Origin of the sequence: Paraburkholderia unamae (assembly GCF_003268775.1) — a bacterium.
GTDB classification, from domain to species: domain Bacteria; phylum Pseudomonadota; class Gammaproteobacteria; order Burkholderiales; family Burkholderiaceae; genus Paraburkholderia; species Paraburkholderia unamae.
Map to the genome: position 1 here is coordinate 1 of NZ_QLSU01000036.1, position 53,464 is coordinate 53,464.

The 53,464-nt window shown below is 63.2% G+C and carries 69 protein-coding genes and 1 tRNA gene (1 of these 70 cut by a window edge); 49 read left to right on the forward strand and 21 right to left on the reverse strand.

From position 1 onward, the window contains the following. The first annotated feature begins 298 nt into the window (after window positions 1-298). From C7401_RS37425 to C7401_RS37440, 4 genes are all read left to right on the forward strand, one after another. Window positions 299-604: a DUF4212 domain-containing protein gene (locus C7401_RS37425; RefSeq protein WP_308012473.1), complete on the forward strand. Its 306-nt coding sequence runs from the start codon at window positions 299-301 to the stop codon at window positions 602-604. Further along, window positions 601-2,619: a sodium:solute symporter family protein gene (locus C7401_RS37430; RefSeq protein WP_112177085.1), complete on the forward strand. Its 2,019-nt coding sequence runs from the start codon at window positions 601-603 to the stop codon at window positions 2,617-2,619. Before C7401_RS37425 ends, C7401_RS37430 begins: the two co-directional genes overlap by 4 nt. Before the next feature lie 635 nt (window positions 2,620-3,254). Continuing rightward, window positions 3,255-3,809 (forward strand): hypothetical protein, encoded by a 555-nt coding sequence (locus tag C7401_RS37435; RefSeq protein ID WP_112177086.1) that lies wholly within the window; start codon window positions 3,255-3,257, stop codon window positions 3,807-3,809. 159 nt (window positions 3,810-3,968) lie between these two features. Further along, window positions 3,969-4,334 carry a hypothetical protein gene (locus C7401_RS37440; RefSeq protein WP_133254671.1) on the forward strand — a complete coding sequence of 122 codons (366 nt, stop codon included), beginning with the start codon at window positions 3,969-3,971 and terminating at the stop codon, window positions 4,332-4,334. Between the two features lie 305 nt (window positions 4,335-4,639). Here the strand turns inward: C7401_RS37440 and C7401_RS37445 are convergent, their stop codons facing one another. The 11 genes from C7401_RS37445 to C7401_RS45200 form a co-directional block, all read right to left on the reverse strand. After that, window positions 4,640-5,692, reverse strand: coding sequence for a tyrosine-type recombinase/integrase (locus C7401_RS37445; RefSeq protein WP_112177088.1), 1,053 nt, complete (start codon window positions 5,690-5,692; stop codon window positions 4,640-4,642). Next, window positions 5,693-5,914 carry a DUF4224 domain-containing protein gene (locus C7401_RS37450; RefSeq protein WP_112177089.1) on the reverse strand — a complete coding sequence of 74 codons (222 nt, stop codon included), beginning with the start codon at window positions 5,912-5,914 and terminating at the stop codon, window positions 5,693-5,695. Then, window positions 5,914-6,390: a phiTE_015 family protein gene (locus tag C7401_RS37455; RefSeq protein ID WP_112177090.1), complete on the reverse strand. Its 477-nt coding sequence runs from the start codon at window positions 6,388-6,390 to the stop codon at window positions 5,914-5,916. Before C7401_RS37455 ends, C7401_RS37450 begins: the two co-directional genes overlap by 1 nt. Continuing rightward, window positions 6,387-6,647: a hypothetical protein gene (locus C7401_RS37460; RefSeq protein WP_112177091.1), complete on the reverse strand. Its 261-nt coding sequence runs from the start codon at window positions 6,645-6,647 to the stop codon at window positions 6,387-6,389. Before C7401_RS37460 ends, C7401_RS37455 begins: the two co-directional genes overlap by 4 nt. Continuing rightward, window positions 6,644-7,165: an SAM-dependent methyltransferase gene (locus C7401_RS37465; protein WP_112177092.1), complete on the reverse strand. Its 522-nt coding sequence runs from the start codon at window positions 7,163-7,165 to the stop codon at window positions 6,644-6,646. Before C7401_RS37465 ends, C7401_RS37460 begins: the two co-directional genes overlap by 4 nt. Continuing rightward, complete coding sequence (locus C7401_RS45400; RefSeq protein WP_220092893.1) at window positions 7,162-8,130, reverse strand: tail protein X; 969 nt, start codon at window positions 8,128-8,130, stop codon at window positions 7,162-7,164. The genes C7401_RS37465 and C7401_RS45400 overlap by 4 nt, the downstream gene beginning before the upstream one ends. A 15-nt stretch (window positions 8,131-8,145) precedes the next feature. Further along, window positions 8,146-9,984: a DNA cytosine methyltransferase gene (locus tag C7401_RS37475; protein ID WP_112177093.1), complete on the reverse strand. Its 1,839-nt coding sequence runs from the start codon at window positions 9,982-9,984 to the stop codon at window positions 8,146-8,148. 21 nt (window positions 9,985-10,005) lie between these two features. Beyond that, window positions 10,006-10,971 carry a hypothetical protein gene (locus C7401_RS37480; protein WP_181565790.1) on the reverse strand — a complete coding sequence of 322 codons (966 nt, stop codon included), beginning with the start codon at window positions 10,969-10,971 and terminating at the stop codon, window positions 10,006-10,008. A gap of 5 nt (window positions 10,972-10,976) precedes the next feature. Beyond that, window positions 10,977-11,951: a phosphoadenosine phosphosulfate reductase domain-containing protein gene (locus tag C7401_RS37485; RefSeq protein WP_112177094.1), complete on the reverse strand. Its 975-nt coding sequence runs from the start codon at window positions 11,949-11,951 to the stop codon at window positions 10,977-10,979. 408 nt (window positions 11,952-12,359) lie between these two features. Beyond that, window positions 12,360-12,494, reverse strand: coding sequence for a hypothetical protein (locus tag C7401_RS45820; RefSeq protein WP_258397374.1), 135 nt, complete (start codon window positions 12,492-12,494; stop codon window positions 12,360-12,362). Continuing rightward, on the reverse strand, window positions 12,494-12,652 hold the full coding sequence (locus C7401_RS45200) for a hypothetical protein (protein ID WP_181565791.1): 159 nt from the start codon (window positions 12,650-12,652) through the stop codon (window positions 12,494-12,496). The genes C7401_RS45820 and C7401_RS45200 overlap by 1 nt, the downstream gene beginning before the upstream one ends. Before the next feature lie 279 nt (window positions 12,653-12,931). Between C7401_RS45200 and C7401_RS37490 the strand changes: the two genes are divergently transcribed. Beyond that, window positions 12,932-13,132 carry a hypothetical protein gene (locus C7401_RS37490; RefSeq protein WP_112177095.1) on the forward strand — a complete coding sequence of 67 codons (201 nt, stop codon included), beginning with the start codon at window positions 12,932-12,934 and terminating at the stop codon, window positions 13,130-13,132. Between the two features lie 36 nt (window positions 13,133-13,168). On the opposite strand, the gene C7401_RS37495 is transcribed toward C7401_RS37490, so the two are convergent. Further along, window positions 13,169-13,852 (reverse strand): hypothetical protein, encoded by a 684-nt coding sequence (locus tag C7401_RS37495; protein WP_112177096.1) that lies wholly within the window; start codon window positions 13,850-13,852, stop codon window positions 13,169-13,171. Between the two features lie 524 nt (window positions 13,853-14,376). Next, window positions 14,377-14,856, reverse strand: a complete 480-nt coding sequence (locus C7401_RS37500) for a hypothetical protein (RefSeq protein ID WP_220092897.1) — start codon at window positions 14,854-14,856, stop codon at window positions 14,377-14,379. 391 nt (window positions 14,857-15,247) lie between these two features. On the opposite strand from C7401_RS37500, the gene C7401_RS37510 reads away from it, so the two are divergent. The 41 genes from C7401_RS37510 to C7401_RS37705 all read left to right on the forward strand — a co-directional run bounded on the left by C7401_RS37510 (window position 15,248) and on the right by C7401_RS37705 (window position 46,367). Further along, window positions 15,248-15,520 (forward strand): hypothetical protein, encoded by a 273-nt coding sequence (locus tag C7401_RS37510; RefSeq protein ID WP_220092894.1) that lies wholly within the window; start codon window positions 15,248-15,250, stop codon window positions 15,518-15,520. Window positions 15,521-15,727: 207 nt separating this feature from the next. Further along, window positions 15,728-16,177 carry a phage regulatory CII family protein gene (locus C7401_RS37515; protein WP_112177100.1) on the forward strand — a complete coding sequence of 150 codons (450 nt, stop codon included), beginning with the start codon at window positions 15,728-15,730 and terminating at the stop codon, window positions 16,175-16,177. Next, complete coding sequence (locus C7401_RS37520; protein WP_112177101.1) at window positions 16,174-16,446, forward strand: hypothetical protein; 273 nt, start codon at window positions 16,174-16,176, stop codon at window positions 16,444-16,446. Before C7401_RS37515 ends, C7401_RS37520 begins: the two co-directional genes overlap by 4 nt. A 7-nt stretch (window positions 16,447-16,453) precedes the next feature. Next, complete coding sequence (locus C7401_RS45825) at window positions 16,454-17,569, forward strand: phage replication initiator YdaU family protein (RefSeq protein WP_258397375.1); 1,116 nt, start codon at window positions 16,454-16,456, stop codon at window positions 17,567-17,569. Next, window positions 17,566-18,153, forward strand: a complete 588-nt coding sequence (locus C7401_RS37530) for a DUF1064 domain-containing protein (RefSeq protein ID WP_112177102.1) — start codon at window positions 17,566-17,568, stop codon at window positions 18,151-18,153. Before C7401_RS45825 ends, C7401_RS37530 begins: the two co-directional genes overlap by 4 nt. After that, window positions 18,153-18,749 carry a hypothetical protein gene (locus C7401_RS37535; RefSeq protein ID WP_112177103.1) on the forward strand — a complete coding sequence of 199 codons (597 nt, stop codon included), beginning with the start codon at window positions 18,153-18,155 and terminating at the stop codon, window positions 18,747-18,749. Before C7401_RS37530 ends, C7401_RS37535 begins: the two co-directional genes overlap by 1 nt. Beyond that, entirely contained in the window at window positions 18,746-18,919 is a 174-nt protein-coding gene (locus tag C7401_RS45205; RefSeq protein ID WP_181565792.1) for a hypothetical protein, read from the forward strand. The genes C7401_RS37535 and C7401_RS45205 overlap by 4 nt, the downstream gene beginning before the upstream one ends. Further along, the gene (locus tag C7401_RS37540) at window positions 18,916-19,179 is read left to right on the forward strand and encodes a hypothetical protein (RefSeq protein WP_112177104.1); all 264 of its coding nucleotides are present in this window, start codon (window positions 18,916-18,918) and stop codon (window positions 19,177-19,179) included. Before C7401_RS45205 ends, C7401_RS37540 begins: the two co-directional genes overlap by 4 nt. Continuing rightward, entirely contained in the window at window positions 19,176-19,616 is a 441-nt protein-coding gene (locus tag C7401_RS37545; RefSeq protein ID WP_258397376.1) for a nuclease domain-containing protein, read from the forward strand. The genes C7401_RS37540 and C7401_RS37545 overlap by 4 nt, the downstream gene beginning before the upstream one ends. Further along, on the forward strand, window positions 19,613-19,912 hold the full coding sequence (locus C7401_RS37550; protein ID WP_112177105.1) for a hypothetical protein: 300 nt from the start codon (window positions 19,613-19,615) through the stop codon (window positions 19,910-19,912). The genes C7401_RS37545 and C7401_RS37550 overlap by 4 nt, the downstream gene beginning before the upstream one ends. Then, entirely contained in the window at window positions 19,909-20,253 is a 345-nt protein-coding gene (locus tag C7401_RS37555; protein WP_112177106.1) for a hypothetical protein, read from the forward strand. The genes C7401_RS37550 and C7401_RS37555 overlap by 4 nt, the downstream gene beginning before the upstream one ends. After that, window positions 20,250-20,498, forward strand: coding sequence for a hypothetical protein (locus C7401_RS37560; protein WP_112177107.1), 249 nt, complete (start codon window positions 20,250-20,252; stop codon window positions 20,496-20,498). The genes C7401_RS37555 and C7401_RS37560 overlap by 4 nt, the downstream gene beginning before the upstream one ends. 41 nt (window positions 20,499-20,539) lie before the next feature. Beyond that, window positions 20,540-21,118: a hypothetical protein gene (locus tag C7401_RS37565; protein WP_112177108.1), complete on the forward strand. Its 579-nt coding sequence runs from the start codon at window positions 20,540-20,542 to the stop codon at window positions 21,116-21,118. Window positions 21,119-21,240: 122 nt separating this feature from the next. Further along, window positions 21,241-21,465 carry a hypothetical protein gene (locus C7401_RS37570; protein WP_112177109.1) on the forward strand — a complete coding sequence of 75 codons (225 nt, stop codon included), beginning with the start codon at window positions 21,241-21,243 and terminating at the stop codon, window positions 21,463-21,465. Window positions 21,466-21,547: 82 nt separating this feature from the next. Beyond that, entirely contained in the window at window positions 21,548-21,769 is a 222-nt protein-coding gene (locus tag C7401_RS37575; protein ID WP_112177110.1) for an HNH endonuclease, read from the forward strand. Between the two features lie 145 nt (window positions 21,770-21,914). Beyond that, entirely contained in the window at window positions 21,915-22,406 is a 492-nt protein-coding gene (locus C7401_RS44650; RefSeq protein WP_146758062.1) for a hypothetical protein, read from the forward strand. 2 nt (window positions 22,407-22,408) lie between these two features. Next, window positions 22,409-24,112: a terminase large subunit gene (locus C7401_RS37585; protein WP_112177178.1), complete on the forward strand. Its 1,704-nt coding sequence runs from the start codon at window positions 22,409-22,411 to the stop codon at window positions 24,110-24,112. Continuing rightward, window positions 24,109-25,467: a phage portal protein gene (locus tag C7401_RS37590; protein ID WP_112177112.1), complete on the forward strand. Its 1,359-nt coding sequence runs from the start codon at window positions 24,109-24,111 to the stop codon at window positions 25,465-25,467. The genes C7401_RS37585 and C7401_RS37590 overlap by 4 nt, the downstream gene beginning before the upstream one ends. Continuing rightward, on the forward strand, window positions 25,464-26,210 hold the full coding sequence (locus C7401_RS37595; RefSeq protein ID WP_258397377.1) for a head maturation protease, ClpP-related: 747 nt from the start codon (window positions 25,464-25,466) through the stop codon (window positions 26,208-26,210). Before C7401_RS37590 ends, C7401_RS37595 begins: the two co-directional genes overlap by 4 nt. 94 nt (window positions 26,211-26,304) lie before the next feature. Beyond that, entirely contained in the window at window positions 26,305-27,561 is a 1,257-nt protein-coding gene (locus C7401_RS37600; protein WP_112177114.1) for a phage major capsid protein, read from the forward strand. Window positions 27,562-27,624: 63 nt separating this feature from the next. Beyond that, a complete protein-coding gene (locus C7401_RS37605; RefSeq protein WP_112177115.1) occupies window positions 27,625-27,900 on the forward strand; it encodes a hypothetical protein in 276 nt (91 codons plus the stop codon). 2 nt (window positions 27,901-27,902) lie between these two features. Next, entirely contained in the window at window positions 27,903-28,583 is a 681-nt protein-coding gene (locus C7401_RS37610) for a head-tail connector protein (protein ID WP_112177116.1), read from the forward strand. Then, window positions 28,583-28,903 carry a phage head closure protein gene (locus tag C7401_RS37615; RefSeq protein ID WP_112177117.1) on the forward strand — a complete coding sequence of 107 codons (321 nt, stop codon included), beginning with the start codon at window positions 28,583-28,585 and terminating at the stop codon, window positions 28,901-28,903. Before C7401_RS37610 ends, C7401_RS37615 begins: the two co-directional genes overlap by 1 nt. Before the next feature lie 2 nt (window positions 28,904-28,905). After that, a complete protein-coding gene (locus tag C7401_RS37620; RefSeq protein ID WP_112177118.1) occupies window positions 28,906-29,370 on the forward strand; it encodes an HK97 gp10 family phage protein in 465 nt (154 codons plus the stop codon). Next, entirely contained in the window at window positions 29,367-29,723 is a 357-nt protein-coding gene (locus C7401_RS37625) for a DUF3168 domain-containing protein (protein WP_112177119.1), read from the forward strand. The genes C7401_RS37620 and C7401_RS37625 overlap by 4 nt, the downstream gene beginning before the upstream one ends. Window positions 29,724-29,852: 129 nt before the next feature. Then, the gene (locus tag C7401_RS37630) at window positions 29,853-30,500 is read left to right on the forward strand and encodes a phage tail tube protein (RefSeq protein WP_181565793.1); all 648 of its coding nucleotides are present in this window, start codon (window positions 29,853-29,855) and stop codon (window positions 30,498-30,500) included. A gap of 88 nt (window positions 30,501-30,588) precedes the next feature. Next, window positions 30,589-30,969, forward strand: a complete 381-nt coding sequence (locus tag C7401_RS37635) for a phage tail assembly chaperone (protein WP_112177121.1) — start codon at window positions 30,589-30,591, stop codon at window positions 30,967-30,969. A gap of 68 nt (window positions 30,970-31,037) precedes the next feature. After that, the gene (locus C7401_RS37640) at window positions 31,038-31,271 is read left to right on the forward strand and encodes a DUF1799 domain-containing protein (RefSeq protein WP_112177122.1); all 234 of its coding nucleotides are present in this window, start codon (window positions 31,038-31,040) and stop codon (window positions 31,269-31,271) included. Between the two features lie 59 nt (window positions 31,272-31,330). Continuing rightward, the gene (locus tag C7401_RS37645; protein WP_112177123.1) at window positions 31,331-36,952 is read left to right on the forward strand and encodes a phage tail length tape measure family protein; all 5,622 of its coding nucleotides are present in this window, start codon (window positions 31,331-31,333) and stop codon (window positions 36,950-36,952) included. A 54-nt stretch (window positions 36,953-37,006) separates the two neighbouring features. Beyond that, window positions 37,007-38,476 carry a hypothetical protein gene (locus C7401_RS37650; RefSeq protein WP_112177124.1) on the forward strand — a complete coding sequence of 490 codons (1,470 nt, stop codon included), beginning with the start codon at window positions 37,007-37,009 and terminating at the stop codon, window positions 38,474-38,476. Further along, the gene (locus C7401_RS45405; RefSeq protein WP_220092895.1) at window positions 38,476-40,227 is read left to right on the forward strand and encodes a hypothetical protein; all 1,752 of its coding nucleotides are present in this window, start codon (window positions 38,476-38,478) and stop codon (window positions 40,225-40,227) included. The genes C7401_RS37650 and C7401_RS45405 overlap by 1 nt, the downstream gene beginning before the upstream one ends. Window positions 40,228-40,289: 62 nt before the next feature. Continuing rightward, a complete protein-coding gene (locus tag C7401_RS37660) occupies window positions 40,290-40,550 on the forward strand; it encodes a hypothetical protein (protein WP_112177125.1) in 261 nt (86 codons plus the stop codon). Next, the gene (locus C7401_RS37665; RefSeq protein WP_112177126.1) at window positions 40,543-41,373 is read left to right on the forward strand and encodes a hypothetical protein; all 831 of its coding nucleotides are present in this window, start codon (window positions 40,543-40,545) and stop codon (window positions 41,371-41,373) included. The genes C7401_RS37660 and C7401_RS37665 overlap by 8 nt, the downstream gene beginning before the upstream one ends. Then, complete coding sequence (locus C7401_RS45210; protein ID WP_181565794.1) at window positions 41,373-43,448, forward strand: hypothetical protein; 2,076 nt, start codon at window positions 41,373-41,375, stop codon at window positions 43,446-43,448. The genes C7401_RS37665 and C7401_RS45210 overlap by 1 nt, the downstream gene beginning before the upstream one ends. After that, a complete protein-coding gene (locus tag C7401_RS37675; RefSeq protein ID WP_112177127.1) occupies window positions 43,448-43,915 on the forward strand; it encodes a hypothetical protein in 468 nt (155 codons plus the stop codon). The genes C7401_RS45210 and C7401_RS37675 overlap by 1 nt, the downstream gene beginning before the upstream one ends. 77 nt (window positions 43,916-43,992) lie before the next feature. Then, complete coding sequence (locus C7401_RS37680; RefSeq protein ID WP_112177128.1) at window positions 43,993-44,175, forward strand: hypothetical protein; 183 nt, start codon at window positions 43,993-43,995, stop codon at window positions 44,173-44,175. Next, complete coding sequence (locus C7401_RS37685; protein WP_112177129.1) at window positions 44,172-44,627, forward strand: lysozyme family protein; 456 nt, start codon at window positions 44,172-44,174, stop codon at window positions 44,625-44,627. The genes C7401_RS37680 and C7401_RS37685 overlap by 4 nt, the downstream gene beginning before the upstream one ends. A gap of 79 nt (window positions 44,628-44,706) precedes the next feature. Beyond that, complete coding sequence (locus C7401_RS37690) at window positions 44,707-44,937, forward strand: hypothetical protein (RefSeq protein ID WP_112177130.1); 231 nt, start codon at window positions 44,707-44,709, stop codon at window positions 44,935-44,937. Further along, on the forward strand, window positions 44,934-45,134 hold the full coding sequence (locus C7401_RS37695) for a hypothetical protein (protein ID WP_112177131.1): 201 nt from the start codon (window positions 44,934-44,936) through the stop codon (window positions 45,132-45,134). Before C7401_RS37690 ends, C7401_RS37695 begins: the two co-directional genes overlap by 4 nt. Window positions 45,135-45,180: 46 nt before the next feature. After that, on the forward strand, window positions 45,181-45,660 hold the full coding sequence (locus C7401_RS37700; RefSeq protein WP_146758063.1) for a hypothetical protein: 480 nt from the start codon (window positions 45,181-45,183) through the stop codon (window positions 45,658-45,660). Beyond that, on the forward strand, window positions 45,657-46,367 hold the full coding sequence (locus C7401_RS37705) for an alpha/beta hydrolase family protein (protein WP_112177133.1): 711 nt from the start codon (window positions 45,657-45,659) through the stop codon (window positions 46,365-46,367). Before C7401_RS37700 ends, C7401_RS37705 begins: the two co-directional genes overlap by 4 nt. Window positions 46,368-46,949: 582 nt before the next feature. Here C7401_RS37705 and C7401_RS37710 read toward each other — a convergent pair. The 5 genes from C7401_RS37710 to C7401_RS37725 form a co-directional block, all read right to left on the reverse strand. Continuing rightward, complete coding sequence (locus C7401_RS37710; protein WP_112177134.1) at window positions 46,950-47,969, reverse strand: SDH family Clp fold serine proteinase; 1,020 nt, start codon at window positions 47,967-47,969, stop codon at window positions 46,950-46,952. 8 nt (window positions 47,970-47,977) lie between these two features. After that, the gene (locus tag C7401_RS45215) at window positions 47,978-48,166 is read right to left on the reverse strand and encodes a hypothetical protein (protein ID WP_112177135.1); all 189 of its coding nucleotides are present in this window, start codon (window positions 48,164-48,166) and stop codon (window positions 47,978-47,980) included. A gap of 322 nt (window positions 48,167-48,488) precedes the next feature. Further along, the gene (locus C7401_RS44655; protein ID WP_146758064.1) at window positions 48,489-48,722 is read right to left on the reverse strand and encodes a hypothetical protein; all 234 of its coding nucleotides are present in this window, start codon (window positions 48,720-48,722) and stop codon (window positions 48,489-48,491) included. Window positions 48,723-48,788: 66 nt separating this feature from the next. Next, complete coding sequence (locus tag C7401_RS37720; RefSeq protein WP_112177136.1) at window positions 48,789-49,040, reverse strand: hypothetical protein; 252 nt, start codon at window positions 49,038-49,040, stop codon at window positions 48,789-48,791. 226 nt (window positions 49,041-49,266) lie between these two features. Beyond that, a tRNA-Ser gene (locus tag C7401_RS37725) sits at window positions 49,267-49,357 on the reverse strand. Window positions 49,358-49,459: 102 nt separating this feature from the next. Between C7401_RS37725 and C7401_RS37730 the strand changes: the two genes are divergently transcribed. Together C7401_RS37730 and C7401_RS37735 are read left to right on the forward strand one after the other, a co-directional pair. After that, on the forward strand, window positions 49,460-49,864 hold the full coding sequence (locus tag C7401_RS37730) for a porin family protein (protein ID WP_112177137.1): 405 nt from the start codon (window positions 49,460-49,462) through the stop codon (window positions 49,862-49,864). Window positions 49,865-49,994: 130 nt separating this feature from the next. Continuing rightward, window positions 49,995-50,666: a nitroreductase gene (locus C7401_RS37735; RefSeq protein ID WP_112177180.1), complete on the forward strand. Its 672-nt coding sequence runs from the start codon at window positions 49,995-49,997 to the stop codon at window positions 50,664-50,666. 78 nt (window positions 50,667-50,744) lie between these two features. Here C7401_RS37735 and C7401_RS37740 read toward each other — a convergent pair whose 3' ends face one another. Beyond that, complete coding sequence (locus C7401_RS37740; protein WP_112177138.1) at window positions 50,745-51,161, reverse strand: HIT family protein; 417 nt, start codon at window positions 51,159-51,161, stop codon at window positions 50,745-50,747. 237 nt (window positions 51,162-51,398) lie between these two features. Here C7401_RS37740 and cfa point away from each other — a divergent pair, with 237 nt between their 5' ends. After that, entirely contained in the window at window positions 51,399-52,568 is a 1,170-nt protein-coding gene (cfa, locus tag C7401_RS37745; protein WP_112177139.1) for a cyclopropane fatty acyl phospholipid synthase, read from the forward strand. A 105-nt stretch (window positions 52,569-52,673) separates the two neighbouring features. Here the strand turns inward: cfa and crcB are convergent, their stop codons facing one another. Both crcB and C7401_RS37755 read right to left on the reverse strand, forming a co-directional pair. Further along, window positions 52,674-53,054 carry a fluoride efflux transporter CrcB gene (gene crcB / locus C7401_RS37750; protein WP_112177140.1) on the reverse strand — a complete coding sequence of 127 codons (381 nt, stop codon included), beginning with the start codon at window positions 53,052-53,054 and terminating at the stop codon, window positions 52,674-52,676. Window positions 53,055-53,176: 122 nt separating this feature from the next. After that, a protein-coding gene (locus C7401_RS37755; protein ID WP_112177181.1) for an SDR family oxidoreductase crosses the window boundary here: on the reverse strand, window positions 53,177-53,464 show its final stretch. 477 nt of this gene lie beyond the right edge of the window; only the last 288 of its 765 coding nucleotides appear in the window; the start codon falls outside the window, past its right edge; the stop codon is at window positions 53,177-53,179.

Genomic DNA, 53,464 nt, shown 5'->3' on the forward strand with positions numbered 1-53,464 from the left:
TGCGCCGTTTGCTGCGCTCGCTCGCGAAGGGCGAGGCGATCACGCAGGACGTGTCCACGCTGGAAAACCCCGCGATTCTCGATCAGCTCGGCGAGTCGCTCTAACGGCCCGTCCAAAGGCCGAATCACACGCGGCGCCTTGCGAGGCGCCGCGTGTGAAACGTTTTACCGCGGTTTTACCGGCGCATCCCCGCATTCTTACCGATTGCCTGCCATACGCGTTTTTGCTACACAGGCGCATGGCCGCGCCACACACTACACCCCAGAACAATATCAATCCATTGCCTGAGCCACCGCCGGTGAGCGAGGCGATGGCGCACGCGCATCGGCGCTACTGGCGCTTCAATATGGCGCTGATCGCCGTGCTCATGACGATCGGCTTCGCCGTTTCGTTTGTCGCGCCGCTCTTTGCGCGCTCGCTCGCCGACGTGCGCTTCGCGGGCTTCAGCCTGCCGTTCTATCTCGGCGCGCAAGGCGCGATTCTGCTCTACGTGCTGCTCGTCGCGATCTATATCGTGCTCATGCAGCGCGCCGACCGCGTGCTTCAGGCCGCGCGCGAAGCCGACATCGCCATTCGCGAGGCGAGCAGGGCCCCGCAACGATGAAGCTCGCGCACCGCCTGATCCGCTCCTATGCGCTGTACACGCTCGGCTTTCTCGGCTTCGTCTATGTGATGTGGCGCATCGAGCTTTTCACCGGCCCCGGCATGTGGATCGGCTACGTGTTCCTGTTCGTGCCGATCGCGGTGTACGCCGTGATCGGACTGCTCTCGCGCACGTCCGATCTCGTCGAATACTATGTGGCGGGGCGGCGCGTGCCCTCGTTCTTCAACGGCATGGCAACGGCCGCCGACTGGCTTTCGGCGGCGTCGTTCATCGGCCTCGCGGGCTCGCTGTACGCGAGCGGTTACGACAGCCTTGCGTACCTCATGGGCTGGACGGGTGGCTACTGCCTCGTTGCCTTCCTGCTCGCCCCGTACGTGCGCAAGCTCGCGCGCTACACCATTCCCGACTTCCTCGGCACGCGCTTTTCTAGCAACCTCGTGCGCGCACTCGCTGTGCTCGCAACCATCCTCTGTTCGTTCGTCTATCTCGTCGCGCAGATCCAGGGCGTGGGGCTGATCGCCACACGCTTCATTGGCGTGGACTTCGCCATCGGCATCTTCTGCGGGCTGGCGGGCATACTCGTGTGCTCGTTTCTCGGCGGCATGCGTGCGGTGACGTGGACACAGGTTGCGCAGTACATCATCCTGATCGCGGCCATCCTGATACCGGTTTCGCTGATCGCCCATCGCGACGGCCTCGGCTGGCTGCCGCAACTGGACTACGGCAATGTGATGCAGCGCGTGGAAGCGCTCGAACGCGACGTGCGCGGCGCGGGCGCGGAGGCCAACGTGCGCGACGCGTACCGCGAGCGCGCGGCGCAGTGGCAAACGCGGCTCGACACGCTGCCGCAGTCGTATGTGAAGGAAAAGACGAGCCTCGTCGAATCGCTCGCCGACCTGCGCCGCCACAACGGCCCGCTGCGCGACATCGACTCGCTGGAGCGCGAGCTCAACGCGTTTCCGCGCGACGTGGACACCGCGCGCATGCAGTGGACACGCCAGCGCGACGACCTGCTCGCGCGGGCCGCGCCGCCGGTGCCGATGAACGAGCCGTTCCCCGCCGACGACGAAGCCGAGCGGCGCGTGCATCAACGCAACTTCCTCTCGCTGCTGCTGTGCCTTTCGCTTGGCACGGCGAGCCTGCCGCACATACTCACGCGCTACAACACGACGACCTCGGTGGCTTCCGCGCGCCGATCCGTGGGCTGGACGCTCTTTTTCGTCGCGCTCTTCTACCTGACTGTGCCGGTGCTCGCGGTGCTCATCAAGTTCGAGATCCTCACGCATCTGGTGGGGCAACGCTTCGACGATCTTCCGCATTGGGTGATGCAGTGGCGCCGCATCGAGCCATACCTCATCAGCATCGCGGACGTGAACGGCGACGGCGTGGTGCGCTGGAGCGACATCCAGATGCAGCCCGACATGGTGGTGCTCGCCGCGCCGGAAATTGCTGGGCTGCCGTACGTGATGTCGGGGCTCATCGCGTCGGGGGCGCTCGCGGCGGCGCTTTCCACAGCCGACGGCCTGCTGCTCACGATTTCGAACGTGCTTTCGCACGACGTGTACTACCACATGGTCGATCCGAGCGCGTCGAGCCAGCGGCGCGTGACGATGTCGAAGATCCTGCTGCTCGGCGTGGCGCTCTTTGCTTCCTATGTGGCGTCGCTCAACGCGGGCAACATCCTGTTCCTGGTAGGCGCGGCGTTTTCGCTCGCGGCGTCGAGCCTCTTTCCCGTGCTCGTGCTGGGCGTGTTCTGGAAACGCACGACGCGCCTGGGCGCCGTGGCCGGCATGATCGCCGGGCTGACCGTGTGCGTCTATTACATCGTTTCGACTTACCCGTTCTTCACGCAGCTCACGGGCTTCTCGGGCGGACGATGGTTTGGCATCGAGCCGATCAGCTCGGGCGTGTTTGGCGTGCCGGCGGGCTTTCTCGTGGCGATCGCCGTGAGCCTGCTCGACCGCAAACCCGACGCGTATACGATCGCGCTGGTGGACTACATCCGCCATCCGTAAGGGTGTGAAAACGCCTGCCGGTGTGCGTTCGATCACACGAGCAACGCGCGCGCGAGGCGATACTGGAAGCCTCTCGTTCCCGCGAACCGGTCCTCAAAGCAGTGCGCGGGAATTCGGCGTCGGGCGTTGGCCCGACGTCCTTTTCCACGACACTCGCCCTTGTGCGCAGCTTCACGTCGTTGCGACCGAACCTTTCCCCGCTCATTCTTTTCGACGACGGCATCCCGTATGTGGGGTGCCGTACGATGGCGCGCAGAGTTCGATTGCGCTCCGGTGCAGTCCGTTTAGCATGGGTCCTGGCACCACCTGGGAGGGTGGTGCTCCATGTAGGAGCACTCTCGGCCGCAGCTCGTCTGCGGCTTCTTTTTTGGAGCGGGGCGCGTGGTCTTCTTCGGGAGAGGGTTCACGCGTGCGTCTATGTGATCGTTGTTGGCGCAACCAGGTCGACGTTGATGTGATGATCTGGCGCTGCCAGCGCGGCGCGGCACGGCGAACGAATATCCGTGCCGCATAGTTTTTGCCGTTCTATCAAGACTTCCGCTTTTTCGTCCGATAAGCAGGCTGGGCCCGGCGACATGACGGCGCGATGCGTCAGACATGCGTGGGTGATAGAACCTGATCGACACGAGGACGAAGTGAAGAATGGCAAGTATGGCGTCGTAGCAGGCGCCTGTGTGGTAGCAGTGCTGCTGGCTGGTTGTGAAACCACCAATTCGTTTCCGTACAAGGCGTCGACGGAAAACGTCATCGCGATTCAGCAGAACCTCCAAGCGAAGAAGGTTAGCGTCGCCGATATCCAGCTTGCGCCTGGCGTGGACGAGAGCCCGCTGTGCCGCCTCAACGGGCCGGTCAAGGTTGCGCCTGGCAAAACGATTCCGCAATACGTCAAGGAAGCGTTCGAGGAAGAGTTGTTCATGGCTCAGGCCTACGACGTGAAGGGGCCGGCCATCCAGGGGCGCATCGAGGAGTTGAGCTTCAGCTCGGTTTCTCCGGCCAACTGGACGATCAGGATGTTCGTGAAGTCGCCGTCGTCGCCGGGCTACGAAGTCTCGGTCAAGTACCAGTTCGACACGAGCTGGACCGCGATGTCGGCGTGCAAGAACGTGGCCGACGCCTTCGGGCCAGCGGTTCAGTCGCTGCTCAAGCAGGTCGTGACCAACCCGCAGTTTTCGGCGCTCGCCGGGAAGTAATTGCGGTTGGTACTGTCATGTGAAGCCCGCGCAAGCGGGCTTTTGACTTCGTGCGGGTCACGGACCCGGCAAATCCGCTTTGACGCCTCAGGTACAATCTCGCGCGCCGCCCGCCGTGACGGCGATTCCATACAAAAAACCGCCTCACCGGGGAAGCCATTGAAGCGTATTGCACTGAGCCTTTGCGTCGTTGTTTGCGCCTGCGTGGCGGGTCCGGCGTTCGCCAATTGCTGGGGCAACGACGCCTTCCAGAATTGCGTCGACGAATCGGGCAACTCGTACACCGTGCAGCGGTTTGGCAACACGTCGACGGTCAACGGCTACCAGCAGAAACTGCCCGGCGAGGCCTGGCAACAGACCGGCGCCTCCATTGGCGACACGACGTTCATCACCGGCCAGGCCGCCGACGGGTCCACATGGACCGAGACGATCAGGAACTACGGCAATGGCTCGCGCACGATCTCGGGCATGGACGGCAATGGGCTTGTTTATAACAAGAACTGCACGTCGTATGGGTGTCACTGAGGGATAGGGCGGGAAGGGCGCGTTGTCGCCTCGTCTTGAGGCGCACGCGCTATCCGTGGAGGGGCGTATTGGCCTGCCTCGGGTCTTTCTGCTGAGGGGGATTTCCAGGCCCGATGCGGGCGTGGAGGAAAACTGGCGGAGAGACGGGGATTCGAACCCCGGATAGGCTATTAACCTAATTGCACAACGGCGCGCATTGCCCGCTGCATCTGCAATCACCTTCGCGAAGTTGTACCTTAGGTGTAGGGGCGCCTCGCCATATCGCTCCTTGTTTTCCAATATCACCCCGGCGCTTAAGGTACAGTTTAACGCAGCGGCTTGACCTTCTCCGGCTTGCGGCGATACACGCGCTCGGTGATCTTTCCATCGGCGTGCGCGAGCAGTGCGCGGGCGTGTTCCAGCGTGTCCGCGTCGCTTGCGCACTTGGCGCGCAAGTCGTGCTCGGTGAACTTCTCTTTCAGCTTCGTCGTCTCCAGCACCTTCGTCATGAAGTTGCGCCACATCGTGTCCCAGCCTCCGGCGCGCCCGGTTTCCTCGTCGAAGTAGCATTCGCCGCGCATCGTGCAAAAAAGCCACGGCGCTATCTGCACGGGCCGCGCCGATTTGGCGATGGAGATCGCCTCGCGCAGCTCGTCCGACCATTCGATGATCAGGCGCTTGCCCGTCGAGTTTTCCGTTTTGCCTGGCGTCACGTGGATTCCGTCCTCTTTGAGGTCGGACATCGTGAGGCGCAACAGGTCGCCGCGGCGCATGCCGGTGAGCAGCTTCACGCGGATGTAAGCCTGGATCGCGAGCACGCTGCCCGCCTTGCGGCGCGACTCGATCGAGAGGCACTCGATGATTTCCCAGTCCTCGACGTAGCGCGTGCGCGGCTTCTCGCCGTCGAGACGCACCTCGCCCTTGAACGGATGGCGGTCGAGATAGCCCCACTCGACGGCCTTCGTGTACGCGTGCGAGAGAATCTCGATCTCGCGCCGCGCCGCGACCTTGGCTTGGCGCTTGTCGATGTACTGGTAGACATGGCGCGGCTTCAGCGACGCGAGCGGCAGTGCGCCCATGACAGCGCGCAGGCGCTTGATCGCGACGCTGTTTTGCGCCTGCGTAGTGATGCTCTTTGTGGGCACGATCTGGAGCGCGTAGCGGTCGAGCAGCTCGCCGATGTTCTTTGCGTCGTCGAGCGTGCTCAGCCGATCGGCCCATGTCCGGTATGACTCAGGCAGCGACTTGCCGAGGCGGAACAACTGCTTGCCGTCCCATTGCGACTCGAGTCCGAGCGGCACCTGGTAGTAGTACGCCCCGTGCTTGAAGCGCCAGCGCGCTGGCAGCCCCTTGTTCTCTTTCTTGCGTGGCAACGGCATTTACGCGGCGCTCCAGTCGGGCATGATGTCTCCCATATCGCCGCGCGCCTCGTCGGCGCCGAGTACCTGCTCGACATGGCGGCGCGAGACGATGATGCGGCCATCGGCGCGCACCTTGTGCTCGATCCCCATGCCGCGCAGCACCTGCTCTTGCGAACTACGCTGGACGCGCCCCGTCAGCTCGACGAGTTCTTCGCGCGTCAGGAACATCGATCCGATCATCAGTTTCCCTCCTGCTGGTTCCCGTCTATGGGAGCGGCGTTACCTTTCTCGACGGGATGGGCGGCAAGCAACTTTGCCACTTCCGCACTGAGCCAGTTGCCTTTGACCATCTGGCCGTGGAACCCGGCGCACTCGGTCAGGAGCGCGCGGACATCAGGAGGTAGCGTCGCCCCTGCTTGCGGTGCTGCCGCGCGGGTGTAGAGCTTCGTGCCAATAGGCACCTTGGATGCTTCGAAAGCAGCCATAGTGAATCCATCGGTTCCTGGCATACTGCCGGCCTCGCCCACCGGCTCATCGCCCTTCACCGTGGCTTGAGAGGCGGCGCGGGCTTGCCATCCTCGCCATGCGCGTTGCGTGTGGAATTCTTCGTAGAACTCGCCATCGCGTTCGAGGTTGGGCGTGATGTCGAGTTCGCCAGTGAGCATCCATGCCTCAAACGCTGCGCGCTCGCCGTCCTTCATCGTTTCATTGCTCATTGCGAGTCTCCAGCCGGATAGATCCACTTCGGATCAGTTGCGAACAGACGGTTTTGCACTTGCGCGTCGCCGCGATCGATCTTCGCCTTCAACGACTGCGCCCAATCGCAGAGGCGGTTGTATGCCTCGACGGTGCCCATCTGCGTTTCCATGTCTTTGACGGCGCTCCACATTCCGTATTCGCATGGGCGCGTGATGCGCTTCGGCGCAGGGCGGTCGCTCGTGGCCTTGACGGGCAACTGTTCGACGTTGCTCATTGCTTGGCTCCGTGCGAGGCGGCGCGCTTCATGAAGCAGATCCAGTGCGTATCGGCGCGCTTGCCCGACTTGTGGCCAAACAGCGGCTGCTGGTCGGTGAGCGCGAGGATTTCGCCAACCTTGATCTGCGTCTCGTTCCATTTGAAGATCAGCACACCTTCGTCGGCGAGCACGCGGAAGCACTCAGCGAAGCCGCGACGCAGGTCGTCTCGCCAGTCGGTGGACAGCTTCCCGTACTTGGCGGCGAGCCAGCTTCGCGGGCCTGCGCGCACGAGGTGCGGCGGATCGAACACGACGAGCTTGAACGCGCCATCGGCGAAGTCCATCGCACGGAAATCCATCGTCAGGTCAGGCGACACGCTCAGCACGCGCTCGCCGTCCTCTCTGCCGTGCGAGCGGTCGGTGACGGAAACCGTCTCGTCGCGCACGTCGCCGAACAGCACGGCCGGGTTTTGCGGATCGAACCAGAACATGCGGGTACCACAGCACGGGTCAAGGATCGTTTTCGCTTCGCTCATTCGCTTGCCTCTTGCGCGGCCTGCGTGCCCGGCGGCAAAGTCAGAACCGTGCCGACTGGGAAGTATTCGTGCGGCAGCAGGCTCGCAAACTCCGGGTTGCACGCAAGAATGTGTCGCCACACTTTCTCGTCGCCGCACTCGCGTAGTGCGATGCCCATCACGGATTCGCCGGCCTTCGTGGTGTACGTGCGCTCGTTAGGCTGCACTGGATACTCGCCACACTCGATGCAGACACGATCCGAGCGCACGTAGTCATGTGAGCACGCCACGCGCTCGTGGGGCTGCGGGGCCGTGCGCGTCTCGCGAAGCACCTTCACATAGCCCGCTCGCGACGCCAAACACTTCTCATAGCCCGCGCGATCTTCCAGGATGCCGAACTGCCAGCCGCTTTGCAGGCCGCGTGCGAATTGGAGGTCTTGAAGCGCGCACGACCGCCGATCCTCATAAACGGCCAGCGCTACTGCCTCTGCGGCGACGGTAGGCGTAGGGGCGGTGCGGCCTTTCGAAACTTCCTCGCTCATCCACTCGCGGAATTGTTCGAACGTCGTGTCGGCGGTGCGCGTGGAATTGAAAATCGCGCGCCATTCGCTTTCGTCTATCGGCGCTACCGCAGCAGGGGCGACGGGAGCGGCGTAGACGATACGGCGCTCGCTTTCGGGCGCGTCATAAAAAAGCGCCGGGTCAGAGTCTGCCCACGAAAGCGCATCATCGCGCACCTGGTAGATCGGCGCTCCCGCCGCATCGGAAGGGGCGATAGCGGCTTTCGCTTCGAGTTCGGCCTCTCGGCGCCCAATCTTCCAGAACGGTGCGAGCCAGTGTTCGTCGCTGGGTGGCGCGTTCGTTCCTTGGTAGCCGAAGGCCATGGCGCCAGTGATTGCCTCGCACGTCAGCTTTCGTTCGAGCAGGATCTGTTCGCTGGACATCGTGGCGCGGATCTCGGCTTCGGTCAGTTGTTGCGTATCCATCGTTTCCTCGATTCGTTATGCGGCCACGCTGGCCATTTGCTTCTCATGCGCGAAGTTCGCGCGGATCAGCGCCGTGGCGACGTCGGGGCACACGCTGTTGCCGATCATGCGCACCTGTGACGATTTCGACAGCGGCTTCCCGTTGACGACCGGATTGATGACGTAGCTGGCCGGGAAGCCCTGGGCGAGCTTCAGCTCGTGCGGTTGGAGCATGCGCATGCCGATGTCGACGATTGCGTATTGCTCGCCGCCGATCATCACCACGCCGAGCGCGTGGGGCCCGTGGTACTTCTGCAAGAGCGCGCGCACTTCGCCAACGTGGGCGCCGCCGGCGGTGAGCGTCGGCATGGGCTCGCGCACGTCCTGCCCGAACTGGTTGTTGCGCAGCTTCACGAGGTGCGATGTCACGACAGACGTATCGGCTTTGCTCGTGACCGTGGCGAGCGGCTCGCTTGCGTCGCGCGGCCGCGATTGTCCGGCACGGCCACCGCAGCCGACGAGCTGCACGGTGACGACGGAATGATGGTCCGTCGTGGTGATAGTCCCGGTCGGGACATCGACGCCCGTTCCGACGACGCCGCCGTAGTGCTTCGCGAGGAACGCCGAGACGACCGCGTGCTTTACGCCGCCTGCGACGGCCGTGCCGAGCGGCTTGTCGAGGCCCGGCACGCGCGGCTCTTGGCCCTCGCGCTCGCCGTAGCCGGTCTGGATAAGCGTCGCTGAGACGATCCCCATGGCGTGCGCGGCGCCGGCCGGGCGCGCGCAATCGCCGCCCGCAGTCACGGTGTGCAGCGGCGCATCGGCTGCGCTCCCGACGCTATTCGCCCGGAATTTCGTGATGTGGGCGGTTACGAGCGCCTGTTCGCCGCGGTGTGCTCCCGTGACGGTTGCGATCGGCGCATCGACCGGTGCAGTGCGATCGCTGCCGTGATGCGTTACATGCATCAGCGTCGGCGCGACGACAGCGAATCTGTTGGCGGTCGTGGTCGTTCCCAGCGGGGCATCGAGGGCCGCGCCTCTGAAGCGCTCGCTGTCGCTGTAATACGACACGATGAACGGATCCGCACTGTCCACCACGAACTTCATGATGCCCTTCGCGATGCGGCGCAGAGTCGCGTCCTTCAACGGCTTGGAGCGCTCGAAGATCGACGGGCACGGCAGCTTCCAGTCGATGCAATCTGCCGCGGTGCGCCACGGCAGGAGCTTGCCCGCGCGCACGGCCGCGCTTTTCGGATCGCCGTGTGTTGGCGTCGGCCACGCGATCGGCAGATGGTCGCGGCGCGCGACGAGGAACAGGCGCTTACGGATCGTCGGCGCGCCGTAGTCGCACGCGCGCAGCTCGCGGTGCTCGACGGCATAGCCTTGGCGCTTGAGTGCGTTCACGAACGAGCGGAACGTGCGGCCCCGATTCTTCGGGCACGGCTTACCATCTGCGGCCAGCGGGCCCCACGTCTGAAACTCTTCGACGTTTTCCAGCATGATCACGCGCGGCTTGACCTTCGCGGCCCAGCGCAGCGCGATCCAGGCGAGGCCTCGGATCTTCTTCGACACGGGCTTGCCGCCCTTCGCCTTGCTGAAGTGCTTGCAGTCCGGCGACAGCCAAACCAGTGCGACGGGCTGGTTGCCGGTGATCGCGATCGGATCGACGTCGAACACGCTCTCGCAGTAGTGCGCGGTGTGCGGGTGGTTCGCCGCGTGCATTGCGAGCGCTTCCGCGTCGTGGTTGATTGCGACGTCTACCGGGCGCCCGAACGCGCGTTCCAGCCCGGTGCTCGCGCCACCGCCGCCGGCGAAATTGTCGACGATCAGCTCGGAGCCGAGGTCCAATTGCAGCGAAATCAAATCGCGCTTCATCGTGTCTCTCGAAGTTGGGGGTTAGGTGGTGGGTTCAAGCTGCTTGCGGACTGCCGCCGCGCGTGACTGTGAGCAACCCAGAAACTTGCGGATCTCGGTCACGGTCGGGCGCAGCTCACCGGCTGTTACTGCGGTCATGACTCGCATCACGTCGTCGGTCTGCTCGACTACCGGCAGGCGAAGCACCGGCGCTGACTCGACCGCGACCGGCGGCGCGACTGGCGCGGCCTCGTTACCCTCGGGCGTGACTGCCGTTACTACTTCGGCGTGACTGCCCTGCTGGGCGGGCGTTACCGCGATTTCAGTCACTGCGGCGGGGCGCAGCGCGAGCAGCCAGGCGAAGCAGGCGACAGCCTCAAGCACGGCGGCGAAGGCGAGACCGGTCACGAGTTCGGCGCGCGGCGCCGGCACGCCAAAGGCGGTCAGGGCGCCAGTCACCGGATCAGCCAGGGCGGCGGCGCGCGCGGCGGCGGCGCGGTCCTGCGCTGCCTCGGCGCGGAGCGCTTCAGCCTTCTCGGCGTCGATCGCATCCAGCTTCGCGGCGAAGGCTGTGCGTTCGACCCGGAGGCTCGTGCACGGCTCGACGCAGCGGCGCGCCGTGGCGCGGGCCAGTCGCGTGACGATCTCGGCCCGGTCACGGGCGATCACGCTCAAGTCACGGCCGGTCACGGTCACGACCGGCAGCGCGGCAGCGCGCAGCTCACCCGCATGCTTCTGCGCCATCAGGAAAAAGACTGCGTGGCCGTAGCAGGTCGCCGCCATGCAGCCAACCCACAGCGCCGCGCCGAGGATGCGCACGCGCAACCCATGCGGCCGGCAGAGGGCAGGGAGCAGGTGCGCAGCGACAACCAGCACGACGCCCACGGCAATCCACAGCACGCGCTCGGCGAGGAACCCGCCACGCTGCCAGCCAGCCATGATCGAGAGGCACGCCGCAGTCACGGTCGCCGCGACTGCGAGTAGTGCCGGGTAAGCGCGCATGGGCATGGCGATTACTCGCACAGGCCGTATTCCGACGCGCAGGCCGTGGCCGATGCCGCGTCAGCGAGCAAGTCGTACTGGCGACCACCACGGGTGGTCTTCGACCACTCAACTACATGCCAAACCGTCGACGAGGTGCCCGAGTGGCCCTGAGTGCCTAGGTGGAAGAACGAAACGGGACTCCGTGGTCGGCATACGGCGGACACGAGGCGCTCCCACTCGGAAATGCGCTCAATATGCTGCGGAAAACGGCGGGCGATTTCCCGCAGCTCGGCCTTCGCCGCATTGATGCACGGCATGCAACCGACTCGCGACATACCCTGCCGGTACAGCGGGTTGGGTCGAATCCCTGCGGCTGCATGGGCCTCGAACACGTCCTCGACACCCCAGCGGAGGATCGGACGATAGACTGAATAGAAGCCACCGCGATGCTCATACGAGGGCAACCAACGGCGTGACGCACTTTCGTCCGCTCGCACGCCCTGCCACGATTCGACGGCATAGCCATCGTCAATCAGGCCCAGTTGATACTCGGTTATCGGGTTGCGCTTCAGGTATTCGGTGCAATACTGGCGCTTGCGGGAGGGAAAGCCGCCCTTCAGCATGCACATGTCGAGATAGGGGTTGCCGGTTGGCTGGAGCAATTCCAAGGCACGGGCCGCAGCCTCCTGCGTCCACGCGTACTGAAACTGACGCGCGCCGTACACGGCCGACTCCGGTTCGCCGGCGGCGATCCGTGCAAGGTTGGCGCGCTTCGTCGCGAACTCATCATCGAACGACGCGCGCACAACGTTGATCTCGACGCCGAGCGTCTGCGGCAGATAGCCGAGCGCGTACTCGTAGGTCGCCTCGTGCTCATTCCCGGTGTCGGCGAACACGAAGCGGCAGCCTTCGCGGCCATGCAACTCGATAGCCAGCAGTGCAGTCGCAGTGCTGTCCTTGCCACCGGACATCGAGACAACGTGAAGGGTCGTTCGTTCGCTCATCTCTAGCTCGAAAAAGGACCGGCCCGTACTGGCGCCGGCCAAGACACACAACGTCACCCTCGGAGGTGCCGTCGCGAAACTGTTCAGGGTTACTCGATTTGCGCTCTGAGCATCGCGTCGCGCGAGTTGCGGAGCTTTGCGAGCGTCGGGGCTTTGGACTTCGCGAGGCGCAACGCGCCGATCGCCAATTCCTTCCACGAGACGGCAGTCTGGTAACTACCGGCTAGCACGCGTTGGGGGGGGGGCGGTTGCAGAGCTGCTCGATTTCACCGCGCAGCACTTCGATTTCCTTGCGCTCAACTTCGAGCGCCTCCTTCGTCTTTTCGATCTTCTGTTGAGCCATATCGATCTCCTGGTAGGAGTGCTAAATAGATTCAAGGGAGCGCGCGAGTCAGCGCGTGATTCAACTCAGGTACAGCGATGCTTGATGCAGTGAGCCTCGAAAGCTGCTTCGCGCTCATGCATCTGAGCCTGGAAGGCGAGCAGGGCGATAGCGACGAAACCAGCGATGCAGATGCGACCGGCGAGCTTGAGCGTTTCCATCAAGCACCTGCACGCAGGGCGACGATCAGATACCAGCCTGCACCAACGCCAGCGAACAGAGCAAAGGCACCAGCCACGCGAATGACCTTGCTATACAGCTCATCGCACGAAGCGAGCAGGGCGTTATCGCAAGCGATTCTGTTCATCATTCGGTCCATTTATTATTCGCAGCCCTAAGCGGGAGCGCTTCTCTCACGTTGCGAGGTCCATGCGTGGGAGACAACACGCTACGGGCTATTTAGAGCCGCCGCGACGGCTTGAAGCGCTCCCGCTCAGGGCTGCGTGATGAGTGGGTGAACGGATTACACCATATGGTTTATATTCGGTCAACACCATTTGGTTTATGTTGGTGCGGAAATTTGTAACAACGCCGGGAGTGGCCGATACCTCTAGGGTTAAGCGCCTATACCTATAGGGTTAAGTGCCGGGAGGCGACCATGACACGCGAGGAAGTGCTGCAAAGGATGGTGGCGGCTGCGCCAGATGACCAGCGATGGGGCCCGATCGAGCGCTACGCCGATTTGTTGGCCGAGCTGGAGAGGATGCTCAGCGACCGCGAGATGGGGGTGTTGGTGGATGTGGGTGCGCGGCTGGTGCGCGCCATCTACCCCGAGGCGTTCCGGGTGGTCCCGCTATGAAAAAGCCCCGCATGGGGCGGGGCGATATGGTGTGGGTCAGAACAGATTCGGCTTCGGCTTTACTGTCGATGCATCGAGGTGCGTTTTCTCGACACTGATGTAGCGTTCGATAGTCGGCGGTGTCCGGTCGTCCGCGAGACTCGACGGACACAGGTCAATCAAGAACTCGACGGCGGACGTTGTGATTTGATCCGTAGGGGAGAGCGACTGGCGCCAGAAGTTGGCGACGAAGCCGGACTTAACCTTGAAGTGGGCCCCGTTTCTATAGAGGCAGTCCTCCGCCTTGCGGGTGTCTGCGAGCTTGCCGCGACCATACTTCGCCGCGATCTGTGACTTCGCCATTTCGAATGCTGATTCGCTGAGCTTCAGCGACATTCCGGTGACGACGTCTGAAACGATCGTAAATGTTGCTTCGATTGCCCCGCCATCGAACGGCGTCATGATTCTAGTGGCGAACTTCGAGGCGCCAGGCGGAAGCGGCTCGTTGGACGCTTCCGCCGTCAACGGCGCAACCAAATACACGCCATCCCCTTCCTTGAGCTGCTCCAGGGCCTCGCGCGTCATGCCAATCTTAATTGCGCCGAACCCTTGCGGACCGGTCGCCGCCGACCTGTTGGCCGGTGTCGCCTTCTTTTCATGAGGCTGGTTTTCTGCCGACGCGTTGCCGGCCGCGAGAATGGCAGCTACGGACGCGATGGCGCCGACTGTTTTCCACAGCATTGTTGTTCCCCGATTATTGGTCGCTAGGCTAAAAGGCCGTCCCAGCTGAGGACTGAGTCGGCGTGCACTCTTGCGGTGCGGCGTTTACCTTTACGGTATGACGAAAATATTCGCTGTGACGGCTGTCACCTGACTTTCGTGATTTTTTTGTTTGAATGACAAGTCTTACATTGGCCCCTTCATCGGGCGCTGTTTTTTGGATAGACTACTGTATATCCATACAGTATTGTTAATGAGTTGAGGCTCGCGGGGGCGGCGTGGATCAAGCAGTGAAAGCTGAGGGAATGCGGTGCAAGGCGGGAGATTTGGCGCGAGTAGTCCACTCGACCAATCCGCTGCTGATCGGCCGAGTTGTGCTCGTTGAGAGGTGGGGAAAGTGCGATCGATGGAACGTTACGCTACTTGGCGAGCCATCCTTCGGACTGGAGTTTGGCACGGGGCGTCCGATCGTCGGCAGCAAAACGGCCTTTCGCGACACATCGCTCAGGCCACTGCAAAGCAGTGAGCGCGCATCGGGCGCGCAATCAATCGGCTTGGAAGCGCCCAGGCTCGGGTGAGGTCGAGGTCGCGGGCTGAGCGAGAAGCCCACTGATATAGGCCTCGACCCGCATCCTTCCTAGGTCATCCAGTCGGTCCCAGCCCGCAGGGGCGGGCGCGCGGTCGTCTCTCGGCCGCGGCGCGATGAGGTCAATTACCTCTCCACCGGTGCTTTCGCTCCAGGCGCGCTCCATCTCCAGCGCGACCTTCTCTCCAAACGACTTGGACCTTGCCATGTCGTGGATTTGCTGTGGCAGACGCTTCATGCGGCGCGCAACTTCGGCCTGGCCGTGGACTTCTATCAGACGTGATAGTGCGAGGCGCCGCAGCTCGGTCACCTGCTCGTGCACCAAAAGATTATCTCCCATGGGTGCAATTAGACCATCGTAAACCATTTGGTGAAATAAACCGTTCGGTGTTGAATGTATAAACCGTTTGGTGTACTCTGGCGTCATGGACAAGTTCAAGGCGTTCCTCTCATCAATGTCACTTCAGCGACGCGACGATTTCGCGCATCGATGCGGTACGACATACGCATTCCTTCGCAACGTCATGTACGGCCAGCGTATAGCTGGAGAAAAGCTTTGCGTGCGAATTGAGCGTGAGTCTGGCGGCGCCGTGACACGTCAGGATCTGCGACGCGACTGGCGAGAAATCTGGCCAGAGCTTGACCCCTCCTTGAGGGCGGCCTAATGCCACTTAGTCTCGCATAGGCCCATGCATTCGCAGTCTGGGTTGACCCACTAGCCGCCTCTGTGCGGTATCCAACATTCGAAAGTACGAGGGGTTCAAATGCACCTTCCGCAACACCAGCAAATGCTTCGCGAAGCAGACAAGCACGGCGGCCTCGCCAAGGTGATGAAGATCATCGCGCAGGAAAACAGCGCCGCGCTGCACATCGAGACCGGCGAACGCGAAACGCTGTCACAGCGTCGGTTCTACCATCCGCCGCTCCCCGCGCGCCGTATTCCCTACGCGTCCAGTCATTCCACGGAATTCCTGCCCGAGGCTCACGACGCAATGCGCCAGGAGGCTATTGCTTCGTGGCGCAAGGTTCAGCGCACCAGCGCGGCGAGCAACAGCAGCGAGAACACGAATGAAGCTTGCGAACTGGCTGCTGACATTGTTTGAGTTCGCGCAGCTCCACAGAGCGGAGCGCGCGGAAGAGATACGAGGCGAATCCCCGCGCCTCGATCGTAAAAGGCCGCACTGGCACGGCCCGAAGCAGTTCCGGCTTTAACCGGCGGCAACGACTTCATTTTCTTCCCTGGCTCGTTTTTGTTTGAAACGACTTTAGTAGTGCTAACGGGGACAAAACACGTTTGTTTGGAGCCTCAATTGAACATCCTCGATACCGCGCACGCCGTTGCGCACGATTACGACGGCGGATGCGAATCACTCGCGCCGCACATCGGAATGTCCGCAGCGGTCCTGCGGAGCAAAGTCAATCCGAACACGGATACGCACAAGCTGACTCTTCAGGACGTGATTCGCATCACCGAGGCGACGAACGACGACCGCGTGCTGGAGGCCTGGGCACAGTCGCGCGGCTATGCGCTCAACAAGGTGCCCGACGCGGAGCACTGCTCGGATGCGGCGGTGCTTGAGCTGATGGCGAAGACGTGGGAAACGAACGGCGAAATCGGCAAGGAAGTGAACCGCACATTCGAAGACGGCGTTGTCGAGCGCCACGAGGTCGCGCGCGTGAAGGATCGGATCTTCGATCACATCCGCACGCTGTTCGGCTTGCATAGCCGCATGGAAGGAATGGTGGAGGAAAAACGATGAGAGCCACAGCAACCCAACTGGCGGCGTATGACGCGCTCGACGCAGACACGCGCCGAACCCAAAAGCAAATGATCGTGGACCTGTTCACGGCCCCGGACATGCGCCTCACGCGCCAGGACATCGCAGACCGCACGAACATGCGTCTCGGCAGCGTCTGCGGTCGCGTGCGCGCCCTGATCGACGCCGGGAAGCTCGCGGTGTTCGGCACACGCAAGTGCGCCGCCACGGGCCACGAAAACGAGACGCTCGGCTTGCCGGCGGCGAACTGAGGGCGTCATGAGCGGATACGCGTACCAGTGGGCCAAACGTCAGCGCGTCGGCGATTCGTCGGCAAAGACGCTGCTGAAGACCTATGCGAACTGGGCCAGCGAGGACTATTCGACGTGGGTCACGAACGAAGAGCTTGAGCTGGACACCGAGCTGAACATCCAGACGATCCGCCGCGCGCGCAGCAAGCTGATCGAGCTTGGCTACCTGCTCGAAACGGACAAGCGCATCGGTCGCACGCAAAGCATCATCGTCTATCAGATGCTCGCTCCGGCTGGCGCGACGATCGTTCAAGCCGTCGATCAGCGCAACGGCGAAACGATCTCGCTGAGCCCGCCGACGCTTGAAGAGTTCGCGGCTAAGAGGGGTGGAAAACGAAGCCCCTCGAAATCTCAACCCTCTAAGGGGGGTGAATATTCAATCCCCTCGAATATTCAAGCGGCTCCAGATTCCACTTCAAGCCCCTCCAAATCCCACGTTGAAGGGGGTGAAATTTCACCCGAAGCCCCTCCAAATTTCGACACCAAGATAGCTTTAGTAGAGAAAGAGAAAGCAGTAGATCAGCAACCTGCGCGACGTGCGTCGCGAGTTGCGTTGAATTCCGAACTGCGATCGATCGAACTGCCCGACTGGTTGCCAGCGGAAGCGTGGGCGGATTGGTGCGAGCACCGCGAAGCGAAAGCGAAAGACGCTCCGTGGACGATGGCCACGGCCAAGGCCTCGATCAGCCGCCTGAAGAAGCTGCTTGATGGCGGCCAGTCCGTGGAAGCGACGGTCGAGGAAGCAGTCCTACGCGGCTGGACGGGCCTGTTCCCGGTGAAGGATGTGCAGCAGCAGGGTGGAAACGGCAACGCCAATGGCGGCGGCGCAGCGTCGGCTCCTGCCGACTGGTGGAAGACCGAGAGCGGCTATCTCGCTCGCGGCGCGCAGCTCGGCGTCGATCGCGCGAAGTTCCAGCACTTCGAGCAATTCAAGGCAAAGGTCTGCAAGCTCGCAGGCCCGGGCGAATGGATGGAAGAGCTTCTGCGCACGGTGAGTCGCGAGAGTGAAGAGCGCTACGAGGCCCTGTACGCCTACTTCAACGACATCCCGCGCGACAAGAACGGCAATTCGGAGGCCGCATGACGAAGCGCACCAATTCATGGCCGATGGTCGTGCCGCCCGGAACGAAGACGGTCGGCACCGCGCGCGTGCGCGACGACGCGTCGAGCGTGGGTTACGCCCAGCGGAAGCTGGCCGAGAAGTTCGGCACGAAGCCCGCACACAGCTTTGACGACATCGCAGACGGCGCGAAGAGCGCTGGCGCGAACACGCCTGCATATCGCCGCGAAACCGTGCCGTCGCCGGGCATGGCGAAGCCGAAGAAGGCGCCGAAGTACCGCAACACGAAGTGCGAGCAGAACGGCATTCGCTTCGACAGCCTCAAGGAGCGCGCGCACTGGCTGAAGCTGATCGAGCGCCAGGCGGCCGGCCAGATCCGCGATCTGGAGTTGCAGGTGGCCTTCGTGCTCACGCCGCGCAAGCAGCGCGACGACGGCACGTGGGAGCGGGCCTCGAAGTACGTGGCGGACTTCGTCTATGTCGAGGTGGCGACTGGTAAGCGTGTCGTGGAAGACGTGAAAAGCCCGGCGACCCGCAAAAACACTACATACGTGCAGAAGCGCAAGCAAATGCTGGCCGTGCACGACATCACCATCAAGGAAATCTGATGCCAGGCGTCTACAAGGGTATGCCTCGCGCTCCGAAGTGGAGCCCTGAGCAGGATGAGCTGCTGCGCAAGGTGTGGAGCGATCCTGCGCCGCTGAAGACGGTTCTCGCCCAGTTTCCGGGCCGCAGTTGCGATTCGCTCGTGGCGCGCGGTATCCGTCTCGGATTGCCGGACCGTCGCCTGTCGATTCCGGCAGAGCGCACGAAGCAGGGCGTGTGGCCACGCATCCGTGCGGCGCTTGAGGCGCGCCGCGCATCCATCGGCGATCTGGCAAAGGCCGCGGGCTGCTCGGAATGCACTGTAAAGCGCTTCATCAAGGCGAATCGCGCACAAGTCCACATCGGCCGATACCTCCGCGCGACCGGTACATCGAACGTGACCGCGCTGTGGGTGTGGGGCGCCGGCAATGATGCCAAGCGGCCCAAGCCGATGACGAGTCAGGAGTTGAAGGCTCGCTATTACCGGAAGCTGGAGCGCGAGCGTCCGGAGATGATCGACCAGCTTCGTGCGCGCGCCCGCGTTCGCATGGCAACGAGGGCAGGCAGGCTTGTTCGCCGCGATCCGCTGGTGGCGGCGCTGTTCGGAGGCGCCACGTGACCGAGCGCGAAGAATATGACGCATGGTTCGCGCGCGAGTTTGCGGGCCGCGACATTCCCGAGCTGCTGCGCGATCTGGGCTTCGTCTTCTGGCGGGGCGGCCGTGCTTCGCTGATCGCGGCGAGCGGCGCGCCGGTCGAGATCCGCACGTTGCCAGAGGTGCCGCAATGAAGCTCTGCATCAATTGCCGCTACTACGGCGGACGGAAGCGCCGCGCGCCAGACCAGTTGGTCGTCCCGCAGCCCGGCGAGTCGAGGCTGTGCCTGCATCCGTCGACCATCACCGAAATCGATCCGGAGGATGGTGAGCCGCGTCGCTATTCGCGCAACGCGCTCGCATACAACCAACGCCAGTATCCGCACTGGTTTGCGGTTCTGGCGGGGCGTTGCGGCACGCGCGCACGGTTCTTCGAGCCGATGGAGGGCGAATGAAGCGTTCGGCGCCGATGAAGCGGACCGGCTTCGCGCGCAAGCCGTCCTCGCCATTCAGCAGCTTCGCGAATCGGGCCACGGTGGCGCGCCGCACGACGATGAAGCGCCGCGCAAAGAAGCCGACCGTCGCAGAGGGTTCGAAGTATCTGGCGGCGTGCCGCGGCGAGCCGTGCTACCTGCGCGTGCCCGGTGTATGCCGCCTGAACCCGAACGACGAAACGGTAGTGCCGTGCCACGAGAACAGCTTGGCGGCCGGGAAGGGCATGGGATTGAAGGCAAATCACGCGCGCACGGTGCCCGGCTGCTTCTGGTGCCATACGTGGCTCGATCAGGGCCCGGCAGAGCGGGCGGTGAAACAGTCGGTGTTTCTGCCCGCGTTCGATGAGTGGGAGCCGGTGCGCGCACGAAAGATGGGATTGCAGGAGGTAATCGCTTGAGGCTGCTGATTGATGTGGAAGTCGAGACGAGGCGCGGCACGCAGACCCAGTCATTCGAGACGACGGTGTACGTAGTGCGCCGCTCGATCACGAAAGGTGTCGCGAGCGATGAGGTTGTGCTGGTGGACGCCTTCATTCCGCCGAACTACCGCGCGGGCATCTCGGGGCGGCTGCACACGTGGAAGAGGGGCGGCGTGCTGCGCTGCTCGGCGCGCGTGTCGATGAACAAGCGTTCGCTGATGCCGTTCATCGAAAGCGGCGAGAAGCGTTGGGTATGCGCGGAGGTGAATGAGTGATCCTCGAAGTGGAGTTGCACCTGCCAGCGGACCATTCGAAGCACGTCGGCCGCATGGGTGGCGGGCCGCCGCCGTCGTACGAGTTCAGCGCACCGGCGCGCGCGGTGAGGCGCATCACGTCGCGCTATCAGCCGGACTGGCTCAACCCGTGGTCAGTCTCGGCGCTGGTGCTGGTGCCCGAGAACCTGCGGCGCTTCATGGGAAAGAAGGACAAGCGCTGGGCCGAAGACGGTTATGCATGGCTGCCGGCGGACATCCACAGGCATGAAGGAAACAAGGCGGCGCTGCGCGAGCTCATTGCTAGCGGCGCCATCGAACTGGTACTGGAGGAAGCAACGTGAGCGAAATCAAGATCGATACGAGCCGCACCAACACGACGACGCATCGCGCAGTCGTCAGCTCGGAGGCAATCAATCGCCTCATGTTCGAAGAGATCTGCAAGCAGCTTGGACTCGACCCTGGCGCGGAGAACATCGGATTCAGTACGCGGATAAACAATCGCACGATGAGTTACGGAACGGAGATCGAGGCCATTGTGAGCGTCACGGTCCACCACGACGCCGAGCCACAAGCATCCGAGCAATGAGCGCGTGCAGCTGATCAACAAATCGAACAACAAAGGTGAACATGGAAGCAATCCACGAGGGCATTTTCAAGAGCGCGGAAGAGGCGGTCACGTTCGCCTGCAATTATTCGAGCCAGCAGTACGCCATGTCCGCTATGGGGAAGATCCTCCAGCGCGGCGCGCAGGGCAGCGGGCGCGGGCTCGTCGGGTTGGATGGCGCAGGTCAGGCAGGTATGGTCTTCGCCGAGCTGGAGCGCATCGACTACTGGCAGCTTGCCGTGCTCGTGACTGGCAAGCTGTCTCGCCGTGAGCGTTGCGACTGCACTCGTTCCTGCTGCCGTGGCTGGAAGCCGAACCCGGTATTCGAGGAGGCAGTGAGCCAGCTTGCGGATCACGTTGCGCGCGTGCATCCCGTAGTGCTGCCTGTGCGCTCGTTCCGCGTGGCCGTCATCAAGAAGTACTTCGGCGAGAAAGACAGCGATCCAATGGAGGTCGCGAAAGGCGAGGGCATGTCCAAGCGGACTGCCGAGCGCTACGTCGGGTTGATCCGCGAATTCATCAGGAATCTGGAGAAAGACGGCATCACGCAGTTGGCTGAGCGACTCGACAATATCGGCATGCTTGTGTCCACAACCGCTTGACTGGCGGAAAACACCGCCATATACTCCATTTTCATATACCGTACCAATGGTGCGCACACGAAGCCCGCAAGCGAAAGCAAGCGGGCTTTTTGCATTGGTGCGCTGGATTTCGAGGGCAGCGAATGAGCGAGCAAATCAGGATCGTCAGCGATGGCATATCGCTCGGCACGCGTGTATTGAACGCTGACGGCACGCCGATTCCGGGTGTGGCGCACATCGAACTGCTGCCTATCAAACCCTTCGGAATCGTTGAGGCGCGCATCACGTTCCTCAGCGTCGAGCTTGACATGGTCGCTGCACCGACTGCGATGGAGTCGAATGAGCAGGCTGAAGACACTCAGGCCTAGGCTGGCGCCTGCGGCGCTCAGTCGCGTATCGACTCTCGATGTCAAAGCTGGCTCGACCGTTCGCGAGCGCGGTGGCGCTTGGATGAAGAAGCGGCAACGCGTGGCGCTGGCACATCAGTATCGGTGCGCGCGCTGCGGCTGCGTCTGGGTGTCGAGTCGCGATCAGATCGACCACATCGTGCCGCTCGAACAGGGTGGCAGCAACGACGACTCGAATCTGCAACCTCTGTGCGACACGTGCCACACAGCCAAGACATCGACAGAGGCAAGCGCGCGAGCGGGCACGCGTACGGGGCCGCTGTGAGGCGTTCTGATGGCCTTCCCGAGGTCGTTCGACCGGGGGGGCATCGAAAGTCTGAGCGGTCGCGTCTGGCGAAACCGACCGGTTCCTCACGCGCAAAAAATCCGCCCATTTAAACGCCTCTCGGTAATCAAACAGGGGAATTCAAATGACTGGCAAACCCAGTGGGCGCGGGGGTGCGCGGCCTGGTGCCGGTCGCAAGCCAAAACCGCAAACCGCCGAAATCAAAACGGCGAAAAATCAAACGGCGGCTGGTGGTCGCGGTGGCGCGCGGCCCGGCGCGGGGCGCAAGCCGAAGGCTGAGACGCAGCCGAAAGAGGCGACGCCCCGCCGTTCCGCGAAGAAAGAGGATCTGGAGCCGCAGGCGCACGGTGGCGCGCTGAAGCGGACGAAGGCGGTTCCGGTGGAGATCGCAGATCGCGACATGCTGACGCTGATGCAGGACATCGCGCTCGGGCGAGTCGAGGCGACGGCGATCCAGGTGAAAGCCGCGGCAGCAACTCTGCCATTTCTGTACGCGAAGAAGGGCGAGGGCGGCAAGAAGGACGAGGACGAGGCAAAGCGCAAGGCTGCATCTACTGGCCGCTTCGGTAGGCGCGAAGCGCCGAGGCTTGCTGCTGCGGGAGGGAAGACGGTTTGAACATTGAATGGTCCACCGCATGCCCAGACTGGGAGACTCGGATTGTCCGCCGTGAGAGTCTGATCGCTTGCCCGCCACTCTTCCCGGCTGTCGCCGACGAGGCGTGGGCTCTGTGCAGCGAGTTCCGTTTGACCGACGTCATGGGCCAGCCATTATTGGGCGAGGCCTCGCTCCCTTGGTTGCGCGATTTCGTGCAAGCCGTGTTCGGCGCAGAGGACCCTGACACCGGGCGCCGACACATCAACGAATTTATGTTGATGGTGAGCAAGAAAAATGCAAAGAGTACGATCGCGGCGGCGATCATGCTGTGCGCGCTGCTGATGAACTGGCGGCAGTCGGCTGAGTTGCTAATTCTCTCGCCGACCAAGGAAATCGCCGACAACAGCTACAAGCCGATCCGTGACTTCATCAAGGCAGACGACGAGCTGTCGGCGATGCTGAAGGTCCAGGACTATTTTCGGACCATCACGCACCTGGACACGGGTGCAACCCTGAAGGTGGTCGCGGCAGATAGCGACACGGTCTCGGGGAAAAAGGCCTCGTTCGTTTTCGTCGACGAGTTGCACGAATTCGGCAAGCAGGCCAAGGCGTCGAACATGCTGCTGGAGGCTACGGGCGGCTTGGCATCGCGGCCCGAGGGCTTCGTGATCTACGCGACCACGCAGTCTGCCGAGCCGCCTGCTGGCGTGTTCAAGGCAAAATTGGACTACGCGCGCAAGGTGCGTGACGGTCGTGTCGCCGACAGGAAGTTTCTGCCGGTGATCTACGAGTTCCCGCAGGGCATGCTGAAGAGCAAGGCTCACGAGGACCTGAACAACGCCTACGTGACCAACCCGAACTGGGGCGCGTCCGTCGACATTGAGCGCATCACGCAGCTGCACAGCCAGGCGAAAGAGGGTGGCGAGCAGGAGTTCAAGGAATTCCTCGCGAAGCACCTCAATGTGGAGATCGGACTGGCGCTGCGCAGCGACCGCTGGGCCGGCGCTGACTTCTGGGAGGCTGCGGCGCTGGCGCCAAGGGTCTCCCTTGAAGAGCTGATGGCACGCTGTGAGGTGATCGACTTCGGCATTGATGGTGGCGGACTCGACGACTTGCTCGGCGGTGCTGCCGTGGGGCGTGAGCGCGGCACGCGCAACTGGCTAGCGTGGACGCATGCGTGGGCGCATCCGTCCGTGCTGGAGCGTCGAAAGGAGATTGCGCCGCGTCTGCTCGACTTCCAGCGCGACGGCGACTTGACGATCGTGCAGCAGATCGGCGATGACGTTCGCGACGTCGCGGACATCGTTTCCACCATCTATCAGGCGCAGTTGCTCGACAAGGTCGGGGCGGACCCGGCCGGAATCGGGGGTGTTCTGGATGCGCTGGCAGAAGCCGGTATTCCCGAAGACAAGGTGATCGGCATCTCGCAGGGCTGGAAGCTCTCGGGAGCGATCAAAACGGCTGAGCGTCGCCTCGCGGCGGCGAGCGGGAGCAAGGTAGACGGCGACAACGCGCCGCCCGATGGTGTTCTCATGCATGGTGGGCAGCCAATGATGGCCTGGTGCGTCGGAAACGCGCGCGTCGTGCCTGTGGGCAATGCCGTGAACATCACGAAGCAGGCCAGCGGCACCGGAAAAATCGATCCGCTGATGGCCCTGTTCAACGCGGTGACGCTGATGAGCCTGAATCCTCAGGCTGCACCTCAACCAGGGATCGTAATTCTATGAGCGAAGCGGCTTTCAAGGCGGCGCAGGAGCGCGCACGCACGCCGGGCTCGTCGGTGCTCAACAGCTGGCGCGCGCAGCATGGGCCCGAGGCGACCGGGCGCATCAACAACCTCAACGAGACGCGCCAGAGCCTCACGGTACAGGAGTTGTCGAACATCATTGGCGGCGGCGCGGTCAGCAATGCTGGTCCGGTCGTGAATGAAGCGACTGCGATGAAGGTCTCGGCGGTGTACGCGTGCGTCGCGCTGATCGCCGGAGCGATCTCGACGCTGCCGATGCCTATCTACGAGCGCACGCCGACTGGCCGCGCGCGCGTCGAGCACCCGTACTGGTGGCTGCTCAACGAACAGCCCGAGCCGGATGTGTCCGCAGCAGTTTTCTGGGAATACATGTCGGCGGCACGGAGCTTCTACGGCGACTGCTTCGCCGAGATCGTGCGCCCTTCGTTCCGCAGCAGCTCTGTCTCGGGCTTCAAGGCGCACCATCCGCTGCGCGTGAACCCGTTTCGAGACAGCGCGGGCAGCCTGTGGTATCGAATCCAGCCGCTGGTGGGCGCGGAATACGTCCTTCACCCGGCGGACATGATCCACGTGCCGAGCCTCGGCTACGACGGTATCCGCAGTCCGAGTCCGATCACCTATGCGGCGCGCCAGGCTGTCGGAACCTCGATCGCGGCTGCCGAGTACAGCGCGCGCTTCTTTTCGAACGGCGCGCGACCTGATTTCGCGCTGACGACGCCCGGCAACATGTCGGAAGAGCAGGCTAGGCTGCTGCGGGCGACGTGGGGCGAGCGTCACGGCGGCGTTTCAAACTCGCACCTGCCTGCCGTCCTGACCGGCGGCCTCGACATCAAGGAATTGACGTTGTCGCCTGTCGACGCGCAGATCCTTGAAACGTCCAAGTGGGGACTCGAGGAAATTTGCCGAACGCTCGGCGTGCCCCCGTTCATGGTTGGCTCGACCGAGAAGACGACGTCGTGGGGCAGCGGCGTCGAAAACATGAGTCGCGGCTTCGTGAAATTCACGCTGCTGCGCGACCTCGTGAAGTTCAACCAGGAGTTCAACCGGAAGCTCTGGCCGGTGCGCCAGCGGCTTTTCGTCGAATTCGATGTTTCCGGCATGGAGCGCGGCGACCTCAAGACCGAAAACGACGCGTTTCGCGTTGCGCTGGGGCGTGCTGGTGAGCCGGGGTGGATGTCGGTCAACGAAGTGCGTCACATCAAGCTGCTGCCGCCGATCGCAGGCGGTGACACGATCAACCAGGGCATCACGCAGACGGCAGCCGTGGCGGCCCCGGCAAACCCGTCCGAAGCGGCTCCCCAGCCAGCAGGGCAACCAGACGAAGGAGCATCATGAGCAAGCTGATCACGCTGCTGGCGAAGAATCGTCGGCCGACGCAGCCGCGCGCGTTCGAAATGAGCGGCGAAGACACGACGATCTACATCTACGACGCAATCGTCGCCGACGACGACACGGCGGAATGGTGGGGTGGCGTATCGGCGCAAACGCTCGTGCCGCAGATCCGCAACATCAAGGGTGGGACGGTCAACCTGCGTATCAACTCTCCCGGTGGCGACGTCTTCGCCGCGCAGGCGATCGTCGCCGCGATCCGCGATACGGGCGCCAAAGTCGTTGCCCACATCGACGGCGTTGCTGCGAGCGCTGCTACGGTGATCGCGTCGGCCGCCGACGAGGTCGTGATGTCCGATGGGGCGATGTACATGATCCACTGCGCGTGGACCGTGGCAATCGGCAACTCCGAAGACCTCACGGCCACCGCCGCGCTGCTCGACAAGACGGACGGCGTGATCGCGGGCCAGTACGCGAAGCGCAGCGGCAAGGCCGTCGACGATATGAAGGCGCTGATGAGCGCCGAGACGTGGTTTACCGCCGAAGAGGCGGTGGAGATCGGCCTCGCTGACCGTATTGCGGAAAACGCCCCGCGTGCGCAGGCATCGTGGGATCTGAGCGCCTACGCGAACGCGCCGAAGCCCTCTGCGTCGGCCGGGGCTGATCCGCAGATCGCAGCCATCACCAACGAACACCGCGAGCGTCAGCAGCAGCGCCTGCGCATGCTGAACCGCATCAATCCTCAGTGACGCGCCTCGCGCAACTGACCGGAGCCGCCGCAAGGCGGTTTTTTTTCGTCCATACGACCTGCGCGAGCGGTCACCTCTGAATGGAGAGAGCTATATGAAGCTTCAACAGCTGCGCGAGCTGCGCAACCAGAAGTCGAAGGAAGCCAACGAGCTGAACAACAAGTATCCGGCGGACCAGCGCATGCCGGCGGCCGAAGCCGAGCGCATGGACGCCATCCTCGCCGAGATCGAGGGCATCGACGCGGACATCGCGCGCGAGGGTCGCCGCGCGAAGCTCGCCGCTGATGATCCGGCTGCGCAGCACGCCGCCGCGATGGATGCTGCGACGCGCACGCCGGGCGCACAGGGCGAGGAATCGCGCGCGCTGCGCTCCTTCATGGCCGGTGGCGTGTCGAACATGGCCGACGAGGACCGCGCCCGCATGCTCGCGCGCCAGACGCCGGACATTCGCAACGCGATGTCGACGACGACCACCACGGAGGGCGGCTTCACGGTCGCGACCGAGTATCAGCGCTCGCTCGAAATCGCGATGCGCGCGTTCGGCGGCATGCGCCAGGTGGCGCATGCGATCCGCACCGCTACCGGCGCGACGATGAATTTCCCGACGACCGACCCGACCGCCGAAGTTGGCGAAATCGTTGGCCAGAATGCCCCCGTGACCGGCCAGGACACCGCGTTCGGCAACCTCACGCTGGACGTGTTCAAGTACAGCTCGAAGAAGATCGCGCTGCCCTTCGAACTGGTGCAGGACAGCTTCATCGACATCGAAGCCTACATTCAGGCGCTGCTCGCGATGCGCCTCGGCCGCATCCAGAACACGCACTTCACGGCGGGCACTGGCGTCAACCAGCCGCGCGGCATCGTGACGGCGACCAGCTCGGGCAAGATCGGCGCCACCGGTCAAACGGTCACCGTGACCTACGACGACTTTGTCGATCTGGAGCACTCGGTGGACCCGGCCTATCGCGGGCAGCCCGGTGTCGGCTACATGATGCACGACAGCACTGTGCAGGCTGTGCGCAAGATTAAGGACGGCCAGAATCGCCCGATCTTTGTGCCGGGCTACGAGGCTGACGCGATGGTCAACGGCGGCGCGCCGGATCGTCTGATGGGGCGCCCGATCACCATCAACCAGGACATGCCGGTGATGGCTGCGAACGCGAAGTCGATCCTCTTCGGCCAGCTCTCGAAGTACACGATCCGCGACGTGATGGACCTGACGATCTTCCGTATGACCGACTCGGCGTTCACGCTGAACGGCCAGATCGGCTTCGTCGGCTTCCTGCGCACCGGCGGCAACATGATCGACGCCGGCGGCGCCGTGAAGGCCTACGTCAACTCCGCGACGTAAGCGAGACCAATACGCAGCGGCGGACCACGGTTCGCCGTTTCTCGAATTCCATCGGAGTTGAACATGGCAAAGACTCAAACGGCGCAGGCGCGCGTGCTCACGAGCAATCTCGGACTCAGCCTCAAATGTGGTCAGATCGTGACCGGCCCCGACACGGTGATCAAAGCTCTCGCTGCGGCGGGTGCGGTTGACGATCACCCGGACGCCGTCACCTATGCGACGAAGCAGGGTGCCGAGCAGGTGGCGCTGGCAGACCCGGAAGCGGCGGCGGAGGTCGCCGCGGCAGCATCCGAGGCCAAGCAGGCGGACGGCGCTGAGCCCGTACAACCGGCGCAGTAAGCATGGGCATCCGGCTCACACAGGCGCCGGCCGAAGAGCCGGTATCGCTTGACGAAGCGAAGTTGCACCTGAATCTCGACCCGGCGGACACCACGTGGGACGTGAAGCTCAAGAGCCTCATCGTGGCCGCGCGATTCCATGCCGAGAACGTCTGCCGCCGCGTGTTTGTGACGCAGAAGTACGACCTGTATCTCGACGCGTTCCCGTTCTACACGTACTACGGCGTGATCCCCGGCTATGTGCCCGTCGACCAGCTGCCCGCTGCGTGGATGACGATGCGCAACTACGCGGTGCGGTTCCGTGGCAGCAAGATTGACATCCCGTTCCCGCGGCTCCAGTCGGTCGACGAGGTGACCTTCACCGATTCGAGCGGGGCGGTCCAGACGCTGGACCCGTCGCTTTACGTGGTCGACAACGTCAGCGAGCCGGGCGTGCTCACGCCGAAGGCTGGCACATACTGGCCCGACACGCTGAACACGACTAACGCCGTCAAGATCAGCTTTACGGCTGGCTATGGCGACGCGGCAGACGTTCCCGAGGGCATCAAGACGTGGATGCTGCTCCGCATCGGCTCGCTGTTTGAGAACCGCGAGGAGGTGTCGGTCGCGTATCGCGTGACGGTGCAGGCGTTGCCGTATGTCGACACGCTGCTCGATCCGTATCGAATCATGGGGTACGCCTGATGCGAATCGGAGATTTCAATCAGCGTGCCACGTTGCAGGCGCCCGACGACGGCCGCGAAGAAGGCGGCCAGCCTTCGACGCAATGGGTTGACGTGGCAAAGGGCGTGCCCTGCAACGTGCTCGCGAACACCGGGCGCGCGCAGATCGCCGCAGGCGCCGACGTGAGCATCGTTCAGGCGAGCGTTCGCGTCCGATGGCGAACGGACGTCACGGCGGGTATGCGGCTCGTCTCTGGTGGCGCGACCTTCAGCATCAAGGCTGTGCTGCCGGATTTCGCAAAGCGCAATTTCGTGGATCTCGTCTGCGAGGTGATCGATTGAGCATGACGATTCGAGCGGACACGGCCGCGCTGGAGAGCCTACTTGACCAGCTGGGCGATGACGTCGAAGAGGCGGCGCGCCCGGCGGCGCAAGCTGGCGCACAGGTGCTCTACAACGCTGTGAAGGTCAACGTCGCGAGCATCGGCCGCGTGACCGGCAACCTAGCCAATTCGATTTATCAGGTCTACAGCCAGAGCGAATCGGGCCAGGGGCTGGCGACCTATCACGTCAGCTGGAACCACAAGAAAGCGCCGCATGGCTGGCTCGTCGAGAACGGCCACTTCCAGCGCTTCAAGGTGTATCTCGGCAAGGATGGGAAGTGGTACACGGACAAGAAAGCGCCGCTTCCAGAGCCGAAACACGTCGGTGCGCGCCCATTCGTGCGGCCCGCGCAGGCACTGTTTCCGCAGGCAGTTGAGGCGGCAGAGGCCGAGCTGCTGAAGCGAATCGACGAGGGCAAGTCATGACCGTAGAAGCTGACATCGAGGCGGCGCTTGCGCCGCTCGTCGGCGGCCGGGTGTTTCCAGACACCGCGCCATTCAAAACGCCGCGCCCGTATGCGACGTACCAGCAGATCGGCGGCCTCACGCTCAATCCGATCGCGAAAGAGGTGGCGTCGTCAAAAAACGGCTTCTTTCAGGTGAATGTCTGGAGCGACCGGCGCGCCGAAGCGGACGCAATCGCTCTGCAAATCGAGGCTGCACTCGTCACCGCCGAGGCGTTCACGGCCAAACCGATGGCGGGCCCGATCTCGACGAACGACGCCGACCTGAACCGGTACGGCAAGCAGCAAGATTTTTCCATCTGGTCCGATCGCTGACGCGACGACCGCAACCGATAGTTTTCAGTTGCCCGAACGGGCTTTGAGAGGTGCCCGCTGCGAGAAGTCGCCGCGGGCTTTTTTACGCCCGTCGTGGGCGCTTTGTCCCATTGTGTAAGGAGAATCACCTTGAGCTACAGCTTCCCCGAAGGGAGTAAGTTCTTTTTCAGCGAGACGTTCGCTGCCGCGAAGGTCATCAGTGCGCTGAGCAACGCGAGCCCGGCTGTTGCTACTTCGGCGGCACACGGCTTCGTCGATGGCAACGAAATCCTCATCAGCTCCGGCTGGGAAGATGTGACCGATTCGGTCTACAAGATCGATCAGCTTTCGCCCGACACGTTCTCGCTGCTCGGGCTGAACACGACGGACACGGACTCGTTCAATCCGGGCGGGGGCGCCGGCACGGCGCAGCTCGTGAGCGCATGGGTCGAGATTCCCCAAGTGTTGACGATCTCGACGTCGGGCGGCGATCCGAAGTTCACCACGATCAGCCCGCTGGCACGCCGCAACTCGATCAACGTGCCGACCGGCTTCAATCCGACGTCGATCACGCTGACGCTCGGCCATGACGCATCGAACGCGAACTACCAGCAGATGCTCGACATCAGCCGCACGCTGCGCAAGGTCGCTTTCAAGATGGTCCTGTCGGGCGGCGTGGCCAGCTACGGCTACGGCTACATGGCTGTGTCGGAAATGCCGCAGCTCAACGTGAACCAGGCCAACCAGGTGACGGCTTCACTGTCGCTGCTCGGCCGTTCCATCAGCTACGCATCGTAAGTTTCTCCTTGGGGCCGGTGACGGTCCTTTCCTCGTCGGGGATTCTCCCCGGCGAGGCTTTTACATACAACAGATCAAGGAATCCATCATGGCAAAGCTCGCACTCGGCACCCGTCCGGCTAACTTCTCGCACGCCGTCAAGTTCAAGATGCTGGACGGTACCGAAGCCGCGATCGACGTCTCCTACAAGTACCGGACTCGTAAGGAGTACGGTGCATTTGTCGATCAGGTCGCTGCCGCAGCGAAGGAAGAACGCGTTGCCGACGAGGACTTCTCGTGGGCGAACGTGATGGAAAAGACCGGCACGGCGAATGCTGCGTACGTCATGCAGGTGGTCGATGGCTGGAACCTCGACGAGCCGTTCACGCTTGAGAATGTCCAGCAACTCGCCGATGAGCTTCCGGCAGCTATCGCGGCGATCATGGACACGTACCGCGTCGCGATCACGCAGGGCCGCCTGGGAAACTGACGGAGGCGGCAGAAGCGCTGTATTGGCCAGACGGGAAGGGCCCGGCCAACGCCTTCGACATTCGCGCGATGCTGCGCAGGGACGTTGTGGAGGTTTGGCCCGAGAACTGGGATGCAGTGACGCTGTTCTGCCGCCTCGGAACGCAATGGCGGACGAACATGGGCGGCGCGTATGGGCTTGACTACAACGTGGCGCTCACGTTGATTGATCGCCTTGGATTGAGTGCGTCGGATGCCGACGAGTTGTTCGAGGACGTGCGACACCTCGAAAAATCGGCTCTGGATGTGATGCGCGAAGAGTGATGCGCGATGTGGCTGGGCCGTCGATGGCGGCCCTTCTCTTTTGATGCAAAGGTAGATCGATGGCGACTGATGACCGTAAAGTCCAGCTTGGAGTGACCGTCGACGCGACGGAAGCGCGCAAGGGCTTCAACGACGTCAAGGACAGCGCTCGCGACATGGCGCAGTCCGTGACGTCGCAGGGCGCTGCCGCTGGCAAGGCTATCGATTCGATCGGTAACGGTGGCGCCGCGTCGTCGCAGAAGGTCGACAACGCGACTCGGAGCATGATCCAGTCGATCCAGCGCACGACCGCGGCGATGGAGGCGGGGAGCAAGTCCAGTTCGCAGTATTACCAGGCGCTCGCTCAGCAGCGTGGGATTCCGAGCGATGCGCTCACGCCTTACCTCGCGCAGCTCGACGCCGCGAAGGCGAAGCAGGATGCGGCTTCGAATTCGATGCATGAGTTCTCGCTGAATTCGACGCGCGCGCGAACCGAGCTCGTGGTGTTAGGCCATGAGATCTCGCAAGGGAACTGGTCAAAGTTCGGTGGTTCACTGATGGTGATGGCCGAGGCGACCGACGCGCTCAGCATTGCCATGAGCCCGCTCGGCCTGGGTATCGGCGTCGTAACCGCGGGCATCGCGGCGATGGGCGTCGCGATGTACAAGGGCTACGCAGAATCGGACAGGCTTAACAAGGCGCTGGCGTCCACCGGCAACTATGCGGGCATGACGGCTGGGCAGGTAGGCGAGCTCGCCGAATCGCTGGGGAAGATCTCCGGCGGCACGACCGAGGCGCAAAAGGTCCTGACCGGCCTGATTCAAACGGGCAGATTCAGCGGGGACGCGCTGGAAGCGGTCGCAAAGTCCGTGATTGCGATGTCGGACGCGACCGGGCAGAGCGCCGACAAGGTGCTCGACCAGTACACGAAGATGTCCGATGGTGTTGCCAAGTGGGCCGAAGAGCAGAACAAGCAGTATCACTTCCTCACGTTGGCGGAATACGACCACATCAAAGCCCTTGAGGACATGGGCGAAAAGAGCGCGGCTGAGAAGGCTACCGCGGATGCTCTTACGGCGGCGCTGGGCGGACAGCAGCAGCAACTTGGGTGGCTTCCTGCTGCATGGAAGGCGGTCGGCGATGCAGCCTCTTCGGCGTGGCGCCAGATGATGAATCTTGGAAAGCCGACTGCCGCCGAAGATAAGCTCGCAGACCTGAAGAAGCAACTCACGGACGCGCAGGCATCGCTCGCTTCGGGCGGTGCCGACGTGACTGAAAATGGCGCGGTTGTCTATCGTAGTCAGGCAGCGCTCCAGCAGCGCGTTACGGATCTCCAGAATCAACTCGCCAACCAGCAGGCGTTTGTTGACAACGAGCAGAAGTTCACTGCTCAACAAAAGATCAACGACGACATTCACATGGCGGCACTCGACGCGGACAAGGCGTTGGGAAACAGCTTGACGACGCTCGACAAAGACTATGCTCGACAGCAGGAGATGAGCAAGCTGTACCAGCAGTTTGCGGCGCTGAAAAAGGAGTATGAAAACACGGGCGTCATGCCGTCGAAGTACCAGGGCGTTTCGTTCGACGTGCACACTGGCAACTTCAGCGGCGGCCTTTACGACAAGGCCGCAGCCGACATCACTAAGAAGTACACCGAAAAGACCCCCGCGTCGCACGCCGATGAAACGAGCAATCGCGAGGTCGCGAATCTGAAAGCTGAAATCGCAGCGCAAGAGCAGCAGCTCGCGCTGATGGACCAATACAGCGGCGCGCAAGCAAAGATCAGCGATGGCGACAAGAAGGTGTTGCAGATCGAGCAGCAACTCGGCCTCGCACAGAAAGATCGCATCGGCAAGGTGTCGGACGCGCAGTTGAAGGAGCAGCTTGGCTACGCGCAGACTCTCGCGGCGCTCGAAAAGCAGATCCAAGCGAAGAAGGACGCGGAGGCTGCGCAGAAGGCGTATAACGAGCAAGTGGACAAATGGGCGCAGGCGGAGCAGTCTGCGCAGGATGCGCTTTCACAGGACCTCGCGCTCTATGGCACTGAGGGTGAGCAGCGCAAGCTCCTGGCCACGCAGTTGAAGTACGAAGCGGAGGCTCGCGAGACGATCACGAAGGCGCAACGTGAGGGGCATCCGCTCAGCGCGCAACAGCAATCGGACCTGATGGCGGAGGCCGATGCACGGGCAAAGGTGGTGGGATCTATCGTAGCCCAGCAGGACGCGCTGGCAGCGGCAACGCAGTTGGAAAAGCAGCACGAGCAATTTCAGGCGAACTCGATTGCCGACGCACAGCAACGCGCTGACGCGCTGACCGCTATCGAGGCGAAGAAGTGGCAGGATCTGATTCAGCAGGCAGGCGATGGCACAGAAGCGCAAAAGAAGCTGATTGCAGCCTATGAGCAATGGCTGGTGGATCAGGCGCAGTCCTACAATATTCAGCAGTGGAAATCGCTGATTGATGGCATCGGTACGGATTTCCACAACGGCTTCCTGCAAATGCTGAGCGACGGGGAGGCGGGCTGGAAGTCCTTCACGAAGTCGCTAGTAAACACGTTCGAAGTCACGGTGGTTAATGCGCTATACGAAGCATTCGCTAAGAAGTGGGTGATTCAGGTTGTGGCCGAAATCGCAGGCGTGACTCAGGGCGAGTCCGTGAAGAATGCGTTGCTCGGCACGAACAACACGAGCGGCACGAGCGTTACGCAATTGCTGGGCTCTAGCGATCAGATAAAGTCGCTTTACGATTGGGCGACGGCAAAGAGCGCGCAATCTCAGGCTACGGGTGCGGTGCTGGCTGGCGAGGATTCCGCGGCGGGCATGTATAACCTCGGGTCTAATGTCGGCGGTTCGGCTTCCTCGTATTACGCGTCGATGTACGGTGCGGGATCGGGCAATGCCTACGGATTCACGAATAGCGGGAATAGCACGAGCACTGGTCTTTTCGGGACCAACTTCACGGGCTCGGATGCGCTCGGAGCGTTGGGATCGGCGGCTTCGGGCTACGGTATCGGTAAGGTGATTGGCGGCACTACCGGCTCCGAAGTCGGAGGCAGTGTCGGTGCGCTTGCTGGATCGCTTGCCATTCCTATCCCGGTGTTGGGTACCGTTATCGGTGGCGTGGTTGGCTCGGTGCTTGGTAAGGTTGTTGGCGGCCTGTTCGGTGGTGGGGAAACCCGCTACGGCGGCGTTTATTCGACAGCGGACGGCACGGCAGCGAATACGAGCAAGGTCGGGACTGGCCCCAGTGGCGGTATGAACGCCACCGAAAGCGGCACGACCGTTGGAAACGTCGATCTGACGTACAACACGATCAAGACGCTTGCGGGCGCGCTCGGTGGCTCGCTTGAAGGGCTCGGCACGTATCACGCTGGCTGGGAGCTTTCGCCCAGCAAGGGGAATAGTTGGGTCGAAGCGGGCTTCGTCCAAAACCTGAACGACACCAGTGACCGCACGCAACTATCAGGCGTGAAGGATGCGAACACGGTTGCGACCGACTTCACGCTTGAGCTTCAGCGCTCCATCGTCAAGTCGCTGCAAATGGCAAATCTCGACAAGCCGTATGCGGACTATCTGGCTCAGTTCAATGCATCTACGCTGACGGCTGACGATGTGACGAACATCGAGAGCGAGCTTCAGACGATGAAGACGTTCTTCGATACCGTAAAGGCGCTGGGTCCGAGCTTCGCAAACCTTAAGAACGCAGGTACGAGCGCGCAGGCAGCAATAGCGAATCTGGCAGGTGGTATGGACACGCTCTCGTCTGAGCTTTCGTACTACTCGCAAAACTTCACTACCACGCAGGAGCAGTACGCCACACAGGCGGCCAACGTTCAGGCGCAACTCGATGCGCTGGGCGAAGGCTCAGTGAAGACTAAGGATCAGTTCAAGGCGGTTGTGGAGTCACTGGACCTGACGACTGGCGCAGGCCAATCGCTCTACCAATCCATGCTCGCGCTTGCCCCATCGTTCGAAACGATGATCGAGAACGAGCAGGCGCAGGCCCAGGCGGCACAGCAAGCGGCGGACGCTCAGCAAGCGCTTTGGGAAAACTACTACGGTGCGGTGTACACATCGAGCCAACAGGCCGCAGTGGCACAAGGTGAGTTGAAGGCGAAGTTCGATGCACTCGGTGTGGCCATGCCGAAGACGAATGCAGAGTTTGAGGCGCTCGTTGAGAACATGGATACCTCGACGCAGCCGATGATGGACCTGCAAAACGCGTTGCTTTCTTTAGCTCCAGCGTTCGCGCAAATGACATCGGCGGTCGCGCAGGCTGAGCCAGTCATCGGGGCTGTGCAGAAGGCGGCAATCTCGACACTCTCGTCGAGTGCACAGTCGCTGTACACGAACAAGACGAACGCCTCTTCGCTAGTCGATACGATCAATTCGACGATCACCGGCAGCGATGCTGATACGTCGTCACAGATCAGCACGCTGTGGTCAGAAATGACCGGTGGCGGCGTGTCGCTTACGCAGCAGATCGACTTGGCCACGCAGTTGAATGACCTGATCACGAAGCGTTACCAGACTGAGGAACAGGCGGTCTCGACGCTCACGGACCAGATCAAGCAGCTGCGCGACTACGTGCAGAGCCTGAAGACCGGCGACCTGTCGACGGAAACGCCCAGCGAGAAGCTCGCGGACGCGGCGCAGCAATATGCCGACACGCTGGCGAAGGCGCAGGGCGGAGACCAGACCGCGATCGGCAATCTGTCGTCGGCGGCCGACAACTACCTGAAGCTCGCGCAGTCGTATTACGCCAGCTCCGACACGTACACGCAGATCTTCGCGTCGGTCACCTCGCAGTTGAGCGCGTTCGGCGATGCGTTGCAGTCGCAGAGCGACGCGAGTGGGCAGCTTTCGCAGCAGTCGCTCGACCAGCTCACACAACTGCGCGACATCGCATCGGCGCAGGCTTCGAGCGCGAATTCGCAGTATCAGGGGGTGATGGGGCAGCTCGCGCAGCAACTCGCCACGCTCGATGCGCTTGAGCAGGCGGCGGGCCTGCAATCGGAGGTGCCTTCAATCCTCCAGGGGCTGCCGAGCGAGATCGCGGCGCAGTTGGCTTCGGTGCTCGGCAACGGCACCGCGACGGGCAGCGATCAGGTCACGAGCCTGTATCAAAGCATGCTCGGGCGCACGCCGACTGCGAACGAGGTCAGCTATTGGACGGACTCGTTTGCGAACGGCAGCAAGACGATTGCGGACTTCAAGTACAGCGCCGATCAGGAGCTAATCGGGAACCTGTACCAGCAGGTGCTGGGGCGGCAGGCGGACGCCGGCGGCCTCCAGTTCTATACCGACCAGCTCTACAGCGGTAAGGAAACGCTCGACCAGATCAAGGCGGATCTCCAGAAGTCGCTGCTCGACGGCTCGCACGCCGGTGGTCTCGACGTCGTGCCGTGGGATGGCTACCGCGCCGAGCTTCACAAGGGCGAAGCGGTAATCACGTCGGCGAACAACCAGAAGTTGTCGCAGTTGCTCAACATCGACTGGTCGCAGTATGGCCGGTCGGCGAATGCGGACGTGGTCTCGCGCCTCGATCGCATGGAGAGCGCGGTGGTGCAGGCGACGCAGCAAAGCGCGGCAGCCATCGCGGCGGCTACGGCGCGCAGTGCCGAGACGATTTCGGACAGCACAACGAAGGCGGCCGAGATCAACTTGCGCACGACGAGCGCAAAGCCCGCTCTGGTTTGAGCGTAGCAACTCCACACGGGGCACCTTCGGGTGCCCCTTTTCATTTCAAGGCCTATGACCGATCAGGACTTCATTGCGTGGCTGCAAGACCCTGCGGCCGCGCGCTGCATGCTGGTCGAGGCGCAGGTGCAGACGGGTGGCGTCGAGACGACGCGCTACCTGTCGAACCGCGGCTACACGACCGGCCCGGCGGACGCGCCCGCGAACACGGCGTACCTGCCGGTCATCAAGAGCGGCGTCAAGTTTTCGGAATCGATCGACCTGACCGGCTCCGCGTCGATCTCGTTCGGTGACTTCGAGATCGCGAACGACGACGGCTCGCGCGATGCGTGGCTCGACGACGTGTGGGTCAACCGGCGCATCCGCGTTTTCTTCGGCGATGTGCGCTGGCCGCGCGCGCAGTTCCGGCCGATCCTCGACGGCGTGATTCAGGACATCAACACGACGAAGCGCGAGAGCCTCGTGCTCCAGCTCGCCGACAAGCTCCAGCGCCTCAACACGTCGGTGACCGACACCACGCTCAACGACGGCACGCAGAACGCCGATCGCCTGCTTCCCGTGCTGTTCGGCGAGGCCTTTAACGTGGAGCCACTCTCGACGAACACCGCGACGCTGGAATACCAGATCCATCAGGGGGCGATTGAGCGCGTGATCGAGGTGCGCGACAACGGCGCGCCGGTGTCCATCACGCCGGACCTCGCCGCGGGCAAGTTCACGCTCAACCAGTCGCCCGTGGGGCAGATCACGGTGAGCGCCCAGGGCGACAACACCGGCGGCTACGCGAATACGTCGGCTCCGATCATCCAACGCCTCGCAACCCGCTATGGCACGGCTGCGCAGCGCTACACGGCGGCCGACATTGACACTGCGAACTTCGCGGCGTTCGACGCGGCGCACCCGCAGGCGGTTGGCATCGACCTGTCTGACAAGACGAACGTGCTGGACTGCTGCCAGGGCCTTGCGGCGTCCGTGGGCGCATCGCTGATCGTGACGACTGCGGGCCTGCTGCGGCTCGTCGAACTCGATCTACCGGCAAGCGGCACGCCGTGGTCGGTGACTGCGTCGGACATGGAGTCGCGCAGTCTCGCGATCTCGCAGCGCTCGACCGTGCAGGCGGCCGTGAAACTCGGCTTCTGCCACAACTACACCGTCCAGAACCAGCTGCAAACGGGCATCCCGCAGTCCAGCAAGGACCTGTTCGCGCAGGAGTGGGTCACGGTCACGGCGAGCGACGCCGCGGTGGCAGCGAATTACAGCCTCACCACGGAGCCGGATGAAGTCGACACGAACCTGCTGGTGCAATCCGACGCGCAGGCCGAGGCGCAGCGCCGGCTGAACCTCTGGAAGGTGCCGCGCCACGTCTACCAGTTCACGGCATACGCCTGGCTGATGCTCGTCGAGCTGGGCGACGCGATGACGATCACGCACGAGCGCTTCGGGCTCGCGGCCGGGAAAACGGGCCTCGTCGTGTCGATCGACCGCGACTGGCTCTCCGGCCGCATCACGATTGGAGTGCTCATCTGATGGCAGCCATCGTCAACTATTGCGACATCCTGCTGGAGGCGACGAATCCGCGTCTGCTACCGGTGAGCCTGCCGCCGAATGTGACGGTGCCGGCGGACAGCGTGACCGGCCTGGGCGACCTCGCGACGCAGGATACCGTCGATGTCTCGGACTTCGCGAAGACGATCCAGCCGGTCGGGATCGTGGCAACGCTTCCGTCATTGACCGGCTACACCGGCCCGAAGGTCGTGCTCCTGACGACGGACGGCAAGATCTATCGCATCAACGGCTCGTCGTGGGTTGCCGTCGTGAACACCGGCGATCTCGTCGGCACGATCGCCAGCACGCAGATCGGTACGGGCGCGGTGACGACGCCCGCGCTCGCGGCGAATTCGGTGACGGCGGCGGCCGTCGCGGCGAATGCGATTGTCGCCGGGTCCATCGCGGCGAACGCGGTCACGTTCGGCACGGTCGCGGCTGGTGCGATCTCGGCGTCACAGGTGGTCGCGGGTTCGCTCACTGCTGACCGGCTCGACACACGCAACCTCACCGTCAAGGATTCGAGCGGCAACATCATCCTCGGCGCGGGCACGAAGCTGACGACGGCGAATATGTCGGGGCTCGGCTCGCTGGCCACGCAGAGCAGCGTGACGACGTCACAGGTGACGGGTCTCGGCGCGCTCGCGACGCTGAGCGCCGTGAATCTGGCCACGCAGGTGACCGGTCAGTTATCGAACGGCAGCGTGAGCGGCCTCGGCGCGCTCGCGCTGCTCAACACCGTGAACCTGAATTCGCAGGTGACCGGCGCGCTCAACGGCCAGACACAGGTGACGAATCTCGGGACGTTGGCCTATGCCAGCTCGCTCGCAGCGAACCAGATCGGCGCTGGCACGCTCGCGGCGGGCGTCATCTACTCGGGCACGATCAACGCGAGCCAGGTCAATGCGGGTACGCTGAACGGCGTGACGATGAATGTCGGTACTGGTCACTCGTCGAACGGCTACGCACTGGAGATCAACAGCGCCGGGGTCATTCAGGTCGACAACATGCTTGTCGGCATCGCCAACTTCAGCAACCAGTACTACACGTCCAACACGCCAGTGGTGACGACGAGCTACGGCGACCTCACGGCGCTCACCGCGACAGCACGGCAGTCGAGCTACAACTGCCACGCGATTCGAGGCCAGAACATCGCGGTGACGGCATCGGGCCTCGTGGGCACGGCGAGCGGGTACGCCTTCTATGCGGAGTCGGGCACGCATGGCCCGTTCACTGGCTCGCACGATGCGCTGTATCCGAATGGCGTCGAGATGACGCAAGGCGACATCGTGATCGACGTCGAGTGCCGCGGGCGCGGCGGCCTGTCGAACACCATCTTTGAGGTGGCGACCTCGTCGAAGCCGACGCAGAAGGGCGCCATCGGCGTGATTGCCTCGGTCGGTGGTGCGCTGTCGCGCGCGCAGCCCGCCGCGCTCATCGACCACACCGAAGAGGATGGAACAAACGTCATGAGCGCCGAATACGAGGCGATCAAGGATTCGTATTCCGTGCTCACGATGAACGCGCTAGGCGAGGGGCAACTGAATGTCTGCGGCGAGGGCGGCGACATCGAGGCAGGCGACCTGATCGTCACGTCGTCGACGCCCGGCAAGGGCATGCGCCAGTCCGACGACGTCTTGCGCGGCTACACGGTCGCGCGGGCGCGAGAAGCCATCTCATTTGCGAGCGCCGCCGAGGTCAGGCAGGTCGCGTGCGTTTATCTCTGCGGCTAGAGCGGCCGCGTCACCCGTTTTCGAGCCCGCCGCGCGCGGGCATTTTCATTTCAGGAGCCCACATGGCAACCGAAGTTCGCAAGTCCACCGCACTCAGCCTGTCGATCAACTTCCCGAACGACGTCATGCCGCAGCCGTTTCGCCGCCCGGTGCTCACCACGTACGAGCAGGTGCTGGTCGATGGCCAGCAGGCAGAGCAGCCCCAGCACATGCAGCGCCCGATTCTGCAAGCTGACGTGACCGACGAGATGCTCGCCGCGCTGAATGTGCAGCTCGCGCTCGTGGGTCTCAGCGTTGCGCGCCTGGAGACGGCGAATGCCTAACCTGCGCGTCGTCTACGACAACGCAGCGGACCGCGCGACGCTCGGCGCGAGCAGCACGGCGGGCGCGCTGCCCGTCACCAACCTGCGCACGCAGTTGAAGTCGCAGGTGTGGCGCGCGACGGGCACGAGCGCCACGATCACGGCGACGTGGCCGACGCCGGAGCTGGTCGCGTGCGTGGTGCTGCCGTTCTGCAACCTCACGAGCACCGCGACGATGCGCGTGCGCGGCTACGCGCTGGCCGGTGACACGGTTCCCGCGTTCGATACCGGCGCGCGGCCTGCATGTCCGTACGCGCCCCTCGGGCTGTTCGGATGGGGCACGCAGTCGCTCGGCTGCAACGCATTCGCGTTCGGCGGCGGGACGTACGCCGTCGCGTGGTTCGCGCATGCGGCGGTCGAGCAGCTCGTGATCGATCTCGCGGACCCGGACAACGCAGCGGGCTACATCGAGGCCTCGCGCCTCGTGGCCGGCGCGTACTGGTCGCCGACGAACAACGTGGACTGGAGCCCGAAGCTCGCGGTCGAGGATTCGACGACGAACACGCGCAACGACGCGGGCGACCTCATCACGGATCGTGGCACGAAGTATCGAACGCTCGCGGTGAGCCTCTCGTGGATGCCGCCGGTGGATCGCGATCAGTTCATGTCGATCCTGCGCGGCAGCGGCTTCGCGCGCCCGGTCTTCGTGAGCCTCTTTCCCGAGTCCGCCGACCCGTTGCAGGAACAGCAGTACCAGATCTGGGGAAAGCTCTCCGATCTGGGCTCGCTGGTGCATGACTTCGTGGCGAATTACACCGGCTCGATTTCGATTCAGGAGGCCTGATGGGTGACATGTTTTATCCGGGGCAGAAGGACTACATCGCCAGGCTCAATGATCTGGCGAAAAACGGCGGCGGCGCAGGTGCCGCGCTGTCCATCGGCACCGTCGAAGAGGGCGATACCGCGGCGGCCTCGATCACTGGCGATGTGCCGAACCAGAAGCTCAACCTCACGTTGCCGAAGGGCGACAAAGGAGACGCTGGCGCCAAGGGCGATACAGGCGACGCGGGCCCGAAGGGTGACATCGGCGAAACTGGGGCGAAGGGTGACAAGGGCGACGCGGGCGCGCAGGGCCCAGCCGGCGTTACGCCGCGCGGCGCGTGGTCGGGCGACGCCGCCTATGCGGTGAACGATCTCGCAACCTACGCTGGCTCGGCGTGGCGGCGCATCGTCGCTGGCACGACGCCCACGACGCCAGACGCCGACACGGTCAACTGGGAGATCTTCGTCCACGCGGGCGCGGACAGCAGCGGCGGTGGCGGCGGCTCGGGCACCGTGAGCGTGACGGCGCCCTTGACGTCGACGGGCGGCTCGAATCCCACGCTGGGTATCAACGCGGCCACCGAGAGCGCTGCTGGCTCGATGTCGGCGGCGGACAAGACGAAGCTCGACGGCGTTGCGGCCGGCGCGGCGGCCGTGGGCAATGTGGTCGGCGCGGCGCTGGGCGGCGCGTCGGCTGGCACAGCGGCGACTGCCGCGCGCTCGGACCATGCGCACCCGCTGCCGGCGGCGGCCGACGTGGGCGCGGTGGCGGCGAGCGCAGTCGGCGCGGCGAACGGCGTCGCGCCGCTCGATTCGACCGGCAAGGTAGCGGCGGCCTATCTGCCGAGCTACGTGGACGATGTACTCGAGTATGCGAATCTCGCGGCATTTCCGGCGGCGGGCGAAACCGGCAAGATCTACGTCGCGGACGACAGCGGCAAAATCTATCGCTGGAGCGGTTCGGCGTACATCGAGATCAGCGCGTCACCCGGAAGCACGGACGCCGTTCCCGAGGGCGCGACGAACCAGTACTTCACGCCATCGCGCGTGCTCGCGACGGTGCTAACGGGCCTGTCGACGGCGACGAATGCCGTCATCAGCACGGCGGATACGGTGCTCGGCGCGCTCGGCAAGCTCCAGAAGCAGATCAGCGAATTCATCGCGCAGAAGGGTGCTGCGAGCGGTCTGGCTACGCTCGACGCGAATGGCCTCGTGCCGACCAGTCAGTTGCCCACGTCATCGGGTGGCCTGGCAGATTTCACTGATTCGCTATCGACGGCAGCGCCTAACGCCACCACCCCTGTTGTTGCTCTGACGGCGAGCAACGCTGCAACGAACGTGGATGCGGCCTATGTTCCAAAGGGGCTTGGCTCCTTTGCTCTGGCGATTGCGGACGGAGCGACGACGGGCGGGAACAAGCGTGGGAGCAGGGCAATTGACTTGCAGATCTACCGGAACGACCCCACACAAGTCGCATCCGGTGTCATTTCATGCGCCATCGGCGGCGGCAACGTCGTCAGCGCGGCATATGGCATGGCGATCGGTGCATTCAATACGGTCTCGGGCAGCGAGGCGGCGGCTATCGGCGTTAGCTGTGTGGCCTCCGGCTACGCATCGCTTGCGACAGGGCAATATGGGACCACGAATTCAATTGCCGGGCAGGTTGCATTTGGCCATCAGGGTGGTGGAGTCGGCGCTTCGCAATTCACCCTTACCGGACTTCGCATCTCCACGGCGAGCGCGTTGGCGGCCGTCGCTACGGCAGATGGGGCCAGCGCGTCTGCGACGAACCAGCTTGTACTGCGGAACAATTCTGCCGTGTACGTCACCCTGACCGCTGTCGCTCGCAACTCCGTGAGCGGTACTGTCGCGAAGGTGTGGAAAGGGGATGCGCTGGTTATGCGCGGCGCGAGCGCGAGCACAATCTCCATTGTCGGATCGTCGATCAGCAGCCCTTACGCTTCGTCGGCCGCTTCAGCCTGGGCGCTCGCACTGTCTGCCGACACGACGAATGGCGCATTGCAGGTCACTGTGACGGGCGCGGCCTCGACAAACATTAACTGGCAAGTCGAACTCCTGTCGAACGAGGTGATGTGATGGCGATTCCGCAACCGCCCTATATCTATGCGACGCAGGCCGAAGCGGAGGCCGCGTCGAACGCGCTATACCTGGCGCAGAACCCGGCTGGCACCACAGAGCTGCTTTACGGATGGGTCGTCAACGCCGCTGGCCAGTATCAGCTTGCGGCCCCCGATGCGGCTGTCGTGACAGCGCCCGCTGCGTCGGATACCGCGCCGACCGTTTCCGATTACACGATCGCAGTGCAGGCTTTGCTCGACAGCAAGGCAAGCGAGCGCAATTACGACGGCATCCTGTCGGCGTGCACGTATGCGACCAGTGCAAACGCGAAGTTCGCCGCCGAAGGGCAAGCGTGCATCGCGTGGCGAGACGCCTGCTGGTCGTATTGCTATCAGGCACTCGCTGATGTTCAGGCGGGCAAGCGTGCCCCGCCGACGATTCCCGATCTGCTTGCGGAGTTGCCCGCGCTCGTGTGGCCGGACTAGATCTAGTCCCGAAAAACCTCACCAATACGTTTCGCAATATGGCTGCCTTCGGGCGGCCTTTTTTTACCGGGGACCTGATGAATCGAAGCGACCTTGCTGCGAGCGTTGTGAAGGCAGCGCCGGCCGTGGGCGGCAACTTCTGGCTCTGGCTTCAGAGCCACGACATCAACTGGTGGGTGGCGCTCCTGACGGCGGGATACATCCTGCTTCAGGCGTTTTACCTCATCAAGAACGGCGGCCGTAAGGGGGCGGGCGAATGAATCTGACATTGCTATACGCCGAGCTGCGCCGCGACGAGGCCGTGCGGCGCTGGCCGTACAAGGACACGTCCACGCCGCCGAAGAACACGACGGGCGTCGGGCACAACCTCGACGCCTCGCCGCTGCCCGCCGGTTGGACCTATCCGCTCTCCGACGCGCAGATCACGCAGTTGCTGACCTCCGATGTTGCCGACACGTTTCACCAACTCGACGCCTATCTGCCGTGGTGGCGCACGCTGAGCGAAGTGCGCCAGCGCGTGATCGCGAACATGTGCTTCAACCTCGGCATCACCCGGCTGCTCGGCTTCAAGAAGGCGCTCGCCGCGATGCAGGCGCACGACTGGAGCGCCAGCGCCGCAGAGATGAAGGACTCGGCGTGGTACGGGCAGGTGAAGAGCCGGGCCGTGCGCCTGTGCAGCGCGATGCTCACCGACGTCATGCCGACTGCCTAGCCGATCAAACGACCATCAAGGAGCCGCCTCGTGCGGCTTTTTCTTTTTCCGGCCGCGCGCCGGTTCGAAAGGAGGATCTATGGACAAAACGTCGAGCATCGTGACGGGCGGTGCGACGCTCACCGCGGCGTCGCTCGTGCCTGCCGTGCAGTGGGTATCGGGCGGCTGTCATCTGCCGATGCCGCTCGAAGTGCAACTGCTCATCTCGGGCGCCATCGTCACCATCATTCACGCCGCGCGCAACTGGTGGGTGGCGCGCGCCGCGCGCGCTGCTGCTAAGGCGTCCGCCGCACCGGCCGCGCAGTCGTGATCCGCGCCGCGCTCGCTGCGCTCACCCTGGCCGGCTGCACTCACGTGCAGGTCCTGCCGCTCATCAATCCCGACACGCACGACATTTCCTGCTGCGTGGCCTATGCGGAAATCCCGCCGTCGACGCGCATGAGCGTCACGGTCAAGAAAGGCAGCACCGGAACATCCGTCAAGTTCGGCGCCCGCTGGCGCTTCTGATTTTTCTCCCGCCGCACTCGCGGCACATCTCAAGAGGGTAATCACCATGAAACGTATGCTGCTCATCGCGGCAGGTCTTGTCGCGTCCATCGCTTTCGCAGGCTGCACGTCGCAGGCCCAGCAGACCATCGAATCGCTCGCGAGCAACGCGCAAGGCAAGGTGCTGAAGGCCTGCGGGCTCGTTCAGCCCGCGCTGCTCGATCTCAGCGCGCTCGTGCCGGCCGATCCGAACCTGAAGAAGCTGGCCGACGACAACGGCAAGTTGTGCGCGGCCGTTGCGCAGCTCGACGCCACCAACGCCAAGAGCCTGGTCGATACCGTCATCCCGCAGGCGATCGGCCTCGTCTCGCTGCTGCCGCTCGACGCGGCCACCGCGACAGCGATCAAGCTCGCGCTCGGCGCCGCGTCTATTGCGCTCTCGAACTGGCTCGACGTGTACGGCGCGCCGGTCCAGACGGCAGCGCCGGCCGCCGCGTCCGGTGCGTCGGAGGCCTCCGCGCCGCTTGCCGCGTCGAGCGCGTCGTGAATCGCGCGGCGATCCTCGCCGCGGCGCGCCGGGCGAATGCCGCCTACGTCATGAACCCGGCGCAGTCGAAAGCGGCATTCGAGGCGCTCGGGTGCATGTGGCTCGGGCAGTTCAGGGACGGCGACAGCCAGGCGGTGCTGTCGCGCGACGCGGGCGGCGTCTATCTCTCGATCAGCGGGACGCGCTTCAGCGCGCTCCAGATCGGCGATCTGCTCGACGACATCGACTTGTGGCCGGTGGACGTGGGCGGCGGCGCGCAGGTGACGCGCGGCGCGTACGAGGCATGCGACGAGATCTGGGCGTGGGCGAAGGCGCTCGTGCCGCGCGGCACCGTGTTCAACGTCGAGGGGCATTCGCTCGGCGGCTGGCGCACGACGTACACGCCGCTGTTCCTGCCGGCGGCGCAGATCGGCGCGCTGCACGCGTTCGAACCGCCGAAGGGCGCGAACCTCGCGTATTACCGGCGCTTCAGTGCTGAGCTCGCGAAGCTGGTGATCGTTGCGAACGGGAGGGATGCGTGGTTCGGGTATCCGCGCCTCGACCCGCGCTGGATCCACCGGCCCGGCGAGATGCTGCATTTACGTGAGCAAGGCGGCTGCGTGATCGACACCGCGGAGTGGCCGGGCGGCCTTGACCTGAACGACCACAGCATGGATCTCGTGGAAAACAGGTTGGCGGCGTGGGCCGCGCCGTTGGTGACGCCATGAAAAGAGGCCGCCGCTCACTGGAGGAGCGCGGCGGCCTGAACTATGTCTTCCAGCATGGATGCGCTGGAGGTTGCAGGGTAGATGCAACCGGTTTGTAAGGTATCAGGGATGCCGCGCGGTGTCCATGTTCTGAAACCTGTGGAAGCGTCACAGCCAAAAAAGTGCCCGCCGCACACGGGGAGCGGCGGGCGCATATAACCAAGGGCGGTTGCGAGCGCCCCTGGAGGGCCGGGTTGCGCTTGAGCAAACGCAAACCCGTTCGTAAGGTAGCAAAGCGCCCAATTGGTGTCTACCGACATGAAGCGCAAAAGGTCAGTGGCTACCTCGGGTCCGCTGACAAGAAGGTCGGTTATCCGCGCCTAGATCCGCGCTGGATTCACCGGCCTGGGGAGATGCTGCATTTGTCCGAGCAGGGCGCGCGCGCGTCATCGGCACGGCGGCGTGGCCACGTGGCCTCGATCTGGATGACCACAGCATGGATCTGGTCGTTGAGCGGCTTGTGGTGTGGAACTTCGCTACGTCGGCTGGTGGCGTATGAGACTGGGCCCGCCGCGAGGCGAGCGGGGCCGATCTCTTTTGGGGTTAGGATCCCGGCACCGTTGGTGGTGCAAACGGCGGTGCGATTGGCGGAGCCACCGGCATCTGGAGCAACTGAATCAAGCCTTGAGGAATGGCCGGCTGCTGAACCGGGACGCCGCCCATTAGCAGAAAGCACTTACCGAGGTGATTCTCGATGAGCTTCCCGACTACCGTGTTCTGGAACGTCAAGGTCGTCGCGTGATACAGCGACAGCACCTCGTCCTGCAACGTCTCATCCTTTTCCAGAGGCAGTATTTTAATGCCCTTCGCTTGGAGAGTTTCTCGCGCCAGATACCGAGAATGCGTTTTGTGCTCTGTATGGTTTGCAAGCCATTCCGCAGTAGCACGCGCCTGCGCTGGGTTGTCCTTCAGCATGTAGGAGGTTAGCCATTCCTCGACGAGCTTTTTGGACAGGGCGTTCGCATTGTCGCAGCGGATCAGCAGATCGGGTCCGAATTGACCAAGCATGGGAATCCATGAAGCGAGCTTAGATTGATCCCCGGAGATTTCCTTTTGAGCCTTGTTGAATTGCTCGACAATCGCCTGAGCCGGTACGGCCCTCGGACCGAGCGGCGTTTGCATCACGAATTGCGGGTCGATGGGGCCCAGAAACGAATGCTTGCCCATTACGACTTCATCGCAAGCCATGCAGATCATCGTCGCCGCTGACATCGCCGCATAAGGCACAATTGCTCGGATGTGTTGGAACTTTGACCGGAGGTAGCGAACGAATGCCTCGGCCGCGTCGATGGAGCCACCGGGACTGTGAATGACCAAGTCGAGTTCCGTAGAGTCGATGCCCTTCATCACCTCCATCAGGCCTTGGATGTCAGCAATATCGACCGACAGGACGGTAGGGTCCATGTTCGGAAGCGGGGAGACCCAACGCGTTGCATAGACGATGACCGGTCGCTTGGTGTGCTGATGAAGTCGCACCAAATACTTCTTCCGGACTGCATCAAGCTGCATTACGGGCTGTTGCGAAGTATTGATTTCTGTAAGGATCTCGCCCCAACTCGGCATCGTGGACCTCAGTAGCTATGCGTAGAGGGAACTGCTGGAATCGTGGCCGCAACGACCGAGTTCACCATCTGATTGGTGGAGACACTGTTAGCGCAGGCGCTGTACAGCTTCATTGCGTCCGCCACGCCCGGCTGCGCGAGAGCCTGTCTCATGAGCACATCGTACTGGTCGACGATGGTAAGCGGTTTTGAGTCCATTGTTCTCTCCAAAATTAGTGGCAGTAGATGCGATGTTGCGCGATTCTAGCAGCAAAATTTTGTTTCAAATTATTGATTATGCTAGACAATTGACCGCAATTCGCGGTCCCGCCGCATTCCGCGACTGTCAATCTTCCCTATGCTTGCATCCGGTGTCGGTGACATAGATCACATTATTTGGTGATTGCGCGGGCCTTTGCGTCGTTGGCTAACACTGCGGGCGCATCTCAGACGTTGGATGTGAAGGCGTCGATTATTTAAAATTACGCTGCTGACGTCCCGCCGTCCATGTTTCCAATCCTTTTGCCACCCTAGGCGGCATCTAGTCGTTGAGTTCCTTGCGGTTTGGCCGGTCGAGGCGCTCGTGTTCTCGGACGCCCTGGGGGAATTCCTTCAGCGAAGACGCGGTTGGCGCGGAGCCGACTGTGCAAGAAGGGCGGAAATTCTCAGTTTCAGCCACGCTATTCGCGCTCGCCGGCTCCTCGCTCACCGGGGCGCCTGAGCTTACGTAAATTTCCAGTCGCTTCAATTTATCTTGCATATCTTCGAGCGTCATATCTTCCCGCTCTGGAGGTTATGCAGATTGACGGACTCGGGGCACGCTTGAACGCGTGCGCCTGCCTCAGCTTTGACGAGTTGTACGCAGATAGTTTGGATGGTCCCACGGTTTTGTGCTGCCGGTGCTCGAATAGTCGGTGTCGGCCCTGGCCACGTTGCGGTCGCGCCTCGTATCTTCGAGGCGCTCGGTTCCGGCCGCGCCATACGCCCACCATCGCTCGGCCTCGAAGTCGGTCATCCAGAAGTTGGTTTCCTTCCTGCCGCCCCAGTGGCCTTGCTCCACAAAGGCCCAGCGGTATTCCCAGATCGGTTCCATGGCTCGCTCCTAAACACTGTATAAACGTACAGTAGTCTAGCGCGTTCGCAAGCACCTAATCGCCGCATTTTATGCGGCGAAAGCGCTGCGCAATCACCGCATAAATCGGCCGCAGAAACAAAAAAAGCCCCGATTAACGGAGCCAATTTCGATTTTGCAAAGGTACAACTGCGATTCTAAGGTACAGCGCCAAGAGCGAAAATCGCTCAAAGCCTTACGTATCGGGTGGCGGAGAGACGGGGATTCGAACCCCGGATAGGCTATTAACCTATACACGCTTTCCAGGCGTGCGACTTAAACCGCTCATCCATCTCTCCGGCGGGAGGCGAATTATAGCAGAGTCTTGGCGCAGGAGGAAAGCCATCACGCCAAACCTGGCGCGCCTTGCGCTTTCCAAAGTCTCCCGCACCCCGTAAGCCATGCAGAAATCGTTCGTTCCCCGCATACCGGGCTTGCAGTTCGCCTTGTACGGCTGCGGCGGTGCCGTGGACGCGACCGGCAGCGCCCAGACCCACAGTTTTGGCGCCGCGTACTCCAACGGCCCGCTCTCGCTCGCGGCCGGATATTGCTACGCCCGCTGCGGCCGCTATTCGGTGGGCGCATTGCGCTTCCGGCACGCGTACTCGAACACGCAGTACGCGAACGATGCGTTCTCAACGTTCCATCAGACCGCGAAGTTCAGCAGCGGCTCGGCGTTCCTGAACGATCAGTCCAATCCCGGCGGCGCTGACTCGTGCTCCAAACGCACCAATGTGTACGCGGTCGCGGGCTATCGGAAGGCGAGCGTGGGGCCGCTCAGCCGTCGATCGGTGGCTTCGGCGTGAATCCGGGCACCGACAATCAGGCGCTCGTGCTCGTGGGCATCCGCCACAAGTTCCAAGGCGCGCTGCTGGCGTCGGCAGGCCGGCGAGGGATCGTCGATAATGCTTCGTCGATCCCTCGAGGAGAATGCATTTGAAGGTCAGCGAAGCCGTCACCAGCCGCAAGTCCGTGCGTCAGTTCTTGCCCGATCCCGTGGACCCCGCCGTGATCCGCCGCGTGCTCGATACCGCTGCGCGCTCGCCCTCGGGCGGCAATCTTCAGCCGTGGCACGTCCACGTCGTGGGCGGCGAGTCGCTCGTCAAGCTCAAGGCGATCATGGCCGCGCGCATCGCGCAGGCGCCCGCGGGCGAGGCGATGGAGTACGACGTTTATCCGCGCGAGCTGGGCTCGCCGTATCGCGAGCGGCGCTACCAGGTGGGCGAGGATCTCTATCGCAGCATCGATGTCGCGCGTGAGGACCGGCTCGGCCGCCTGCGTCAGTTCGCGCGCAACTATGCGTTTTTCGACGCGCCGCTCGCGCTCTTTTGCAGCGTGGACCGGCAGATGGGGGCGCCGCAATGGGCCGACCTCGGCATGTTTTTGCAAACGGTGATGCTGCTCCTGCGCGAAGCGGGCCTGCATAGCTGCGCGCAGGAATGCTGGGCGCGCTATGCGCAGACGGTGGGCGAGTTTCTCGCCTTGCCGGGGGAGCGCATGCTCTTTTGCGGCATGGCGATCGGTCATGAAGACCCGGCCGCGCCGATCAACCAGTGGCGTGCGGCGCGCGTGCCGCTCGACGCGTTCGTGCAGTTCGACGGCATCTGAGCCGGGCGGCAAGCCGGGCTTGCGAAGGGCGGCGCTTCGCGCTGCGCCCGCCCTACAAATTCATTACATCGCGCGTGACTACAGCGCGGCGCGAATGCGCGCGGCCAGTGCTTCGAGCTGCGAAATATCGGCCATTTCACGCGCATGCGGGCGCAGTTCTTCTCCGGCGCGGCGCGGGATCACGTGAAAATGCACGTGCGGCACGGTCTGCCCGGCGGCGGCGCCGTTGAACTGCGCGATCAAGAGACCTTCCGGTGCGAGCACCTTGCGCACCGCGGCCGCCATCTTCTGCACCGTCGCCATGGCGGCGGCGCCCGCTTCGGGCGAGAGATCGTAGATGAGCTCGGCGCCTTCCTTCGGCAGCACGAGCAGATGGCCTTCGGACTGCGGCATGACGTCCATGATAGCGAGCGTCGCGTCGTCTTCGTACACCTTGATGCAGGGGGCTTCGCCGCGCAGGATGCGCGCGAAGATGTTTTTGTCGTCGTAGGCCATGGTGAGTGTCTCCGGCTTGGGCGCTGCGGACGCGCGAACGCCGTACGTTTCTAAAGAGCTTTTGATTATGGCCTGCCTCGCCAGGCCTGTGCGGGTCCCTGCACGTTTTTTGAAGCAGGTGCATCATAGAGTTTCTCGCAGCGCGCGCGACGACGAATCGAAAGTCTTGATAGCAATCTCTTGCATGGCACCGGAGAAAGGCATTAAGGAGCCAACTCCGGCCAACACGGAGCACGTATGGCAACGACTGATCTCGAAGCAGCACACTCCGCCCGCGAAGCCACCGGTTCCGGGGCCTGGCGGTACGCAGCCCAGCTACTGGGCCGCGCGGACGTGAAGTTCAACGGCACCCGCCCCTGGGACATGCGCATTCATGACCCGCAGGTGCCCGAGCGTGTGCTGGCGTTAGGCAACCTGGGTCTCGGCGAGGCCTACATCGACGGCCAGTGGGACTGCGAGCAGCTCGACGAGTTCTTCGCCCATGTGTTGCGCGCGCATCTAGATGACCAGATCGATCCCGCCCGTCTCGTCTTTCACGCGCTCAGGGCGCGCCTCACGAATCGCCAGACCGTGCGCCGTGCATGGAAGGTGGGCCAGCAGCACTACGACATCGGCAACGAGTTCTACGAAGCGATGCTCGACAAGCGCATGGCCTATACGTGCGGCTACTGGTCGGGCGGCGCGAAGACGCTCGACGAAGCGCAGGAGGCCAAGCTCGATCTCATCTGCCGCAAGCTCGGGCTCAAGCCGGGCATGCGCCTGCTCGATATCGGCTGCGGCTGGGGCAGCCTCATGAAGTTCGCGGCCGAGCATTACGGCGTGTCGTGCGTGGGTGTGACGATCTCGAAGGAGCAGGCCGCGTTCGGCGCCGCGCGCTGCAAGGATCTGCCCGTCGAATTCCGCCTCCAGGACTATCGGCTGCTCGACGAGAAGTTCGACCGCATCGCGAGCGTGGGCATGTTCGAGCACGTGGGCCCGAAGAACTATCGCACCTACATGGAAGTCGCGCAGCGCTGCCTCGACGACGACGGCCTCTTCCTGCTGCATACCATCGGCAAGAACCGCCGCGACACCACGCCCGATCCGTGGATCGACAAATACATCTTCCCGAACGGCGAACTGCCCACCATCGGTCAGATCGCGGACGCCTCGGGCGGTCTCTTCGTCGCCGAAGACCTGCACAACTTCGGTGCCGACTATGACCGCACGCTGATGGCGTGGCACGCGAATTTCGAGGCCGCGTGGCCGCGTTTCAAGGCGCAGATGGGCGAGCGTTTCTATCGCATGTGGCGTTACTACCTGCTTTCGTGTGCAGGCGCATTCCGGGCGCGCGACATCCAGCTCTGGCAGTGGGTGTTTTCGAAGAACGGTACGCTGGGCGGGTATCAGCGTCCTGTGCCGGCCTGATCGGTGCGGCGGGCCATCACGCCCGACTGGCTGACTGACGATGCGGCCGCGTTTCGCGCAAAGCGAACGCGGCCGTTTTGTTTGGCTAGCTAGCTGCTTGGCCGTTTAGCGCAGCAGCGCCGAAACGGTCGCGATGCCGAGGATCGTCATGATGACCGAGGCGCACACGTGAATGGCGATCTCGCCCGCGGCCCAGCCAAAGCGGCCGTGCTGAAGATGCGAAACGACTTCGGCGGAGAAGGTCGAGAACGTCGAGAGGCCGCCCATCAGCCCGGTGATGACGAACAGGCGCCATTCGGCGGAAAGCTGTGGCATGCGCCCGAAGAACGCAACGGCGACGCCAATCACGTAACCCGCGATGATGTTCGACGCGAGCGTGCCGAGCGGCAGCTCCGGATAGACGGCATTCAGGCGCAGGCCGAGAACCCAGCGCAACAGCGAACCGAGCGCGCCGCCAACGCCGACGGCGAGAATGGACAGATACATGGTCTGGAGTGGTTGAGGGCGCAATGAAGGCCGGCGCGCCCCGCTGTACCCATTTGCGCAGGCAGGCGCCCGTTTGCGACCCCGGAGTGTAGCACCCGCCAGGACCGGCCGCGCGAGCGGCGTCAGACGATCCCGCCGTTCGCGCGCAGCACCTGGCCGTTCACCCAGCCGCCGTCCGGTCCCGCGAGAAACGACACGAGCCCCGCGATGTCCTCGGGTTCACCGAGGCGCTGCAACGGCGGCATGCTCGCGAAGTGCTTCACCTGTTCGTCGGTTTTGCCCTTGAGGAAAAGCTCGGTCGCCACCGGCCCCGGCGCGACCGCGTTCACGCAAATGGAGCGCCCGCGCAGCTCGCGCGCGAACACGCGCGTGATCGCTTCCACGGCGGCCTTGCTCGCCGTGTAGAGGCC

What these genes read in the sequence shown, in the direction of transcription:
- C7401_RS37430 (WP_112177085.1), top strand. Translation starts at nt 601, where the DNA reads ATGAAGCTCGCGCACCGCCTGATCCGCTCCTATGCGCTGTACACGCTC.
- C7401_RS37445 (WP_112177088.1), bottom strand. Translation starts at nt 5,692, where the DNA reads ATGCCGTTGCCACGCAAGAAAGAGAACAAGGGGCTGCCAGCGCGCTGG.
- C7401_RS37450 (WP_112177089.1), bottom strand. Translation starts at nt 5,914, where the DNA reads ATGATCGGATCGATGTTCCTGACGCGCGAAGAACTCGTCGAGCTGACG.
- C7401_RS37455 (WP_112177090.1), bottom strand. Translation starts at nt 6,390, where the DNA reads ATGAGCAATGAAACGATGAAGGACGGCGAGCGCGCAGCGTTTGAGGCA.
- C7401_RS37460 (WP_112177091.1), bottom strand. Translation starts at nt 6,647, where the DNA reads ATGAGCAACGTCGAACAGTTGCCCGTCAAGGCCACGAGCGACCGCCCT.
- C7401_RS37465 (WP_112177092.1), bottom strand. Translation starts at nt 7,165, where the DNA reads ATGAGCGAAGCGAAAACGATCCTTGACCCGTGCTGTGGTACCCGCATG.
- C7401_RS45400 (WP_220092893.1), bottom strand. Translation starts at nt 8,130, where the DNA reads ATGGATACGCAACAACTGACCGAAGCCGAGATCCGCGCCACGATGTCC.
- C7401_RS37475 (WP_112177093.1), bottom strand. Translation starts at nt 9,984, where the DNA reads ATGAAGCGCGATTTGATTTCGCTGCAATTGGACCTCGGCTCCGAGCTG.
- C7401_RS37480 (WP_181565790.1), bottom strand. Translation starts at nt 10,971, where the DNA reads ATGCCCATGCGCGCTTACCCGGCACTACTCGCAGTCGCGGCGACCGTG.
- C7401_RS37485 (WP_112177094.1), bottom strand. Translation starts at nt 11,951, where the DNA reads ATGAGCGAACGAACGACCCTTCACGTTGTCTCGATGTCCGGTGGCAAG.
- C7401_RS45820 (WP_258397374.1), bottom strand. Translation starts at nt 12,494, where the DNA reads ATGGAAACGCTCAAGCTCGCCGGTCGCATCTGCATCGCTGGTTTCGTC.
- C7401_RS45200 (WP_181565791.1), bottom strand. Translation starts at nt 12,652, where the DNA reads ATGGACCGAATGATGAACAGAATCGCTTGCGATAACGCCCTGCTCGCT.
- C7401_RS37490 (WP_112177095.1), top strand. Translation starts at nt 12,932, where the DNA reads ATGACACGCGAGGAAGTGCTGCAAAGGATGGTGGCGGCTGCGCCAGAT.
- C7401_RS37495 (WP_112177096.1), bottom strand. Translation starts at nt 13,852, where the DNA reads ATGCTGTGGAAAACAGTCGGCGCCATCGCGTCCGTAGCTGCCATTCTC.
- C7401_RS37510 (WP_220092894.1), top strand. Translation starts at nt 15,248, where the DNA reads ATGAAGATCATCGCGCAGGAAAACAGCGCCGCGCTGCACATCGAGACC.
- C7401_RS37520 (WP_112177101.1), top strand. Translation starts at nt 16,174, where the DNA reads ATGAGAGCCACAGCAACCCAACTGGCGGCGTATGACGCGCTCGACGCA.
- C7401_RS45825 (WP_258397375.1), top strand. Translation starts at nt 16,454, where the DNA reads ATGAGCGGATACGCGTACCAGTGGGCCAAACGTCAGCGCGTCGGCGAT.
- C7401_RS37530 (WP_112177102.1), top strand. Translation starts at nt 17,566, where the DNA reads ATGACGAAGCGCACCAATTCATGGCCGATGGTCGTGCCGCCCGGAACG.
- C7401_RS37535 (WP_112177103.1), top strand. Translation starts at nt 18,153, where the DNA reads ATGCCAGGCGTCTACAAGGGTATGCCTCGCGCTCCGAAGTGGAGCCCT.
- C7401_RS37540 (WP_112177104.1), top strand. Translation starts at nt 18,916, where the DNA reads ATGAAGCTCTGCATCAATTGCCGCTACTACGGCGGACGGAAGCGCCGC.
- C7401_RS37545 (WP_258397376.1), top strand. Translation starts at nt 19,176, where the DNA reads ATGAAGCGTTCGGCGCCGATGAAGCGGACCGGCTTCGCGCGCAAGCCG.
- C7401_RS37565 (WP_112177108.1), top strand. Translation starts at nt 20,540, where the DNA reads ATGGAAGCAATCCACGAGGGCATTTTCAAGAGCGCGGAAGAGGCGGTC.
- C7401_RS37570 (WP_112177109.1), top strand. Translation starts at nt 21,241, where the DNA reads ATGAGCGAGCAAATCAGGATCGTCAGCGATGGCATATCGCTCGGCACG.
- C7401_RS37575 (WP_112177110.1), top strand. Translation starts at nt 21,548, where the DNA reads ATGAAGAAGCGGCAACGCGTGGCGCTGGCACATCAGTATCGGTGCGCG.
- C7401_RS44650 (WP_146758062.1), top strand. Translation starts at nt 21,915, where the DNA reads ATGACTGGCAAACCCAGTGGGCGCGGGGGTGCGCGGCCTGGTGCCGGT.
- C7401_RS37590 (WP_112177112.1), top strand. Translation starts at nt 24,109, where the DNA reads ATGAGCGAAGCGGCTTTCAAGGCGGCGCAGGAGCGCGCACGCACGCCG.
- C7401_RS37595 (WP_258397377.1), top strand. Translation starts at nt 25,464, where the DNA reads ATGAGCAAGCTGATCACGCTGCTGGCGAAGAATCGTCGGCCGACGCAG.
- C7401_RS37600 (WP_112177114.1), top strand. Translation starts at nt 26,305, where the DNA reads ATGAAGCTTCAACAGCTGCGCGAGCTGCGCAACCAGAAGTCGAAGGAA.
- C7401_RS37605 (WP_112177115.1), top strand. Translation starts at nt 27,625, where the DNA reads ATGGCAAAGACTCAAACGGCGCAGGCGCGCGTGCTCACGAGCAATCTC.
- C7401_RS37610 (WP_112177116.1), top strand. Translation starts at nt 27,903, where the DNA reads ATGGGCATCCGGCTCACACAGGCGCCGGCCGAAGAGCCGGTATCGCTT.
- C7401_RS37615 (WP_112177117.1), top strand. Translation starts at nt 28,583, where the DNA reads ATGCGAATCGGAGATTTCAATCAGCGTGCCACGTTGCAGGCGCCCGAC.
- C7401_RS37620 (WP_112177118.1), top strand. Translation starts at nt 28,906, where the DNA reads ATGACGATTCGAGCGGACACGGCCGCGCTGGAGAGCCTACTTGACCAG.
- C7401_RS37625 (WP_112177119.1), top strand. Translation starts at nt 29,367, where the DNA reads ATGACCGTAGAAGCTGACATCGAGGCGGCGCTTGCGCCGCTCGTCGGC.
- C7401_RS37635 (WP_112177121.1), top strand. Translation starts at nt 30,589, where the DNA reads ATGGCAAAGCTCGCACTCGGCACCCGTCCGGCTAACTTCTCGCACGCC.
- C7401_RS37640 (WP_112177122.1), top strand. Translation starts at nt 31,038, where the DNA reads ATGCTGCGCAGGGACGTTGTGGAGGTTTGGCCCGAGAACTGGGATGCA.
- C7401_RS37645 (WP_112177123.1), top strand. Translation starts at nt 31,331, where the DNA reads ATGGCGACTGATGACCGTAAAGTCCAGCTTGGAGTGACCGTCGACGCG.
- C7401_RS37650 (WP_112177124.1), top strand. Translation starts at nt 37,007, where the DNA reads ATGACCGATCAGGACTTCATTGCGTGGCTGCAAGACCCTGCGGCCGCG.
- C7401_RS45405 (WP_220092895.1), top strand. Translation starts at nt 38,476, where the DNA reads ATGGCAGCCATCGTCAACTATTGCGACATCCTGCTGGAGGCGACGAAT.
- C7401_RS37660 (WP_112177125.1), top strand. Translation starts at nt 40,290, where the DNA reads ATGGCAACCGAAGTTCGCAAGTCCACCGCACTCAGCCTGTCGATCAAC.
- C7401_RS37665 (WP_112177126.1), top strand. Translation starts at nt 40,543, where the DNA reads ATGCCTAACCTGCGCGTCGTCTACGACAACGCAGCGGACCGCGCGACG.
- C7401_RS45210 (WP_181565794.1), top strand. Translation starts at nt 41,373, where the DNA reads ATGGGTGACATGTTTTATCCGGGGCAGAAGGACTACATCGCCAGGCTC.
- C7401_RS37675 (WP_112177127.1), top strand. Translation starts at nt 43,448, where the DNA reads ATGGCGATTCCGCAACCGCCCTATATCTATGCGACGCAGGCCGAAGCG.
- C7401_RS37680 (WP_112177128.1), top strand. Translation starts at nt 43,993, where the DNA reads ATGAATCGAAGCGACCTTGCTGCGAGCGTTGTGAAGGCAGCGCCGGCC.
- C7401_RS37685 (WP_112177129.1), top strand. Translation starts at nt 44,172, where the DNA reads ATGAATCTGACATTGCTATACGCCGAGCTGCGCCGCGACGAGGCCGTG.
- C7401_RS37690 (WP_112177130.1), top strand. Translation starts at nt 44,707, where the DNA reads ATGGACAAAACGTCGAGCATCGTGACGGGCGGTGCGACGCTCACCGCG.
- C7401_RS37700 (WP_146758063.1), top strand. Translation starts at nt 45,181, where the DNA reads ATGAAACGTATGCTGCTCATCGCGGCAGGTCTTGTCGCGTCCATCGCT.
- C7401_RS37710 (WP_112177134.1), bottom strand. Translation starts at nt 47,969, where the DNA reads ATGCCGAGTTGGGGCGAGATCCTTACAGAAATCAATACTTCGCAACAG.
- C7401_RS45215 (WP_112177135.1), bottom strand. Translation starts at nt 48,166, where the DNA reads ATGGACTCAAAACCGCTTACCATCGTCGACCAGTACGATGTGCTCATG.
- C7401_RS44655 (WP_146758064.1), bottom strand. Translation starts at nt 48,722, where the DNA reads ATGACGCTCGAAGATATGCAAGATAAATTGAAGCGACTGGAAATTTAC.
- C7401_RS37720 (WP_112177136.1), bottom strand. Translation starts at nt 49,040, where the DNA reads ATGGAACCGATCTGGGAATACCGCTGGGCCTTTGTGGAGCAAGGCCAC.
- C7401_RS37730 (WP_112177137.1), top strand. Translation starts at nt 49,460, where the DNA reads ATGCAGAAATCGTTCGTTCCCCGCATACCGGGCTTGCAGTTCGCCTTG.
- C7401_RS37740 (WP_112177138.1), bottom strand. Translation starts at nt 51,161, where the DNA reads ATGGCCTACGACGACAAAAACATCTTCGCGCGCATCCTGCGCGGCGAA.
- cfa (WP_112177139.1), top strand. Translation starts at nt 51,399, where the DNA reads ATGGCAACGACTGATCTCGAAGCAGCACACTCCGCCCGCGAAGCCACC.
- crcB (WP_112177140.1), bottom strand. Translation starts at nt 53,054, where the DNA reads ATGTATCTGTCCATTCTCGCCGTCGGCGTTGGCGGCGCGCTCGGTTCG.